The sequence below is a fragment of the Vibrio sp. Y20_XG_PY13 genome, from assembly GCF_024181925.1.
GTDB lineage: Bacteria > Pseudomonadota > Gammaproteobacteria > Enterobacterales > Vibrionaceae > Vibrio > Vibrio parahaemolyticus.
Genome location: NZ_JAMZAL010000005.1, coordinates 318,426 through 376,096, shown reverse-complemented (window position 1 = coordinate 376,096; position 57,671 = coordinate 318,426). Strand labels below are relative to the sequence as shown.

At 45.7% G+C, this 57,671-nt stretch carries 53 protein-coding genes, 9 tRNA genes and 1 other RNA gene (1 of these 63 only partly in view); 50 read left to right on the top strand and 13 right to left on the bottom strand.

The window, feature by feature from the left end; genetic code table 11:
* The 4 genes from epd to mscS all read left to right on the top strand — a co-directional run.
* Positions 1-920, top strand: partial view of an erythrose-4-phosphate dehydrogenase gene (epd, locus tag NL646_RS14830; protein ID WP_005461726.1) — the 3' portion only. Its footprint begins 118 nt before the window's first position; only the last 920 of its 1,038 coding nucleotides appear in the window; its start codon lies off the left edge, out of view; it ends in the stop codon at positions 918-920.
* Positions 921-1,073: 153 nt separating this feature from the next.
* Entirely contained in the window at positions 1,074-2,234 is a 1,161-nt protein-coding gene (locus NL646_RS14825) for a phosphoglycerate kinase (protein ID WP_005482432.1), read from the top strand.
* A gap of 154 nt (positions 2,235-2,388) precedes the next feature.
* On the top strand, positions 2,389-3,465 hold the full coding sequence (gene fbaA, locus NL646_RS14820; RefSeq protein ID WP_005482445.1) for a class II fructose-bisphosphate aldolase: 1,077 nt from the start codon (positions 2,389-2,391) through the stop codon (positions 3,463-3,465).
* Positions 3,466-3,915: 450 nt separating this feature from the next.
* Positions 3,916-4,782 (top strand): small-conductance mechanosensitive channel MscS, encoded by an 867-nt coding sequence (mscS, locus tag NL646_RS14815; protein WP_005482477.1) that lies wholly within the window; start codon positions 3,916-3,918, stop codon positions 4,780-4,782.
* Positions 4,783-4,829: 47 nt separating this feature from the next.
* On the opposite strand, the gene NL646_RS14810 is transcribed toward mscS, so the two are convergent.
* Positions 4,830-5,312 carry a YbaK/EbsC family protein gene (locus NL646_RS14810; RefSeq protein ID WP_253664367.1) on the bottom strand — a complete coding sequence of 161 codons (483 nt, stop codon included), beginning with the start codon at positions 5,310-5,312 and terminating at the stop codon, positions 4,830-4,832.
* A gap of 24 nt (positions 5,313-5,336) precedes the next feature.
* Positions 5,337-5,966, bottom strand: coding sequence for a LysE/ArgO family amino acid transporter (locus NL646_RS14805; protein ID WP_025623201.1), 630 nt, complete (start codon positions 5,964-5,966; stop codon positions 5,337-5,339).
* 138 nt (positions 5,967-6,104) lie between these two features.
* Here NL646_RS14805 and NL646_RS14800 point away from each other — a divergent pair, with 138 nt between their 5' ends.
* Positions 6,105-7,001 carry a LysR family transcriptional regulator ArgP gene (locus NL646_RS14800; RefSeq protein WP_140126529.1) on the top strand — a complete coding sequence of 299 codons (897 nt, stop codon included), beginning with the start codon at positions 6,105-6,107 and terminating at the stop codon, positions 6,999-7,001.
* 222 nt (positions 7,002-7,223) lie between these two features.
* The gene (locus NL646_RS14795) at positions 7,224-7,916 is read left to right on the top strand and encodes an oxidative stress defense protein (protein ID WP_005482489.1); all 693 of its coding nucleotides are present in this window, start codon (positions 7,224-7,226) and stop codon (positions 7,914-7,916) included.
* 65 nt (positions 7,917-7,981) lie between these two features.
* Here NL646_RS14795 and serA read toward each other — a convergent pair whose 3' ends face one another.
* The 5 genes from serA to NL646_RS14770 form a co-directional block, all read right to left on the bottom strand.
* The gene (gene serA / locus NL646_RS14790) at positions 7,982-9,214 is read right to left on the bottom strand and encodes a phosphoglycerate dehydrogenase (RefSeq protein ID WP_005482463.1); all 1,233 of its coding nucleotides are present in this window, start codon (positions 9,212-9,214) and stop codon (positions 7,982-7,984) included.
* 274 nt (positions 9,215-9,488) lie between these two features.
* Positions 9,489-10,145, bottom strand: coding sequence for a ribose-5-phosphate isomerase RpiA (gene rpiA / locus NL646_RS14785; protein WP_005493901.1), 657 nt, complete (start codon positions 10,143-10,145; stop codon positions 9,489-9,491).
* A 59-nt stretch (positions 10,146-10,204) separates the two neighbouring features.
* Entirely contained in the window at positions 10,205-10,798 is a 594-nt protein-coding gene (locus tag NL646_RS14780) for a 5-formyltetrahydrofolate cyclo-ligase (protein ID WP_029843005.1), read from the bottom strand.
* Between the two features lie 4 nt (positions 10,799-10,802).
* Positions 10,803-10,987, bottom strand: a non-coding RNA gene (gene ssrS / locus NL646_RS14775) — 6S RNA.
* A gap of 8 nt (positions 10,988-10,995) precedes the next feature.
* The gene (locus NL646_RS14770; protein ID WP_005484120.1) at positions 10,996-11,304 is read right to left on the bottom strand and encodes a cell division protein ZapA; all 309 of its coding nucleotides are present in this window, start codon (positions 11,302-11,304) and stop codon (positions 10,996-10,998) included.
* Positions 11,305-11,553: 249 nt separating this feature from the next.
* On the opposite strand from NL646_RS14770, the gene NL646_RS14765 reads away from it, so the two are divergent.
* Genes NL646_RS14765 through NL646_RS14755 form a run of 3 tightly spaced genes read left to right on the top strand, consistent with a single transcriptional unit; the run spans position 11,554 to position 14,591 of the window.
* Entirely contained in the window at positions 11,554-12,132 is a 579-nt protein-coding gene (locus NL646_RS14765) for a YecA family protein (RefSeq protein WP_005457285.1), read from the top strand.
* A 22-nt stretch (positions 12,133-12,154) separates the two neighbouring features.
* Positions 12,155-13,333 carry a 2-octaprenyl-6-methoxyphenyl hydroxylase gene (gene ubiH, locus NL646_RS14760; RefSeq protein ID WP_253664366.1) on the top strand — a complete coding sequence of 393 codons (1,179 nt, stop codon included), beginning with the start codon at positions 12,155-12,157 and terminating at the stop codon, positions 13,331-13,333.
* Between the two features lie 49 nt (positions 13,334-13,382).
* On the top strand, positions 13,383-14,591 hold the full coding sequence (locus NL646_RS14755; RefSeq protein ID WP_253664365.1) for an FAD-dependent 2-octaprenylphenol hydroxylase: 1,209 nt from the start codon (positions 13,383-13,385) through the stop codon (positions 14,589-14,591).
* An 82-nt stretch (positions 14,592-14,673) separates the two neighbouring features.
* On the opposite strand, the gene NL646_RS14750 is transcribed toward NL646_RS14755, so the two are convergent.
* From NL646_RS14750 to ygfZ, 3 genes are all read right to left on the bottom strand, one after another.
* The gene (locus tag NL646_RS14750; protein ID WP_005380970.1) at positions 14,674-14,880 is read right to left on the bottom strand and encodes a DUF1107 domain-containing protein; all 207 of its coding nucleotides are present in this window, start codon (positions 14,878-14,880) and stop codon (positions 14,674-14,676) included.
* Between the two features lie 647 nt (positions 14,881-15,527).
* Positions 15,528-16,001: an aminoacyl-tRNA deacylase gene (locus NL646_RS14745; protein WP_193282925.1), complete on the bottom strand. Its 474-nt coding sequence runs from the start codon at positions 15,999-16,001 to the stop codon at positions 15,528-15,530.
* Positions 15,994-16,962 carry a tRNA-modifying protein YgfZ gene (gene ygfZ / locus NL646_RS14740; RefSeq protein WP_031812242.1) on the bottom strand — a complete coding sequence of 323 codons (969 nt, stop codon included), beginning with the start codon at positions 16,960-16,962 and terminating at the stop codon, positions 15,994-15,996. Before ygfZ ends, NL646_RS14745 begins: the two co-directional genes overlap by 8 nt.
* A gap of 404 nt (positions 16,963-17,366) precedes the next feature.
* Here ygfZ and NL646_RS14735 point away from each other — a divergent pair, with 404 nt between their 5' ends.
* Positions 17,367-17,627, top strand: a complete 261-nt coding sequence (locus tag NL646_RS14735; protein ID WP_005458651.1) for a succinate dehydrogenase assembly factor 2 — start codon at positions 17,367-17,369, stop codon at positions 17,625-17,627.
* A complete protein-coding gene (locus tag NL646_RS23445) occupies positions 17,587-18,021 on the top strand; it encodes a protein YgfX (protein WP_076665151.1) in 435 nt (144 codons plus the stop codon). Before NL646_RS14735 ends, NL646_RS23445 begins: the two co-directional genes overlap by 41 nt.
* Positions 18,022-18,039: 18 nt before the next feature.
* On the opposite strand, the gene nadB is transcribed toward NL646_RS23445, so the two are convergent.
* On the bottom strand, positions 18,040-19,662 hold the full coding sequence (nadB, locus tag NL646_RS14730) for an L-aspartate oxidase (RefSeq protein WP_005490333.1): 1,623 nt from the start codon (positions 19,660-19,662) through the stop codon (positions 18,040-18,042).
* Positions 19,663-20,235: 573 nt separating this feature from the next.
* On the opposite strand from nadB, the gene rpoE reads away from it, so the two are divergent.
* From rpoE to acpS, 11 genes are all read left to right on the top strand, one after another.
* Positions 20,236-20,814, top strand: coding sequence for an RNA polymerase sigma factor RpoE (gene rpoE / locus NL646_RS14725; protein WP_005493913.1), 579 nt, complete (start codon positions 20,236-20,238; stop codon positions 20,812-20,814).
* A gap of 26 nt (positions 20,815-20,840) precedes the next feature.
* Entirely contained in the window at positions 20,841-21,467 is a 627-nt protein-coding gene (locus NL646_RS14720; RefSeq protein WP_005481241.1) for a sigma-E factor negative regulatory protein, read from the top strand.
* The gene (gene rseB / locus NL646_RS14715; protein ID WP_253664364.1) at positions 21,464-22,426 is read left to right on the top strand and encodes a sigma-E factor regulatory protein RseB; all 963 of its coding nucleotides are present in this window, start codon (positions 21,464-21,466) and stop codon (positions 22,424-22,426) included. The genes NL646_RS14720 and rseB overlap by 4 nt, the downstream gene beginning before the upstream one ends.
* Complete coding sequence (locus NL646_RS14710) at positions 22,426-22,896, top strand: SoxR reducing system RseC family protein (RefSeq protein ID WP_025524714.1); 471 nt, start codon at positions 22,426-22,428, stop codon at positions 22,894-22,896. Before rseB ends, NL646_RS14710 begins: the two co-directional genes overlap by 1 nt.
* 127 nt (positions 22,897-23,023) lie before the next feature.
* Positions 23,024-24,817, top strand: a complete 1,794-nt coding sequence (gene lepA / locus NL646_RS14705) for a translation elongation factor 4 (RefSeq protein ID WP_005460681.1) — start codon at positions 23,024-23,026, stop codon at positions 24,815-24,817.
* Positions 24,818-24,920: 103 nt separating this feature from the next.
* Positions 24,921-25,820, top strand: coding sequence for a signal peptidase I (gene lepB, locus NL646_RS14700; protein WP_005460682.1), 900 nt, complete (start codon positions 24,921-24,923; stop codon positions 25,818-25,820).
* A 20-nt stretch (positions 25,821-25,840) separates the two neighbouring features.
* Complete coding sequence (gene rnc, locus NL646_RS14695) at positions 25,841-26,518, top strand: ribonuclease III (RefSeq protein WP_005460683.1); 678 nt, start codon at positions 25,841-25,843, stop codon at positions 26,516-26,518.
* Positions 26,511-27,473: a GTPase Era gene (gene era, locus NL646_RS14690; protein WP_005460684.1), complete on the top strand. Its 963-nt coding sequence runs from the start codon at positions 26,511-26,513 to the stop codon at positions 27,471-27,473. Before rnc ends, era begins: the two co-directional genes overlap by 8 nt.
* Positions 27,474-27,594: 121 nt before the next feature.
* Positions 27,595-28,326, top strand: a complete 732-nt coding sequence (gene recO, locus NL646_RS14685; protein ID WP_005482573.1) for a DNA repair protein RecO — start codon at positions 27,595-27,597, stop codon at positions 28,324-28,326.
* The gene (gene pdxJ, locus NL646_RS14680; protein WP_005484124.1) at positions 28,323-29,054 is read left to right on the top strand and encodes a pyridoxine 5'-phosphate synthase; all 732 of its coding nucleotides are present in this window, start codon (positions 28,323-28,325) and stop codon (positions 29,052-29,054) included. The genes recO and pdxJ overlap by 4 nt, the downstream gene beginning before the upstream one ends.
* A 13-nt stretch (positions 29,055-29,067) precedes the next feature.
* Positions 29,068-29,448 carry a holo-ACP synthase gene (gene acpS / locus NL646_RS14675; RefSeq protein ID WP_005484129.1) on the top strand — a complete coding sequence of 127 codons (381 nt, stop codon included), beginning with the start codon at positions 29,068-29,070 and terminating at the stop codon, positions 29,446-29,448.
* A gap of 69 nt (positions 29,449-29,517) precedes the next feature.
* Here acpS and barA read toward each other — a convergent pair whose 3' ends face one another.
* On the bottom strand, positions 29,518-32,316 hold the full coding sequence (barA, locus tag NL646_RS14670; protein WP_140065033.1) for a two-component sensor histidine kinase BarA: 2,799 nt from the start codon (positions 32,314-32,316) through the stop codon (positions 29,518-29,520).
* Between the two features lie 193 nt (positions 32,317-32,509).
* Between barA and rlmD the strand changes: the two genes are divergently transcribed.
* The 13 genes from rlmD (at position 32,510) to rpoS (ending at position 46,825) form a co-directional block, all read left to right on the top strand.
* Complete coding sequence (gene rlmD / locus NL646_RS14665; RefSeq protein WP_025500985.1) at positions 32,510-33,829, top strand: 23S rRNA (uracil(1939)-C(5))-methyltransferase RlmD; 1,320 nt, start codon at positions 32,510-32,512, stop codon at positions 33,827-33,829.
* A gap of 124 nt (positions 33,830-33,953) precedes the next feature.
* Entirely contained in the window at positions 33,954-36,173 is a 2,220-nt protein-coding gene (gene relA, locus NL646_RS14660) for a GTP diphosphokinase (RefSeq protein ID WP_005490307.1), read from the top strand.
* A 225-nt stretch (positions 36,174-36,398) separates the two neighbouring features.
* Positions 36,399-37,190: a nucleoside triphosphate pyrophosphohydrolase gene (gene mazG / locus NL646_RS14655; protein WP_017449146.1), complete on the top strand. Its 792-nt coding sequence runs from the start codon at positions 36,399-36,401 to the stop codon at positions 37,188-37,190.
* 218 nt (positions 37,191-37,408) lie between these two features.
* On the top strand, positions 37,409-39,049 hold the full coding sequence (locus NL646_RS14650) for a CTP synthase (protein ID WP_005455581.1): 1,641 nt from the start codon (positions 37,409-37,411) through the stop codon (positions 39,047-39,049).
* A gap of 78 nt (positions 39,050-39,127) precedes the next feature.
* Positions 39,128-40,429: a phosphopyruvate hydratase gene (gene eno / locus NL646_RS14645; protein WP_005455579.1), complete on the top strand. Its 1,302-nt coding sequence runs from the start codon at positions 39,128-39,130 to the stop codon at positions 40,427-40,429.
* A 414-nt stretch (positions 40,430-40,843) separates the two neighbouring features.
* Positions 40,844-41,125 carry a cell division protein FtsB gene (gene ftsB, locus NL646_RS14640; RefSeq protein ID WP_005455577.1) on the top strand — a complete coding sequence of 94 codons (282 nt, stop codon included), beginning with the start codon at positions 40,844-40,846 and terminating at the stop codon, positions 41,123-41,125.
* Between the two features lies 1 nt (position 41,126).
* A complete protein-coding gene (gene ispD, locus NL646_RS14635) occupies positions 41,127-41,831 on the top strand; it encodes a 2-C-methyl-D-erythritol 4-phosphate cytidylyltransferase (protein ID WP_005455574.1) in 705 nt (234 codons plus the stop codon).
* A 17-nt stretch (positions 41,832-41,848) separates the two neighbouring features.
* Positions 41,849-42,325, top strand: a complete 477-nt coding sequence (gene ispF, locus NL646_RS14630; RefSeq protein ID WP_005380896.1) for a 2-C-methyl-D-erythritol 2,4-cyclodiphosphate synthase — start codon at positions 41,849-41,851, stop codon at positions 42,323-42,325.
* Between the two features lie 46 nt (positions 42,326-42,371).
* The gene (gene truD, locus NL646_RS14625; protein ID WP_023585673.1) at positions 42,372-43,415 is read left to right on the top strand and encodes a tRNA pseudouridine(13) synthase TruD; all 1,044 of its coding nucleotides are present in this window, start codon (positions 42,372-42,374) and stop codon (positions 43,413-43,415) included.
* Positions 43,415-44,191: a 5'/3'-nucleotidase SurE gene (surE, locus tag NL646_RS14620; RefSeq protein WP_029559715.1), complete on the top strand. Its 777-nt coding sequence runs from the start codon at positions 43,415-43,417 to the stop codon at positions 44,189-44,191. Before truD ends, surE begins: the two co-directional genes overlap by 1 nt.
* Positions 44,191-44,817 (top strand): protein-L-isoaspartate(D-aspartate) O-methyltransferase, encoded by a 627-nt coding sequence (locus NL646_RS14615; RefSeq protein ID WP_005455562.1) that lies wholly within the window; start codon positions 44,191-44,193, stop codon positions 44,815-44,817. Before surE ends, NL646_RS14615 begins: the two co-directional genes overlap by 1 nt.
* A gap of 14 nt (positions 44,818-44,831) precedes the next feature.
* Entirely contained in the window at positions 44,832-45,755 is a 924-nt protein-coding gene (locus tag NL646_RS14610; RefSeq protein WP_005455560.1) for a peptidoglycan DD-metalloendopeptidase family protein, read from the top strand.
* An 80-nt stretch (positions 45,756-45,835) separates the two neighbouring features.
* Positions 45,836-46,825, top strand: coding sequence for an RNA polymerase sigma factor RpoS (gene rpoS / locus NL646_RS14605; RefSeq protein ID WP_005478537.1), 990 nt, complete (start codon positions 45,836-45,838; stop codon positions 46,823-46,825).
* Positions 46,826-46,904: 79 nt separating this feature from the next.
* On the opposite strand, the gene mutS is transcribed toward rpoS, so the two are convergent.
* Positions 46,905-49,466 carry a DNA mismatch repair protein MutS gene (mutS, locus tag NL646_RS14600; RefSeq protein ID WP_025535213.1) on the bottom strand — a complete coding sequence of 854 codons (2,562 nt, stop codon included), beginning with the start codon at positions 49,464-49,466 and terminating at the stop codon, positions 46,905-46,907.
* 84 nt (positions 49,467-49,550) lie between these two features.
* Between mutS and pncC the strand changes: the two genes are divergently transcribed.
* The 15 genes from pncC to NL646_RS14525 all read left to right on the top strand — a co-directional run bounded on the left by pncC (position 49,551) and on the right by NL646_RS14525 (position 57,668).
* Positions 49,551-50,033 carry a nicotinamide-nucleotide amidase gene (gene pncC, locus NL646_RS14595; protein WP_140303050.1) on the top strand — a complete coding sequence of 161 codons (483 nt, stop codon included), beginning with the start codon at positions 49,551-49,553 and terminating at the stop codon, positions 50,031-50,033.
* Positions 50,034-50,233: 200 nt separating this feature from the next.
* Positions 50,234-51,277 (top strand): recombinase RecA, encoded by a 1,044-nt coding sequence (recA, locus tag NL646_RS14590; RefSeq protein WP_253664363.1) that lies wholly within the window; start codon positions 50,234-50,236, stop codon positions 51,275-51,277.
* A 123-nt stretch (positions 51,278-51,400) separates the two neighbouring features.
* Positions 51,401-51,868: a recombination regulator RecX gene (gene recX / locus NL646_RS14585; protein WP_253664362.1), complete on the top strand. Its 468-nt coding sequence runs from the start codon at positions 51,401-51,403 to the stop codon at positions 51,866-51,868.
* A 142-nt stretch (positions 51,869-52,010) separates the two neighbouring features.
* Positions 52,011-54,593, top strand: coding sequence for an alanine--tRNA ligase (gene alaS, locus NL646_RS14580; protein WP_253664361.1), 2,583 nt, complete (start codon positions 52,011-52,013; stop codon positions 54,591-54,593).
* Between the two features lie 202 nt (positions 54,594-54,795).
* Positions 54,796-55,983, top strand: a complete 1,188-nt coding sequence (locus NL646_RS14575) for an aspartate kinase (protein WP_005478552.1) — start codon at positions 54,796-54,798, stop codon at positions 55,981-55,983.
* Positions 55,984-56,075: 92 nt separating this feature from the next.
* The gene (gene csrA, locus NL646_RS14570; protein WP_004415691.1) at positions 56,076-56,273 is read left to right on the top strand and encodes a carbon storage regulator CsrA; all 198 of its coding nucleotides are present in this window, start codon (positions 56,076-56,078) and stop codon (positions 56,271-56,273) included.
* A gap of 243 nt (positions 56,274-56,516) precedes the next feature.
* A tRNA-Ser gene (locus NL646_RS14565) sits at positions 56,517-56,608 on the top strand.
* Positions 56,609-56,639: 31 nt separating this feature from the next.
* Positions 56,640-56,716 (top strand) — tRNA-Arg (locus NL646_RS14560).
* Positions 56,717-56,745: 29 nt separating this feature from the next.
* Positions 56,746-56,837: transfer RNA gene (locus tag NL646_RS14555), tRNA-Ser, on the top strand.
* A gap of 85 nt (positions 56,838-56,922) precedes the next feature.
* Positions 56,923-56,999: transfer RNA gene (locus NL646_RS14550), tRNA-Arg, on the top strand.
* A gap of 56 nt (positions 57,000-57,055) precedes the next feature.
* Positions 57,056-57,132 (top strand) — tRNA-Arg (locus tag NL646_RS14545).
* A 57-nt stretch (positions 57,133-57,189) separates the two neighbouring features.
* Positions 57,190-57,266, top strand: a tRNA-Arg gene (locus NL646_RS14540).
* 57 nt (positions 57,267-57,323) lie between these two features.
* Positions 57,324-57,400 (top strand) — tRNA-Arg (locus NL646_RS14535).
* A gap of 57 nt (positions 57,401-57,457) precedes the next feature.
* Positions 57,458-57,534 (top strand) — tRNA-Arg (locus NL646_RS14530).
* 57 nt (positions 57,535-57,591) lie between these two features.
* Positions 57,592-57,668, top strand: a tRNA-Arg gene (locus NL646_RS14525).
* Positions 57,669-57,671 lie beyond the last annotated feature (3 nt).

Below are 57,671 nucleotides of genomic sequence, written 5' to 3'. Positions count from 1 at the left end.
CAGAGGCAATGGCTCACCTTCTACAATATGACACCAGTCATGGCCGTTTCGGTAAGAAAATCTCCCACGATCAAGAGCATTTGAATGTTCACCATGAAAGCGGTGAATATGATGCCATCCGAATTCTTCATCTCTCTGAAATTGAACTGCTTCCGTGGCGCGACCTTGAGGTCGATATCGTTTTAGATTGTACCGGCGTTTATGGTTCAAAGGCGGATGGTCTTGCCCATATCGAAGCCGGAGCGAAGAAAGTGCTCTTCTCTCACCCAGGAGCGAACGATCTCGATAACACCATTATTTACGGTGTGAACCACGAAACTCTCAAAGATGAACACCGCGTGGTGTCCAATGGTTCATGTACCACCAACTGTATTGTTCCCATAATCAAAGTATTGGATGAAGCATTTGGGATTGAGTCAGGTACCATTACCACAATCCACTCATCCATGAACGACCAACAAGTTATTGATGCCTACCATAATGACTTACGTCGTACTCGAGCAGCGAGCCAATCTATCATTCCTGTTGACACCAAGTTGCATAAAGGAATTGAAAGAATCTTCCCGAAATTTTCCAACAAATTCGAAGCCATTTCCGTTCGAGTTCCGACAGTTAACGTCACTGCAATGGATTTAAGTGTCACAATTAATACAAATGTGAAAGTTAATGACGTAAATCAAACCATTGTTAACGCATCTCAGTGTACATTACGTAACATTGTTGACTATACTGAATCGCCACTCGTTTCCATCGACTTTAACCATGATCCCCACAGCGCGATAGTGGATGGAACTCAGACAAGAGTGAGTAACGGGCAATTAGTAAAAATGCTCGTTTGGTGCGATAACGAATGGGGCTTTGCTAACCGGATGCTGGATACCGCTTTAGCAATGAAAGCTTCTTCACAAGTGGAGCTTTAAAGGTGAAGAAGTGATGGAGAGAATTTTTATTTCAAGCCTTGAAATAAATCTGACGTATCTCCATATCTATAACCAGTTTGAAGAATTAACAGGCTTGGCAGGGTTGCCGAGTTTTCAAAAACTTTAATTATTAAATATTTGAGAGGACACATCATGTCTGTAATCAAGATGACTGACCTGGATCTTGCAGGTAAACGTGTATTCATCCGTGCTGACCTAAACGTGCCAGTAAAAGACGGTAAAGTAACTTCTGATGCACGTATCATCGCATCTCTTCCAACTATTAAGCACTGCCTAGAAGCTGGCGCTAAAGTAATGGTTACTTCTCACCTAGGTCGTCCAACTGAAGGTGAATACGCTGAAGAGTTCTCTCTACAACCAGTTGTTAACTACCTAAACGACGCACTAGATTGCGAAGTTAAACTTGCTAAAGATTACCTAGATGGCCTAGAGCTAAACGCTGGTGAGCTTGTAGTTCTAGAAAACGTTCGCTTCAACAAAGGCGAGAAGAAAAACGAAGAAGAGCTATCTAAGAAATACGCAGCACTATGTGACGTATTCGTAATGGATGCATTCGGTACGGCTCACCGTGCTCAAGCGTCAACTCACGGCGTTGGTATGCACGCTCCTGTAGCTTGTGCTGGCCCTCTACTAGCAAACGAACTAGAAGCTCTAGGCAAAGCAATGGACAAGCCTGCTCGTCCAATGGTTGCTATCGTAGGTGGTTCAAAAGTTTCTACTAAGCTAACTGTTCTTGAATCTCTATCTAAAATCGCTGACCAACTTGTTGTTGGTGGTGGTATTGCTAACACATTCATCGCTGCTGCTGGTCACAACGTTGGTAAATCTCTATACGAAGCTGACCTAGTAGACACTGCTAAGAAGCTAATGGACGAGTGTGCAATTCCAGTGGCAACTGACGTTGCATGTGCGAAAGCATTCGACGAGAACGCAGAAGCAGAAATCAAACACGTTTCTGAAGTACAAGATGACGACATGATCTTCGACCTTGGTCCAGAATCAACAGCAGCTCTAGCTGAAATCCTTAAAAACGCGAAAACTATCCTATGGAACGGTCCTGTAGGTGTATTCGAATTCAAGAACTTCGAAGCAGGTACTAAAGGTATCTCTGAAGCTATCGCAGCTTCTGAAGGTTTCTCTGTTGCAGGTGGTGGTGACACGCTAGCAGCTATCGACAAGTTCGGTATCAAAGCTGACGTATCTTACATCTCTACTGGCGGCGGCGCTTTCCTTGAGTTCGTAGAAGGTAAAGTTCTTCCAGCAGTAGAAATGCTAGAAGCACGCGCTAAGTAATTAAAGCAAAGCGGGGGAGTTACTCTCCCGCTTTCTTGTTTGCTGCAACGTGAGAGGAACTCTGCTAGAATAGCCTCAGTTGTGAGCAAACGTTTGCAAGATTTTCAACTTAACAAGTTTTGTTTAAAAACGACAGATAAATAGGATTACATCCATGTCTAAGATCTTCGACTTCGTAAAACCAGGTGTTATCTCTGGCGATGACGTTCAGAAAGTATTTGAAGTTGCAAAAGAAAACCACTTTGCACTTCCAGCAGTAAACTGTGTTGGTACTGACTCTGTAAACGCAGTACTTGAAGCAGCTGCAAAAGTTAAAGCTCCAGTTATCGTTCAGTTCTCTAACGGTGGCGCTGCTTTCTTTGCTGGTAAAGGTCTAAAACTTGAAGGTCAAGAAGCTCAAATCCTAGGTGCTGTTGCTGGTGCGAAATACGTTCACGCTGTAGCTGAAGCTTACGGTGTTCCAGTAATCCTACACACTGACCACGCTGCTAAGAAACTTCTACCATGGATCGACGGTCTACTAGACGCTGGTGAAGAGTACTTCGCGCAAACTGGTAAACCTCTATTCTCTTCTCACATGATCGACCTTTCTGAAGAGTCTCTAGAAGAGAACATCGAAATTTCTGCTAAGTACCTAGAGCGCATGGCTAAAATGAACATGACTCTAGAAATCGAACTTGGTTGTACTGGTGGTGAAGAAGACGGCGTTGACAACTCTGATATGGACGCGTCTGAGCTATACACTTCTCCAGAAGACGTTGCATACGCATACGAGAAACTAAACGCTATCAGCCACCGTTTCACTATCGCAGCATCTTTCGGTAACGTACACGGCGTTTACAAGCCAGGTAACGTTGTTCTAACTCCAACTATCCTACGTGATTCTCAAGCGTACGTTTCTGAGAAATTCGGTCTTCCAGCGAACTCTCTAAACTTCGTATTCCACGGTGGTTCTGGTTCTTCTCTAGAAGAAATCCGTGAATCTATCGGCTACGGTGTTATCAAAATGAACATCGATACAGATACACAGTGGGCAACTTGGGATGGTATCCGTCAGTACGAAGCTGAAAACCACGATTACTTACAAGGTCAAATCGGTAACCCAACTGGCGAAGACGCGCCAAACAAGAAGTACTACGATCCACGCGTATGGCTACGTGCTGGTCAAGCTTCAATGGTTACTCGTCTTGAGCAAGCATTTGCTGACCTTAACGCAATCGACGTACTATAATTCGTCTGAATTGAGTTATCTAAAAACCCGCTCTTTGAGCGGGTTTTTTTGTGTCTGTCATTTGGCTTTCTTCAACGTTAATAGATTTATTACCCATGCTGAATAGAAGAATGGATAGGGGCATGTAAGTACGTATTAATAATGCGCCAATAATCATTAGGTTGTTTTTTAGCCGCTTCGCATGAATCTAGGTAATAGAAGTGGCGAAATGTTAAAGCATTGCGTACTCTGTAACAGGTCGATATCAGAAAATTCTGATAAAGCCTTGTTTTGCATATCTTTGCGAAACTCTGACTTTGCAAAATGTCAAAGTTGGGATATCGTGCCAAAAATCTGACACTGTTCAGTTGGGCAATAGGGATATTGTTGTAGATAAGGGCCTATAAAAAACAAGGCTCATAAGTTAACGGCAATTAGATTTATATATCTTTATTTTTGAGGATAAGAATTATGGCAGGTGAATCGATGGGTATCGATACCACTCTAACAGATGGGCTGACTCAAGCTGAGACTTGGCTTACAAACAACTCAGACCTACTTATTCAGTACGGTGTGAACATTATTTCAGCGCTGATTATCCTATTTATCGGTAATATTATCGTTAAAGCAGTCGCTGGCAGTGTTTCCAAAGTACTTGAAAAGAAAAACATGGATAAGGCGGTCGTAGAATTTATTCACGGTCTTGTTCGTTACCTACTATTCGTTATCGTACTTATCGCAGCTCTGGGCCGCTTAGGTGTTCAAACGGCATCTGTTGTTGCTGTAATCGGTGCGGCAGGTCTTGCTGTTGGTCTTGCTCTACAAGGTTCTCTATCAAACTTTGCGGCAGGCGTACTGATTGTAGCATTCCGTCCATTTAAATCTGGCGACTATGTAGAGATTGGCGGCGTAGCGGGTAGTGTTGAAGCGATTCAAATCTTCCAAACAGTTCTAAAAACACCAGACAACAAAATGGTTGTTGTACCTAACTCGTCTGTTATTGGTGGTGCAATCACGAACTACTCTCGCCATGCAACGCGACGCGTAGACTTGGTTATCGGTGTTTCATACAAAGCCGATCTTAAGCTAACGAAGAAAGTGATTCGCGAAACGCTAGAAAAAGATCCTCGTATCTTGAAAGATCCTGATATGACTATCGGTGTTCTAACACTAGCAGATTCTTCAGTTAACTTCGTAGTGCGCCCTTGGGTTAAAACTGCGGATTACTGGGGTGTGTACTTTGATTCAATGCAAGGCATTAAAGAAGCATTGGACGAGAACGGTATCGAAATTCCATTCCCACAAATGGATGTTCATTTGAACCGTGTCGAATCTTAATTCGAACGATAGATAATCTAAAAAGCGAGGCACTAGCCTCGCTTTTTTTATATTTCAAACAGAGGGTTATTACCTATCTGTAAGAGTGGTTTTAAATGAATACCTGCAATACCGAAGGTGCGCTCTGGTAGCCCTGGTGTATAAAGCAACTCTTCGTGATGATAGAGCTTGGTATCCACCACGATCGCAACCTCTGGTGGTAAACCTATCGGGCAAACGGCACCGGGTAGGCAGCCAAGTAATTCCTGCATGAGTTCATCACTGCTAATAGAAGGTCGCTTGCCTAATATTGCTTTAATCGTTTTGGCATCAAGGCGAGAGTCTTTATCGGTAATGAACACGGCATACCCGCCACCTTTGAGTTTTAAGAACAAGCTTTTGCTATGTGTGCCTTGCCAGCCTAGTTCTTTCGCGACTTTAAGGTCGGTGTCGAAGTCGAGAATGGCTTCGTGTTGCCATTCTCGAAATGGAATCGAGAGCGAATGCAATCGCTCTTTGTTGATGCGATAGATGTTTTCCAGTGACTCCATGTCATTCATATCCTTTGGTTTGGATTACCAGTATTTAGTGATGAGCTCGCTCGCGAGTACATAAGCAATGGTGAACATCATCAGTGCAACGGCGATATCGATGCCTTTTTTTACGTTCGGTTTAGATAGCGTAGGCCCGAGTTTTGCGGCGCCCATCGACAAGGTATAGAACCAAACAAATGACGCCATAATAGTGCCTAACGCGAAAGCGATTCGATCATGGCCTTCAAATTGTCCACCGATTGAGCCTAAGATAACAACGGTATCTAAGTACAAATGTGGGTTGAGCACGGTGACAGCTAATGCGCCTAAAATGACCGTTCGGCGTCCACGAGCTACGACTTCTCCTTTTGATTCCGATTCATTCTCTGGCTTGAATGCGCTTTTAAGCGAAAGTAGTCCATAGAAGCTCAGGAAGGCAATACCACCAAGCGTCACCGATGTCAGTAGGATTTCATTTTGAGACAGAATAGCACCACCACCAAAGATACCTAGAGAAATGAAGATCATATCTAGGACGCTACAAATAGTGGCTGTCGTCAGGTGGTGATTGCGCTTTATGCCTTGATTCAAGACATACGCATTTTGTGCTCCGATCGGAATGATCATCGATGCCCCTAAACCAAATCCTTGCAATAAAACCCAAAAGCTCACGATACACCTCAAATAATTAAGAAACGACAGAGACGAGAAAGATAATGGCTTTGGTTAAATAAGTATAATTAATGATTTTAATATATTATTAGAGTTGCTTATTTAACGGTTTGGTGTTGGTTTTTTGGGAGAAAGTGAATGCGAGGGTTGGATTACAAATGGATAGAAGCCTTGGATGCCGTTGTTTATCAAGGCAGTTTTGAACGAGCTGCTGAGCATCTGTTTGTCTCACAATCTGCCATTTCGCAGCGTATTAAACAGCTCGAAAAATTCTTGGCGCAACCTGTGTTAATTCGAGAGCAGCCACCCAAGCCAACTCCCATTGGGAAAAAACTATTGGGGCTTTACCGCCGAGTTCGGTTGCTAGAGCACGAAATTTTACCTGAGATCAAAAACGATACTACAACGCGCCCAGTGCAACTGTCTTTGGCTACTAACGCCGACAGTTTGGCAACGTGGTTACTCCCAGCTTTGCAAGACGTCATGAAAACTCGTCAAGTAGAGTTGAAGCTGACGATTTACGGTGAATCACGTTCAATAGAAAAACTGAAAAGTGGTGAGGTCGCAGGGGCGATCAGTTTAGAGTCTCAAGCGATACCAAATTGTCGCGCCGATTACTTAGGACGAATTGATTACGTTTGTGTGGCTAACCCTGAGTTTTATCAGCGTTACTTTTCTGAAGGTGTAAACAATCAGACCTTAACAAAGGCGCCAGCGGTTTCCTACGATCAGTATGATGACTTACATAAAAAGTTTCTCACGGAGCATTTCAATGTGCGTCCTGATAGCGTGATTCATCACAACATCAGCAGCTCAGAGGCTTTTCTCAAAATGGCGTTAGCTGGAGTGGCATATTGTTTGATCCCTCGTTTGCAAATTACTGATGAGTTAGAGCAAGGCTCGTTAATTGATATTACGCCTGGCTTCCTGATGTCTTATCGTATTTATTGGCACCATTGGCAGTTGGAAACTGGCGTATTGCAGGAGATTTCACAAGCGATTGTCAATTATGCACAGCGTCATTTACCACAGTAGTGATTGAATAGACGACCATTTCTGACGAATATTAAATGACGAATGGTTGAAATTACACCAAAGTTACACAGTCAAAGTTGTGTTAGAAGTGAAGTTAGGAACTTGGATAATCACCGGAAGTTTCTATTATGAAACCACTTACTCCTACAGCTCGGCGACTTAACAAAGTCGTGATGCTGATTTGTGGAGACACTTCACTATTGATATGGATGGATTTGTCGAATGAAACTGTATTCGTGTTTGCTGGCTTCAGCTCTTAGTCTTAGCAGTGTTTCAGTCTTGGCTGATGTGCCTGAATTTGCTCACGTAACAACAACGGGTTACGGTGAGGTGGTCGCAACACCAGACATGGCGACCTTTTCTGTAAAAGTGGTGGATACCACCATGACAGCGGAACAAGCAAAACAATCAGTCGATAAAACAGTCGAAGATTTTCTCCAATATCTGTCTGATGCTGGTTTATCAAAGGATAATATCACCAGCTCAAACCTGTATCTTGCGCCTCAGTATCACTACCCTAAATCGGGCAAAGCGGAGTTGGTTGGATACAGAGCATCACGCAGCATCAATGTAACAGTGACAGATTTAGCCGATCTTAACCAGTATTTGGATATGGCGTTGAAAGCTGGCATTAATCAGGTCGACAACATCCAATTGAAAGTGAGCAATCAAGCGGAATACCAACAAAAAGCACGCATGGCTGCGATCAAAGATGCGAGAGAAAAAGCGGCATCGCTTGCATCTGGCTTTGATAAAAAACTCGGCGGCATCTGGCAAATTAACTATAACCAAATGCATGTACAGCCTGTGTTGATGCGCTCAATGGCGATGGACAGCAAGCAAGGTTCGAACAGTTACCAAGACTCGACTCTTGTAATTCGTGACCAAGTGGATGTGGTTTACAAATTAAAATAATTTGTTTTGGTAACACAAAAAGAAAAGGCAGGGATAATCCCTGCCTTTGTTGTATGGATTCATTCTTAATGAAGAATACGAGCACGAATCGTGCCTTCAATGCTTTTCAGCTTCGTTAGTGCTTCTTCTGAACGCTCAGTTTCCACATCAATAACTACGTAGCCGATCTCAGCTTCAGTTTGTAGGTACTGCGCTGCGATGTTGATGCCTTCTTCTGCGAAGATGGTGTTAATTTGAGTCAGAATACCTGGGCGGTTTTTGTGAATGTGCAGCAAGCGAGAGCACTCACGACCGTGTTCAGGCAGAGATACTTCAGGGAAGTTAACGCTTGATAGTGTTGAACCATTATCTGAATATTTCGCCAGTTTACCCGCTACTTCCACGCCGATGTTTTCTTGTGCTTCTTGAGTAGAGCCGCCCACGTGTGGCGTTAGAATGACGTTATCGAATTTCTGTAGTGGAGATTCAAACGGGTCAGCGTTTGTTTTTGGTTCAACTGGGAATACGTCGATTGCTGCGCCAGCTAAGTGACCTGCTTCTAGGCTGTGGCAAAGCGCAGGAATATCAACAACGGTACCGCGAGCGGCGTTGATGAAGATTGCGCCAGGCTTCATGCGAGCAAATTCTTCTTCGCCCATCATATTCTTCGTTTCAGGTGTTTCTGGTACGTGCAGCGAAATAACATCACATTTGTTTAGCAGCTCGCTCATCGTGTGGATTTGCGTTGCGTTGCCAAGTGATAGTTTGTTTTCGATGTCGTAGTAGTACACGCGCATACCTAAGTTTTCAGCAATAATGCCCAGCTGAGTACCGATATGGCCGTAACCAATGATACCAAGACGTTTACCACGCGCTTCGTAAGAGTTGTCTGCGCTCTTCTTCCAAATACCACGGTGCGCTAAAGCGTTCTTTTCAGGAATCCCACGAAGGAGCAGAAGAATCTGACCAAGCACGAGTTCTGCTACACTTCGCGTGTTTGAAAACGGTGCATTGAATACAGGAATACCACGTTTTGCCGCCGCACCAAGATCGACTTGGTTAGTTCCGATACAAAAACAGCCAATCGCAACCAGTTTGTTTGCCGCATTGATCACTTCCTCGGATAGATTCGTTCGGGAGCGGATACCGATGAAGTGCGTATCTTTAACTGCTTCAATCAGTTCTTCCTCTGAAAGCGAACCTTTGTGATATTCAATGTTGGTGTAACCAGCTGCTTGAAGAACTTCAACTGAAGAAGGGTGAAGTCCCTCGAGTAAGAGGATCTTAATCTTTTCTTTTTCCAGTGAAACTTTGGCCATTTTTTCTCGTCCTTAAAATGGAAAGGTGGGCTAATGTGGCGCACATTGGGCAAAACCATTAAAAAGGGGATAATTAATAGTTTTGTAGGAGGACAAACGTTTCCTTGTGCGTCTTCTGTTCAATAAAGTAACAAAAAAAAATTGCTTTGGGTAAGAAAATTACGGAATAAGAGATAATTTTCTTAGAGAAAGGAATAAAAAACGGTGCCTTGCAGCACCGTCTGTAATGAAATAACAGAAAACTGAATCAGATAGACCGATTCATGGCTGTTATTTACTCTTCAATTTTTGCGCCTTCTGGCGTACCAGTGATCACAACATCAGCACCACGGTGAGCAAAAAGACCAACCGTTACTACACCCGCGATACCGTTGATTTTGTCTTCCATCTCTTTCGGGTTGGTGATTTGCATGTTGTGCACATCTAGGATGATGTTGCCGTTATCCGTTACAACACCTTCACGGTATGCAGGGTCGCCACCAAGTTTCACCAACTCACGAGCAACGTAAGAACGTGCCATTGGAATCACTTCCACTGGAAGAGGGAACTGGCCAAGCACGTCAACCGCTTTCGTGTCGTCAACGATACATACAAACTTTTCAGAGATTGCTGCAACGATTTTTTCACGAGTTAGCGCAGCACCGCCACCTTTGATCATTTCACGCGCAGGGTTGATTTCGTCTGCGCCATCAACATATACGTCTAGCTTAATTACGTCGTTGCACTCAAAAACTTCAATACCAAGCTCTTTTAGACGCTCTGTAGAAGCAACTGAGCTAGACACTGCACCTTTGATATCATCTTTGATAGTGCCTAGTGCATCGATGAAGTGATTCACGGTAGAGCCTGTGCCAACACCGACAATGCTGCCTTTCTCAACATATTTAAGTGCTGCCCAACCAGCCGCTTTTTTCATTTCATCTTGAGTCATGCCAATCTCCTGAATAGATGTTCGTTAACGTTTGCGGGCGTGATTATAGCGGCTAAGCGTTACTTTTCCCATTGCCATATTTGGCTTGGAGTCACGATCTTAGGTAATGGAATATCCCAGCTTTCAATTGGTAAGCTTTCTACATGCTGGCAATCGTGAGCAATGCCAATCGGTTTGGCACCTTCTCCTGTCTTGAACCAATGAGAAAGAGTGCGATCGTAGTAGCCTCCGCCCATACCTAAGCGGTGTCCGATGCTGTCGAAGCCGACCAAAGGTGTGCAGATTACATCTAATTGTTTGACGGGAAGAAGGTGGCGAATGTCGAGTTTTGGTTCGAGAATGCGGTACTTATTGTAGACCAGTTGATCTTCATTCACGTATTGAAGAAACAATAACTGGCCTTTTGAGAACGGATGGATGACGGGTAAATACACCGACTTTCCCTGTTGCCATAACCATTCAATCAGTGGCTTCGTATCGAGTTCACCATCGGCAGAGAGATAAATAGCAATGTGCTGAGAATGCTGGATTTCAGGAAGTTGGGAAAATTGACTGACTAGGTCGAGCCCCGCTTGAAACTGCGTATCGCTACACAAGGCGTTGCGTTTTTCACGGATCAATTTACGAAAGTCTTGTCGAGAAAGTTCTGACATAGAGGAATACCCCAGGGTGCCGTTGAGGATTGTGGCCCTTGAACCAGCTGGTTCAAGGCGGATCAGCAATGATAACCGTAGGCTTCTCGGTGCATGCCAAGCTTGCTCAATAGCTATCAAGTACTAACCCTTTGGTATTGCTTATCGGCTCAGGGACTTAAATCCGTCTGACGAACACCCCAGGGTAAATTTTGTATCTACGGCTGTCCTTGCGTAACTTTACTTAGTGCGTTCTCTAAAGACGCGGTGAGCTTTTCCATGCGCTCAGTAATTTCTTGCTGTTGACCGTTTGATTCGTATGACTTGGTGTGCAACTCATAACAAATGTTTAATGCAGCAAACGTCAGCAGTTGAATTTCATTGGTTACCTTAGTACGTTCGCTCATCTCTTTCAATCGGCGATCAAGATCTTTTGCTGCTGCAACGAGAGACTCTTCTTGCCCTGCTGGACAATTTACTCGTGTAACTTTGCCTAGTATTTCTACGTCGATCGCTTGATTGCTCATGATGAATAAACTCTATATTCGCGCTATCTAAGGTGTTGCTACGTGCAACTACCGAGGAGGAAACTATAGGAAAACCGTTATTAAGATTCAAGCATTTCCCATCACAGAAAGAGAAATGATGACGTGATCACACAGGAATTGGGCAAATTGAACAAATGGTGTTCAAAATTGAATTTGATAGCCGTTTCAGACGACTAACCTTGATGGTAGGATATGTCGATACATTATTACGCAAGAATGAGCCAAGTTATGAGTGAAATCACCCTTCCAGAATATCAATCTATTGCTGCAGAGCTACAATCTGCAAGTTTAGCTGTGACACCTGCGGAGCTGCACGGTTTGCTTGTCGGCATGCTAAGTGGTGGATTGGCGATTAACGATCAAACCTGGCAACCAATTCTATTCGATTACACCAATGATGGCATGGGCTGGCCAACGACGGCGTTAGCTTTTGCACAGACGGTCTTCAAAGTGACGGCGAACGAGCTAACGGGTTCATCCATGGAGCTGTCACTACTTCTGCCGGATGAGTCGGGCGAAGAGGGTTTATTCGCGTTGGCAGATAGCTTGTCTGATTTTGTGAATCACTTTATCTCTGGTCTTGGTTTAGCAGGCATTGCGCTGAACAATGCATCGGATGATGCAAAAGAAGCGTTGGCTGACCTAGAAGAAATTGCCAAGTTAGGCATTGATGAAGATGATGACTTTGGTGAACAAGCACAATTGCTGGAACAAGTCATTGAACACGTGAAAGCTTGCGTACTTACCATTCATGCAGAGTTCGGAGCTCGCCCAGAAAGCAGCGAAAGCAAACCGACGATCCATTAATCTAGATAGACCAGAGGTTAACATGAAGCAATATGACGTAGTAATTGCTGGTGGTGCCATGGCTGGGGCTACACTAGCTTTAGCGATTGAGCATTTGTCTCAAGGGGCTTTGCGTGTTGCCGTTGTTGAACCGTTTAAAGCGCAATCGGATCAGCATCCGGGCTTTGATTCGCGCTCGATTGCTTTGTCTTATGGTACGGTTAACCTGCTGCGTCACTTAGCGTTATGGTCTGCGATTGAACCTTTTTCGACCCCGATTGAACACATCCATGTGTCCGATCGTTCTCATGCGGGAATGACGGACATCACTAAGCACGACGTTGGCGTTGAAGCGTTAGGTTATGTCGTAGAGTTAGCCGATGTTGGTCGTGTTTACCAAGAATTGCTGACTCACAGTACCGCTATCGATTTGTACTGCCCAGACTCCGCGAAGCACATTACCCGAACTCAAGAAAATGTGACGATTGAGCTTGCTAGTGGTGAGTTGCTTAATGCGAAATTACTTGTTGCCGCCGATGGTGCGGTTTCGCAATGTTGTCAGCAAATTGGTTTGGAGCTTTCTGAGCATGATTTCGACCAAGTTGCCGTAATTGCCAATATTGTGACTCAAGAGCCGCATCAAGGTCGCGCATTTGAGCGTTTTACTGAAAACGGCCCAGTTGCCCTGCTGCCAATGAGTGATAATCGAATGTCGCTCGTGTGGTGCTTACGCCCTGATGAAGCTCAAATTGTAATGGAATTGTCTGAAAGCGAATTTCTTGAACGGCTTCAGCAAGATTTTGGTTGGCGATTAGGTGCGATGCAAAAAGTGGGCCTCCGTGCGAGCTATCCGTTGTTGCTTCGTCACCGTAAGCAAAATATTTCACACCGTTTTGCGATAGTCGGTAACGCAGCACAAACGCTGCATCCGATTGCTGGGCAGGGCTTCAACTTGGGGATCCGAGACGTGGTCACTCTCGCTGAGGAACTGGCCAAGCAAGGTGAAGATGTTGGGCGTTACCAAGGCCTGATCCGCTTTAGTCAACGCCGAGAAGCAGACCGCAACGAAACCATTTGGCTAACAAGCTCGTTAGTCCATGTTTTTTCAAACGATTTACTCGCGATGCGAATTGGGCGAAATACAGCCTTAGCCGCGATGGATAACCTTTCTATTTTTAAGCAGCCGCTCTTGCGCCATACTCTTGGCTTAGTGAAACGATGATTGACTGCAACAAACTAGGTAACAACCAGTTATTAGGTAATAAATAGCAATGATGCAAAGTGTAGATATCGCCATCATCGGCGGAGGGATGGTTGGGTTGGCGCTTGCCGCCGCATTCAAAGACAGTGACCTGCGTATCGCCGTGATCGAAGGTAGCGTGCCAGATGAAACGTTGAATGAACTGCCTGATGTGCGAGTTTCTGCACTGAGCCGCTCAAGTGAAACCATTTTACGTAAGCTAGGAGCTTGGCAGGGTATTGAGCAACGCCGTGCTGCACCTTACTACGGTATGGAAGTGTGGGAGCAAGACAGCTTCGCAAAAATAGAGTTTGATGCACAAAGTATGGCGCAACCTGATTTGGGTCACATCGTTGAAAATCGCGTGATCCAGTTAGCGTTGTTGGAACAAGTGCAAAAGCTAGAGAATGTGACGCTATTCATGCCAGCGCGCTGTGCGACACTCGCGGTCGGTGAACAAGAGAGTTGGTTAACGCTCGATAACGGCCAAGCGATAACAGCGAAGCTGGTGGTGGGCGCAGATGGCGCGAATTCGTGGCTGCGTAACCAGATGGATATTCCTTTGACGCATTGGGACTACGGTCACCATGCGTTGGTTGCTAATGTGAAAACAGCGGATCCGCACCACAGCATCGCGCGTCAGATTTTTACACCTCACGGGCCTTTGGCATTCTTGCCAATGTCTCAACCAAACATGTGTTCTATCGTTTGGTCGACAGAGCCAAACCGAGCGGAAGAATTGCTGGTCATGAGCGATGAAGCGTTCAACAAAACGCTAACCAGCGAATTCGATGCTCGTTTAGGCGTGTGTGAAGTGGTGGGAGAGCGAGCGGCGTTTCCGCTAAAAATGCGTTATGCCCGAGACTTTGTGGTTGAGCGTGTTGCACTGGTTGGCGATGCGGCTCATACCATCCACCCATTAGCAGGCCAAGGCGTGAATCTCGGCTTATTGGATGCAGCCAGTCTGGCGCAAGAAGTACTGACTCTTTGGAAACAAGGGCAAGACATTGGTAGTAAACGCAATCTGCGTGGCTATGAGCGTTGGCGTAAGGCTGAAGCGGCGAAGATGATTGCGGCGATGCAAGGTTTCCGTGATTTATTCTCTGGTGGCCATCCAGCGAAAAAACTGGTTCGCGGTATTGGCTTGAGTTTAGCGGGACAATTACCGGGTGCTAAAGATGAGATCATGAAACGTGCACTGGGTTTGAAGGGGCACCTACCAGAACTGGCTCGTCAATAGCTCTGAGTTACATTACCTAAAAACACAAAAGGCTGGATAATCCAGCCTTTGTTTTACTTGTCTTTTTGACATCGATGAAGTGCTAAGCGTATGCGCATCGGAGTTTCATTATTTCTTGGTTAATCTCTTTTACCGCTCGAAAATGACGTTGCTCCGCTTTTTCCGGTAGTATCAATTTACCGTTATCAAACTCGAATCTTCCGACCCCGTAAATATAGATTCTTCCCTTAAAAAGACGACTTATATGTTTAGCAATCATACTTGGTGTATAGCGCTTAAACAGTCTCATATTTACTTTCCTTTTCTCTTACCTAGCCCAGTTATTCTACGTTTTGGACGTAAAAATTATTGTGACAGCAATAGTATTAAGTACAGGTGAAATGTATCGCTTTGGAGAATTGTGCTGCTTTAGACAAATTGACAGACTGATATCTCAAATAGCGTGAGGATTACCCCAAAAAATTACACTGGAAGGAACCCAAATGTTTCTGTTCTCCTTCATACGTGGTGCATTAAGCAATAGTTTTGTTACAGAAATAAGAATAGAAGGAAAATGATTGTTTGCTAATTGTTTCCTTTTCAAACCTACACCTTCTATCTAAGTGTTATAGCTTGCTTACACAAGATTAGATGAGACTGCTTGAAAAAAGTTCCAAGCAAAAAAAAGCCCGCTTGAGCGGGCGAATAGTCACAGATGCATTACACAAAAGTGGATAGCTGACATCACGAGCGTGGTCATGCCTGTCAGCCGATTCACTTTATGTTGGTTAAGTGCTTGTTGAAAACTTAACCAACAGAATCAGCATATACGAGTTTTATAATGGTGACTATTTATGTTTTAATTTTGATTAAAAATTCTTTGGCGTGTTTTTATAGATATGAGGGAGATCACGCAGTGATGAGAACACTGCGCTTTATTGCATTATGAATTGGATGTTAACGACAGATTTCGGCCACGGTGGGGTGGCACAACTGAACCAAATCGTCGATGGATAACGCCAGCCCTGCCATGCGGTCCCCACTGCTGATGGTGACTTCACGTTCTTCCAATAAGCTTGGGTCAAACACAATCGGCATCTGTCGTTTGAGTAATAACGGCGTCACAGTGCCAATTTTATAACCAGTGATGGCTTCTACATCGGCCTGGTCGACACAAGTCATGCGGCGACATTGCAGTAAAGCTCGTACCTTTTTTGGATCCACACTGCGATCACCAGGGGCGCAGGCGAGGGCGTATTGATTGCCCATGTCTCGCAGCAATATCGCTTTGACCATTTGAGAAGGGCGAATGCCGCGTTGTTGCGCGGCATCCTCAATTGTTGTGGCTGGTCTTTGATGCGGAAGCAGACGAAACGTGATGTTTTGGTCGGCAAGAAACTGCATCAAAGGAGTATGAATGACATTATTCATCATCAAGGCTGTAAGGCAATTCTGCGATGGTCCATTCACAATCAGGTTGAGACGACAAACGAAGGCGAGTGTCTTCATCCAGATTATTTGGTAACACGATCAAACCCATAGCTTGGTTATCACTGAATTGATAGTGAGCCAGTAACGTGCCGACTGAGCGCCAGTTGTCGCCTACGCTGCGTTCTAGTTCAATCGCATCATCGTTTAACGCGGTCGACGTTGCGCCTTTCACGATGTACATAGCGCGCTTGTTTGTACCGCGGTATTTCGCTCGAGCTACGGTTTCTTGGCCTGTGTAACAGCCTTTAGTGAAGCTAATGCCACCTAGGGCTTGAATGTTCAAGGCTTGTGGAATGTGCTCGTTTTGCGCTGTGGCAGAAACGAATGGCAGTGCTGATTCAATGTCGAAACGAGTCCAAAGCTCGTGTGTTGTCAGCGTTGCATCGCTGTTTTCGATCAGTGCTTGCGCCGCTTCTTCTGTCACAACAAGTAGCCAACGGTTCGCCTCTACTTTTACCGCAGTGCCGCCATTGATGATGCGTACATCACCGGCATCTTCATTTAAAGCAGACACAAACGCATCGGCGTTGACACCTGCAACGCCAAGAATCACATCGTTAGATTCTTCAATCGTGACTTTGGAAAATACGGCGTATTTTTTTATTTCTTTCAGTTCGATTTCAATCGCAGATTTCGGCTGGATCATGCCGTAGCCATCACCATGATGGAACAAGCGGAATACACTCCACACTTTACCTTTCGCGTCGCAGTGCGCACCGAGTGTTGATTGGTCTTTTTCTAGAGAAACCACATCACAGGTAACTTGACCATGCAGGTACGATTTTTTGTCATCGCCTACCATGGTGATCATGCCTAGATGATCGAGTCGTGAGATAGACAGTTCTGGTAGAGCATCTTGAGTCGATAGGTTGAGCGGTGAAAAGCGAGTTTGCCATTCCATGATTACAATGCCTTTTGAAGATATTTTTCAGCTATGTTAAATGCAGATTCACGATTTGTCAGCTTTCAATATGCCCAAGTCACCTTAAGGTGTTCGGTTTAGCGAGAACCGCTCAGTTTTCAGATGTAGCGGTAATTTGGAAATCTAATCAACCTTGAGTAAGAAACGTCAACAACGTATGCCAATCAAGGATAGGTGACGTTTTCTATCGTGATTTCATGGCAGAATAATTAGGAAAGAGCTCGCTGTTGCTAAACGTGAGGTTCAGTGGTGTTGAATCAGTGACCAGCTTTGAATCTGACACCTTGAAGTTACTTAACGTATTGTGACCCGCACACTAGTGACGTAGCACATCCCTTGTTACACTCCGCATTAATAACAAGACATCTATGAAGGAATAATGAATGTACACTCCTGAAGAAAAGGCGCGTATTAAATGGGCTTGTCGTCGTGGCATGCTTGAGCTGGATGTGGTGATTATGCCGTTTTTTGAAGAGTGCTTTGATGCGCTGAACGAACAAGAACAGCGTGACTTTGTTTCTCTGCTTGAATGTGATGATCCAGATCTGTTCACTTGGGTGATGGGACATGGTCGTAGCGAGAACCTAGGCCACGCAGCAATGGTTGATAAAATTGTTGCCCACAACCTCAGCAAAGTTCGTTAATCTTAACGTATCTTCCTCAATTACGGCTCAAGTCAGCAATCTGACCGTTTTCTTAAGCTTGACTTGGGCCGTGTCGCTTTCCGACATTCCGCTCGTATTATCGATTTATTTGTTATTACTGATTGCTAGCAAGCTACGTGATCCAGGCTTTGTCCTTTTGTCGAGTCAAGGACATTGGTATGTGCACAGCGACGGCACGGTAAAAAATGAAACGAGTAATTCGCATATCAAACACGTCAACCTGACGACGCTGCCTTTTAAACTCTCCTTTACGCTAGAGTCGGATGAAATGGTGACGATTTGGCGAGACAGTTGTGATGAACGGTGCTATCGGCAACTTTCCTTGATTTTGCGTCAATGGAAAATGAAACAGGGAGCCAAAGCCCCCTGTTGATAAGCGTTACATTCGATATTAATTATCGGTTAACTGCTTTGCTGGTACCAGAATTGTCGGGCCGCTGTTTTCCAGTTGATTTGGGTAATCAAGCGTGTAGTGCAGGCCGCGACTCTCTTTACGCTGCATTGCACAGCGAACCATAAGCTCTGCAACTTGCAGTAGATTACGCAGCTCCAACAAGTTATTAGATACGCGGAAGTTACTGTAGTACTCATGCGTTTCTTGTTGTAGCAGTTGAATGCGGCGCAATGCACGTTCTAAGCGCTTATCGGTACGCACAATGCCCATGTAGTCCCACATGAACAGGCGAAGTTCGTGCCAGTTGTGTTGAATAATAACTTCTTCATCACTGTTGGTGACTTGGCTTTCATCCCAACATGGAACACGTGAAGGCAGCTCAACGCTGGTGTGATGTTTCAGAATATCTTTTGCAGCAGACCACGCATAAACCACACATTCCAACAGTGAGTTCGATGCCATACGGTTAGCACCATGCAAGCCGGTGTAGCTCACTTCGCCAATCGCGTATAGGTTTTTCAAATCCGTATGACCGTTTTGATCCACCATCACGCCGCCACAGGTATAGTGCGCAGCTGGTACGATTGGAATAGGCTCTTTGGTCATATCAATGCCCAAGTCCATCAAGCGCGAGTAAATGGTCGGGAAGTGCTTGGTGATAAAGTCCGCTGGTTTATGACTGATGTCGAGATACATGCAGTCTGCACCCAAGCGTTTCATTTCGAAGTCGATGGCACGAGCGACAACATCGCGGGGGGCGAGTTCTTTTCGCTCATCAAAATCTGGCATAAAGCGAGTGCCGTCTGGGCGACGAAGGTAAGCGCCTTCACCACGAAGGGCCTCGGTCAGCAAGAAGTTGCGAGCTTCAGGGTGGTAAAGGCAAGTAGGGTGGAACTGGTTGAACTCTAAGTTTGCCACTCGACAGCCCGCTCGCCACGCGATAGCAATACCATCACCCGATGAGACATCTGGGTTAGAGGTGTATTGATAAACCTTTGACGCGCCACCTGTCGCTAGAACCACAAATTTGGCGCGCACGGTTTCTACGTGCTCTTCGTTTCGGTTCCAGATATAGGCACCGATGACTTTGTTTTTATCACCGCCGATTTTATCTTCAGTGATCAAGTCCAGAGCGTTGTGGCGTTCAAGAACATGAATATTGGGATGGTTGTGGGCGTTGTCCTGCAATGAGGTTTGCATTGCCATACCGGTTGCGTCTGCAGCGTGCAGAATACGGCGGCGGCTGTGGCCACCTTCGCGGGTTAGGTGGTAACGAGGTTCATCGTCAGAATCATCGTCTTCACGGTCAAACGGTACACCGCCATCAATCAGCCATTGCACACATTCTTTTGAGTGTTCTGCAATGAATCTCACGGTCTCTTCGTCACAGATACCATCCCCGGCAATTTGGGTATCTTCAACGTGCGACTCAATGGTGTCGGATTCATCGAACACCGCGGCAATACCGCCTTGAGCGTAGTAAGTTGCCCCTTCGCTGCGCGGTCCTTTGCTGAGTACCATTACTTTACAGTGGTTTGCGACACGTAAAGCCAACGACAAGCCCGCAGCGCCACTCCCTACCACTAACACATCACATTCATGTTCACGATTTGTGTTCATATAACTTTTATAATCCCAAGCTAAGGTAATAACGTTACCTTGTGTATTATTTGCACACCATGTGCATTCCATATGCGTGACATCCGTCACTAAGGGCTAAGTTGGGAGACTTATCTAAATCACAGTTACTCTGGTGACTTGAGCCACTCTTCTTTTTGCATGCTTAGGTCATTGAGGCCTAATGACACACGGTTGTTTTCTGAGTTTTGGTTGAAAACGCGTTATTCAGACAGCCAATAGCCATGCAAATGAAAAGTAATAGTTTGTCAATCTCATTGCTTTTCTAGTTTCTACCCAGCACAATCTGGGACAGAGATCATCCATTATACCCATTTCCCTTTAATATGCTCGCTTGTCAAATTAGACATAAGTCAGGCAGTGCATGGGATTTGGCGCATGACATCACACTGTGAAAAAACAATGACAAAAAACTTGAGAAACCATGGAACTTTCTCATTCACATTGGAGTCACAATAGTGCTCAAGTAAGCAGTGGTGTCAATACTACGTTTTGCATAATTAGTACCCATATCTGAGAAGAGTAGGGGCATAACAAATAGGAGTATCCGCTCGAATGAACGAGCAGCTGACCGATCAAGTATTGATTGAGCGAGTTCAGAATGGTGATAAGCAAGCATTCAACCTGCTGGTAACAAAGTATCAGAACAAGGTGTGTAATCTTATTTCCAGATACGTTAGTAATCCTGGCGATGTACCAGATGTAGCACAAGAAGCCTTTATCAAAGCTTACCGAGCTATCCCTAGCTTTCGCGGGGAAAGTGCGTTTTATACGTGGCTGTATCGCATTGCAGTGAATACTGCGAAAAATCACATTGTGGCTCAAGGGCGCAGACCCCCAGCGACAGATGTTGATGCTGAAGAAGCTGAATTTTACGAAACAGGTAGTGCACTTAAAGAAATTTCGAACCCTGAGAACTTAACGTTGTCCAAAGAATTGCAACGGGTAGTGTTCAGTGCAATCGAAGCTTTACCTGAAGATTTAAAGACAGCAATGACATTGCGAGAGCTTGATGGCTTAAGTTATGAAGAAATTGCTGAAGTGATGGATTGCCCGGTAGGAACGGTACGTTCACGTATCTTCCGTGCTCGTGAAGCGGTGGAAAAGAAAATCAGACCTCTTTTACAGCGCTAGTACAAGTAATAACTATGGTGAAAACAATGGCTGACAAAGAACAACTTTCAGCTCTCATGGATGGAGAATTGGTCGATAAGGCTTTAATTCAAGAGTTAGAGCAAGACCAAGAGAGCCGTGAAGCTTGGCAGAATTATCACCTAATTGGTGATGTGATGCGAGGCGAGGCGCCAGCAAAACCTGAGTGGAATATTGCTGAAAGCGTAGCGTTAGCGTTAGAAGACGAACCTGTGCATCGTGCGATCGATTCGCGCAGTGCCAATGTCATTTCAATCGCTGATGCGCCTAAAGAGTCGCAACCAGAACCGCAAAAAGCCAAACGTCAGTTGCCAGCGTGGTTAACTCAGTTTGGGCAAGTCGCTGTTGCTGCATGTGTGTCGCTAGTCGTTATCTTAGGTGTGCAGCAATACGGTGGTAGCGATCCAATGTCGCCACAAGCTGAACAGTTACCAGTTTTGCAAACCGTTCCGTTTGCAGGCAGTGCTGAACCTGTGAGCTTAACTCGTGAGTCCGTAGAGCGCTCAGTGGGTGAGGCAAATATGCAGGAGCAACGTAAACGCGTTCATGCTATGCTGCGTGACTACGAATTGCAGTTAAGAATTAACAGTGACGCATCTCAGCAAGATGCGCATCTGACTCCGGATAGTGAATGAAAAAATTTCTGATCAGCGCTTGCGCTCTGTTCAGTATGATGTCTTCGCAAGCCTTTGCTGGTGATAAGCCGGCGGAGGCTTTATTGCATCAAATGAGCGAGGCGAGTAAGAATTTAAGTTACGAACTTTCTTACATCCTTATCAAAAAGAACAGCATTGAGCCTTTGCTGTATCGTCACGCGACACACGGCGAAGATCAGTACGCTCATCTTGTTTATTTAAGTGGACCTGTACGTGAGGTGATTCGTCGCGGAACAGAAGTGAGTTATATCGAAACTGGCGTGGAACCGTTCACTATCGAATCAGGCAAAATGGTTGCACCAACGATACCGATGCTTAACACCAATATCGACGAGCTAAACCTGTATTACGACTACGTTCAAGTAGGGCGTGCGCGTGAAGCCGGTGTTCCAACTCAGGTATTACGCATTGTGCCGAAAGACGGACTACGTTATTCCTATGTCCTTTGGATTGACGAAAAGAGCAAATTGCCACTTCGCGCCGATCTTGTCGATCGTGATGGCGAGATGCTAGAGCAATACCGCACGATCTCTTACACAGTAAACCCTAAAATTGCAGAGTTGATGAGCGGCCTTGAAGGCGTTCAACTTCCTGCTGTGCTTACAATGCCGAAAGGTGAAATTGGCACGAGCAATTGGACTGTGGGCTGGACTCCAGACGGTTTTCATCCAAACGATCTCAACCGCTACCGTATGGCATCAACAGACCAAATGGTAGAAAGTCAGTTGTATTCTGATGGCTTGTTCAACTTCTCTGTTTACGTAGCAAACAAAGATGAGCATTCATTAAAAGGACAACTGGTTCGTCAAGGCCGTAGAACCTTACACAGTTTTGTTAATGGTGATTATGAAATCTCTGTGGTCGGAGATATTCCGCCAGCTACGGCGCAGCGCATTGCTCAATCTGTCACATTTAATGTAACAAAGAGTAAGCAATAATGATGACTGCGTTAGCTACCGTGATCGGAGTAGAGCGTCACGGTAAGCAGTACGAGATAGATTTAAGCTGCGAGCAGCAAACGAGCTGCAGCAGCTGCTCCTCGCAAAAAAGTTGTGGCACAGGTGTTGTCACTAAAGCGATAGGTAATAAGAGCCTGTCGTGGCATCTGCGCACAGAAAAAAACGTGCAAGTCGGTCAAGTCGTGGAAATCGGCTTTCCTGAATCCAGCCTTATCAAGTCAGCCATGGCGGTGTATCTACTGCCTTTATTTGGTTTGATTCTTGGTGCTATGGTTGGTCATTTCTTACTGACTCCTCTGACCGCTGGTGGAGAAGGCATTGTTATTCTCGCATCCATGCTATTTGCAGGCGGTGGTATGTGGTTCGCAAAACGCCTATCAAAACCGCTTGAAGATGAGTCAAAACGCCAAGTCACCCTCATTCGAGTTCTCGGTGAACCTATCCAATAAGCTCTACACTTTAAATTAGGTGCGCCCGTTAACGAAATTCGGTAGAATCTGCCAACTTGATTGAAATGCCGTCAAATGATGGCTTTCTTACTGTCCCAATTTGTAAAGAGTTAGTCACCCTAAATCTATGAAGCACATTCGTAACTTTTCGATTATCGCCCACATCGACCATGGTAAGTCGACCCTATCAGACCGTCTAATCCAAGTTTGTGGAGGATTAAGCGATCGTGAAATGGCCGCACAGGTTCTGGATTCTATGGATCTTGAACGTGAGCGTGGTATCACCATTAAATCTCAGAGTGTGACGCTAAACTACACCGCTAAAGACGGTGAAACTTATCAGCTGAACTTCATCGATACTCCGGGACACGTAGACTTTGCATACGAAGTATCACGTTCTCTAGCGGCTTGTGAAGGCGCGCTATTGGTTGTTGATGCTGGTCAGGGTGTGGAAGCGCAAACACTTGCTAACTGTTACACCGCGATCGAAATGGATCTGGAAGTTGTGCCAATCCTAAACAAGATCGACTTGCCAGCCGCTGATCCTGAACGTGTAGCTGAAGAAATTGAAGAAATCGTTGGTATTGATGCGATGGACGCAACACGCTGTTCTGCGAAGACAGGTCTTGGTGTTGAGGACGTTCTAGAAAACATCGTATCAGCAATTCCAGCACCAGAAGGTGATCCTGATGCGCCACTACAAGCGCTGATCATCGACTCATGGTTTGATAATTATCTTGGCGTAGTATCTTTGGTACGAATCAAAAACGGTTCACTGAAGAAGAACGACAAAATCAAAGTAATGAGCACAGGCCAAGCTTGGGGTGTAGACCGTTTGGGTATCTTTACACCTAAGCAAGTGGATACTGATGTTCTAAATACTGGCGAAGTAGGTTGGGTTGTTTGTGGTATCAAAGACATCCTAGGCGCACCAGTAGGTGATACGCTAACGTTAGCGAAAAACGGCAGCGATAAGCCACTCCCTGGCTTTAAGAAAGTAAAACCTCAGGTATACGCGGGTCTGTTCCCTGTATCATCTGACGATTACGAAAACTTCCGTGACGCACTGGGTAAATTGAGCCTAAACGATGCATCGCTATTCTACGAACCAGAAAACTCAGCAGCGCTTGGTTTTGGTTTCCGTTGTGGTTTCCTTGGCATGCTGCACATGGAAATTATCCAAGAGCGTCTAGAGCGTGAATACGATCTCGACCTGATTACCACAGCGCCAACGGTAGTTTACGAAGTTGAGAAAACGGATGGTGAGCTACTGTACGTTGATAGCCCAGCGAAGCTACCTGCAATTAACGACATCGAAGAGATTCGTGAGCCGATTGCGCGTTGTAACATCTTGGTGCCTTCTGATTACCTAGGTAACGTGATCACACTGTGTGTGGAGAAGCGTGGTCTCCAAGTTGATATGGTTTACCACGGTAACCAAGTTGCAGTGACTTACGACATCCCAATGGCGGAAGTTGTTCTCGACTTCTTCGACCGTCTGAAGTCTACGTCACGTGGTTACGCGTCTCTGGATTACAACTTCCAACGCTTTGAAGCGTCAAACATGGTACGCGTAGACGTACTATTGAACGGCGACAAAGTGGATGCACTTGCGCTTATCACGCACAAAGATCAGTCTCAGACTCGTGGTCGTCAGCTGGTTGAGAAGATGAAAGAATTTATCCCTCGTCAGATGTTCGATATCGCGATTCAAGCGGCTATTGGTAACCACATCATTGCGCGTTCTACCGTTAAGCAGCTACGTAAAAACGTAATCGCAAAATGTTACGGTGGTGACGTGAGTCGTAAGAAGAAACTTCTGAAGAAACAGAAAGAAGGTAAGAAACGTATGAAGCAGATCGGTAACGTGGAACTGCCTCAAGAAGCGTTCCTAGCAATTCTTCACGTAGGCAAAGATTAGAGTTGAACTTTGTCCCACTGTTGTTGGTCATAAGACGTTAGAACTTAAATAAGTGAAAGGGTTTAGGCTCTTTCACTTTCGTATTTTTAGATAAGGGAATTTAATGGCGAATACATTCTCACTGATGCTGGTTATCGTCACCTTGGTAACGGGTGTAGTTTGGCTACTGGAAAAGCTGGTGTTTGCAAAAAAACGTCAAGCGAAAGTAGCGGAGATTCAAGCGCAAACTACAAATGGTTTGGATGCAGTCACTCTACAGAAAGTGGAGCGCCAGCCATGGTGGATTGAAAACAGTGTGTCTATTTTCCCTGTTATCGCTTTCGTCTTAGTATTACGTTCTTTTATCTATGAACCGTTTCAAATCCCGTCAGGCTCAATGATGCCAACCTTGCTGGTTGGTGATTTCATTTTAGTTGAGAAGTACGCGTACGGTCTAAAAGACCCAGTATGGCGTACTCAGCTAGTGGAAACTGGTAAGCCTGAACGTGGTGATATTGTTGTCTTTAAATACCCACCTCAACCAAGCGTTGATTACATCAAACGTGTCGTTGGTTTGCCGGGTGACATTGTTCGTTATTCTGGTGATAAGCAGTTGTGCATTCAAAGCCAAGGCGAATCCAGCTGTAAGCCAGTTAAGCTGAGTAATGTAGAAGAGAGTCAATTCAAATCAAACGGTATCCCAATGATCCAACTGGATGAGAAATTGGGTAACGTTGAGCACAATATTTTGGTTAACCCACTTGTACGTAACCGTGTGGAGCAATACTTCCCACGTAGCGGTACAACTGAATGGGTGGTACCTCAAGGTCAGTACTTTGTGATGGGTGATAACCGTGACAACAGTGCAGACAGCCGTTACTGGGGCTTTGTTCCTGAAGCTAACCTTGTCGGCAAAGCTGTTGCCATTTGGATCAGCTTTGAGTTTGATCGTGGCGCAGATAGCGTTCTACCTTCATGGATCCCAACTGGTGTGCGTTTCAACCGCATCGGTGGTATTCACTAACTATTTAATATCGAGAGAGTATGAATTCTCCAATTGATAAACTAGAGAGAAAGCTCGGCTACCAATTTAAGGATGCTGGGCTTATCAACTTGGCGCTGACTCACCGCAGCGCCAACAGCAAGCACAATGAACGTCTTGAGTTTCTGGGCGATTCAATTTTAAGTTTTGTCATCGCTGATGATCTGTACCATCGTTTTCCGAAAGTGAACGAGGGTGACATGAGCCGTATGCGCGCTACTCTGGTACGTGGACACACATTGGCGGAACTGGGTCGTGAATTCGATCTAGGAGATTATTTAAAATTAGGTCCAGGTGAATTGAAGAGTGGCGGTTTCCGCCGAGACTCTATTCTAGCCGATGCGGTAGAAGCCATTATTGGTGCGATTTACCTAGATAGTGATATTGAGAAAGTACGCAGTATTGTTCTGAGTTGGTACAACTCGCGTCTTGAAGCCATCAAACCTGGCGTATCACAAAAAGACCCAAAAACTCGCCTACAAGAGTTCCTGCAAGGCAGAAGAAAACCGCTGCCTGTCTACACAGTGACTAATATTAAAGGTGAAGCGCACAACCAAGAGTTTACGGTTGAGTGTGAAGTAGCAGGTGTGGATAAGCCTGTAATCGGTAAAGGCACCAGCCGCCGCAAGGCAGAACAGGCGGCAGCAGAAACAGCACTAGAGCAATTAACTAATGGCTGATAACGAATTCGACATCGATGCGTTTTTCGCATCACATGGTGAGGTGAGCTCACCGGAAAACCAGCATTGTGGTTTCATTGCCATTGTTGGTCGTCCTAACGTGGGTAAATCGACGCTTCTAAACAAAATTCTAGGTCAGAAGATTTCGATCACGTCACGTAAGCCACAAACGACGCGTCACCGCATCATGGGCGTCGACACAGATGGCGATTACCAAGCGATTTACGTTGATACACCAGGACTTCACATTGAAGAAAAACGTGCAATCAACCGTTTGATGAACCGCGCAGCAAACTCATCGTTGAGTGACGTGAACCTAGTTTTCTTCTTGGTCGATGGTACCCATTGGACTAAAGACGACGAGATGGTGTTGACCAAGCTTCAGAAATCGAACTTCCCTGTTGTACTTTGTGTTAACAAAGTCGATAACGTGCAAGATCGTAATGAAGTGATGCTACACATGGCTGAAATGTCTAAAAAAATGGACTTTGTCGATGTAGTGCCAATCTCTGCGAAGCAAGGTAAGAACATTGATGTATTGCGCAAGCACGTACGTAATCACCTGCCGAAAGCGACGCATCACTTCCCTGAAGAATACGTAACGGATCGCTCTCAGCGTTTCATGGCTTCAGAAATCGTACGTGAAAAGCTAATGCGCTTTACTGGTGATGAACTGCCATATTCTGTAACGGTTGAGATTGAGCGTTTTGATTACAACCCAGAAACGGACGGTTTCCATATCAATGCTTTGATTCTTGTTGAACGTAATGGTCAGAAGAAGATGGTTATTGGTAAAGGCGGCGAGAAGATCAAAACCATTGGTCGTGAAGCACGTCTAGATATGGAAGAGTTGTTCGGTCGTAAAGTTTATCTAGAGACTTGGGTGAAAGTGAAGTCTGGTTGGGCAGATGACGAACGTGCACTACGCTCACTGGGTTACATCGACGATCTATAATTTGAGGCGAGAACACTTCGTTTCAATATTAAGTAGAATCCAATATCGATTAAAATAAGGAGCCGCATGGCTCCTTATTTTTTACTATTCTGGCATTAGATTTTTAGGCACATAGATTTAGATGAGCAACTTATCCGCAGAAGGTTTTCAACGCTGCTTTGTCCTGCACCGACGCCCTTACAGTGAATCGAGCTTAATCCTTGATGTATTTAGCGAGGAGTATGGTCGTATCACGCTAATGGCCAAGGGCGCGCGTAGTAAACGCTCCAATCTAAAAGGCGCACTGCAACCTTTTACGCCGCTATTGCTTAAATGGTCTGGTAAAGGGTCGATGAAAACGTTGCGCCAAGCAGAGCCTATCAGCCTCGGTTTACCTTTATTTGGGATCAACCTGTACTCTGCCATGTATGTCAACGAGCTCGTTGGGCGAGTGCTAATGGCAGAAGTCCCAATGCCTGCACTGTTTCATGATTACCTGCATGCCTTAACCGAGCTCGCTCAGTGTGAAAACCCAGAACCCGCATTACGCCGTTTTGAGTTGGCTTTGCTCTCTTCAATGGGGTATGGCGTCGACTTTTTGCACTGTGCTGGCACGGGTGAGCCGGTCGATCCTGAGATGACCTACCGTTACCGAGAACAAAAGGGATTCATCGCATCGGTAAGGCGGGACAATCTAACATTTCTGGGCAATGAGCTGATTGCAATCAGTGAGCGGCGGTTTGTCACTAAAGAACAGTTAAAAGCGGCAAAACGCTTTACACGTATAGCCTTAAAGCCGTATCTTGGCGGCAAACCTTTAAAAAGTCGTGAATTGTTTATTCAGACACCCAGAGCACGGAGTAATGGAAAATGAGCTCAATTTATTTAGGCGTTAATATCGACCATATTGCCACTCTACGTAATGCGCGTGGTACAAAATACCCAGATCCTGTACACGCTGCGGAAATCGCAGAGCGTGCTGGGGCGGACGGCATTACCATCCACCTGCGTGAAGACCGTCGCCATATTTTGGATCGTGATGTGCGTATTCTACGTGAGACGATTCAAACACGTATGAATCTAGAAATGGCGGTCACTGAGGAAATGGTTGAGATCGCACTAAAAACTAAGCCAGAGTTTGTTTGTCTCGTACCAGAAAAGCGTGAAGAGCTCACTACTGAAGGCGGCTTAGATGTGGTTGGCCAACTTGAGAAAGTAAAAGCGGCAACGCAAAAGCTAACGGAAGCGGGCATTAAAGTTTCTCTGTTTATTGATGCGGATCGTCAGCAAATTGAAGCGGCGAAGCAGTGTGGTGCACCATTTATCGAGCTTCATACTGGTCATTACGCTGATGCAGAAACAGAAGAAGAGCAACAAGCAGAGTTGAAGAAGATTGCTGCGGGTGCAAGCTACGCTGATGACCTTGGTATTATTGTGAATGCTGGCCACGGTCTGACTTACCACAACGTGGCACCAATTGCTGCGCTACCAGAAATTTACGAGTTGAACATTGGTCACTCTATCATTGGACGTGCAGTGTTTGATGGCCTAGAAAAGTCTGTGGCAGAGATGAAAGCACTGATGATCGCGGCACGCAAATAACTAGGTTCTACGAATGGCTATTTTAGGTTTAGGAACCGACATTGCTGAAATCGAGCGTATAGAGAAAGCGCTAGGCCGCAGTGGTGAACCTTTTGCTCGACGTATTCTCTCTGAGGATGAAATGGCAAAGTTTTCGCAACTCAAGCAGCAAGGGCGGTATCTTGCTAAGCGTTTTGCCGCTAAAGAGGCAGCATCGAAAGCGCTAGGTACGGGGATTGCTCAAGGCGTGACTTTCCATGATTTTACCGTCTCGAATGATGAGTTGGGTAAGCCAGTTTTAATGCTGTCTGGCGTGGCTCAAAAAATGGCGCAGACGATGGGCGTTAATCACGTTCACTTATCTATTTCTGATGAACGTCACTACGCGGTTGCGACCGTGATTCTTGAATCCTAACCTTTTAAGCTGAATAACAAAAGCCAGAGCAAATGCTCTGGCTTTTTTGTATGAAGTTTAGTCAGAATGCTACTGCTCTAGATAAAGTTTTGCAGTGGTGGTGACCTTAATCATTTCATCTTGCAGTTCAAACATTTCAGGTTCAATTTCCTCAATGCTGGCTCCTGAACGAAGTGCGTGTTCAAGCGTAGCACAGAGAGATTTTAGCCTTGGTACGCCACAATAAGAGCTACTGCCATGCAGTTTGTGGATCACATGAATTAACTCTTCACGCGAATAATCGTCTTGCTCAAGTGCGTGGTCGACAACTTCTTCTACTTCTGGAATGAAATCGATCAACATACGCAACATATCTTTGGCTAAATCTTCCTTATTAGCGCTCTGTTTCAATGCGGCTTGCCAGTCAATAATCACATCAGGTTGTGTATTTTCAGCTGTAGCAGGTGCTTCACTTGCTGGTTCATCGACGTAGGACGGCGCAACTTTCCCTATGCTTTCTGTACAGGTATTCGGATTCCAGTGGACCAACACTTGTTGCAGTACATGCTCTTCAATTGGTTTGGTGAGGTAATCATCCATACCTGCGGCGAGAAGACGATCGCGCTCCCCAGCCATGGCGTGCGCGGTAACGGCGATCACTGGTGTGTCTTTGTTTAACTCAAGCTCTTTGATGTTCTGACAAGCGGTCACGCCATCCATTAATGGCATTTGGATGTCCATAAAGATCAGGTCGTATTTCTTCTCGGTAGCGAGATTTACGGCTTGCTGACCATTGCTACAAGCCGTTACGGTTTCAACCCTTTCTTTCAATAGTGCTGAAATCAGTTTTAGGTTTGCAGGGTTATCATCCACCGCGAGCACCGTCAGTGGCAGTCGTTCGCTTTCTTCTGTTTCAACAGGAGTGGTAATAGCTTGAGGTGCTTCAACATGTTCATTGATCAAACTTTGCAGCAGCTTACGGCGTGATAGCGGTTTGGTTAAGCACTGGATTTGATGCTCGGTCATGATTTGGTCGGCAAGCGCTAATTCGGTGCTCGGTGTACCCATGATGACACTTGGCGCCATGCGCTTCGCTTGCTCAATCCAAGCAGCGACTGATTGCTCGTCATAAGTTTGGTTAGCTGCCAAGTTCAGCAATACGTAATCGTAGTGCTCTTCGTTCTCTGGTAAGGAAGAACGATAGGTCACGAGAATACCTTCTTGACTCAAGATCTGCTGAGTCACCGATGCCGCTTGCATGTTTGGTTCTACCAACAGCAACTGTTTGCCTGTTAGTAGCTCGACTTCAATCAGATCGCTCATTGGCATTTCTGTCGAGTTGAGGCGAAGCGTAAACCAGAATGTCGAACCTTGGTGAAGACGACTGGTCAAACTGATTTCGCCGCCCATCTGACTAACCAGTTTCTGGGTGATAACCAAGCCAAGCCCCGTACCACCATATCGACGAGATATGCTGGCATCCGCTTGGCTGAATGCTTGGAATAACTGCGCTTGTTGACGCTCTGAAATACCGATACCGGTGTCTCGCACCATAAATTGCAGCTCAACCGAGTCACCTGCTTGTGAACGCATTTCGACGCTAACATCGATGTTTCCGCGCTCAGTAAACTTAATGGAGTTCCCCACCAAGTTAGTCAAAATTTGTTGGATACGTAGCGGGTCTCCGACTAGACCTGGCGGGATCTTCGGATCCACTTTCAAGGTGATCTCCAGACCTTTCTCATGCGCGCTGGTGGCTTGTAGGTTGATTACTTCTTCTAAGCTTTCGCGGAAATCAAATGGAATGTTTTCCAACGCCAGCTTACCGGCTTCCAATTTCGAGAAATCGAGAATGTCATTGATGATGTTTAATAGGTTGTTTGCGGACTTCTCAATGGTTTGCAAGTAGTCGGTTTGGCTATTAGAAAGCTGCGTTTTGAGCATTTGACGAGTAAAGCCAATCACACCATTCAATGGCGTACGTAATTCGTGCGACATATTGGCCAAAAATTCTGACTTCACACGTGCGGCTTCTTGTGCGCGCTTCTTCGCAATATCGAGCTCAACGTTTTGAATTTCTAACTGTTCCAAGGTTTCGCGTAGGTCTGACGTGGCTTGGTCTATACTGTGCTGCATCTCGACGTGGTATTCCGATAGCGAAACCGCCATGGCGTTGATGCCGTTTTTCAGTTGGTCTAACTCGCCGTGCATTTTGCCTTCGATACGCACATCCAAGTGACCACGACGAATGCGATCAACGACGTTTTTCATGTGCGTGATTGGTTGGGTAACATCATGCATTAAGCGGGAAGCAAACACGCTCGCAAGCCCAAGACCAAGGATCAAAACAAGGAAAGCGGAGAAAACTTCTTGGTATTGCTGCAAGCGCAGAGAAGAAAGATCCATTTCTACCGCGATGTAGCCAATGGCTTTCGTGCCTTGGTTTTCGTTAGACAGTTCTGATAAATAGTGTCCTTCCGACAAGATCGGCACACGCAGGATCAGGGAGTTCTCATAGATTTCCGAATTTCCCAGCTTTGGGATCGGCTTATCTTTTGGGAACATCAGAGCTTCAAAATTAGGATGGAAGTTTGACGTGACGAACAGTTCATGGTGCTCATCAAATACGGCAATACTGCGAACGAGTTTGGAATTTTTACGGTGCGCGTAGCTAATCAGGCGACGTACGGCTTCACGGCTTTCAGCAAGTAGGTGAGATTCACTGGCGATCGCAAGAGGTTCAATAATGCTATTGCCCGTAGTGATAACTTGTTTCTCTAGGTCCTGATAGCGATTAAAGGAGAAAAAGCCGCTCAGTAATAAACCAATAATGAGAGTGGGAGCGAGAGTCAGCGTAATTACACGTGCTCGTAAGCCATATCTGGTCATGTTATCTAATTACATCGGAGTCTGGATATGGGAAAATAACGCATTATTTCTCAAGAGTAGTCATACTGCCTTGAGCAAAGAAGTGACGTCACCGGATAAACGGTAAGCATAATCAAGTCACTCGAATCACACAACGGCTGCAATCAAGAATAGTGAAGCAGCAGAGCAATTAGACACTAATCAGGCACAGAGCATGGCACGTATCTTTCAACCTAAAAAGAAAACGCAATTAAACACTCGTCACCAAGCGGTACAAGTAGAGCGTTTGGATCACCACGGCGCAGGTATTGCTTACCTTAAAAAGAAACCGTTGTTCATTGACGGCGCATTACCAGGTGAAGAAGTGGTGACGCAATTGGTGGAAGAGAAGAGCAAATTTGCTCGCGGCAAGCTGATTAAAATCCTAAAGCCAAGCGACGCGCGCGTTGAGCCATTTTGTCCGCATTATCATGAATGTGGCGGGTGCGATTTGCAGCATCTCAATTATGACCAACAATTGACGCACAAACAGCAGACGCTTCGTCAGTTAATGCGAAAATTTGCTGGCAGTGACATTGAGTTGGATGCGCCAGTATTGGGTGAGTCTTTAGGTTACCGACGTCGTGCTCGCGTGAGCTTGTTTGTCGATAAGAAAACGCGTCAGTTGCACTTCGGCTTCCGCAAAAAGCAAAGCAAGCAAATTGCGCAAGTGACGGATTGTCCGGTATTGGCTCCAGAGTTGAATGTGCTATTGCCTGAGATTTATTCGGTGCTAACAGCGTTCAAAAAGCCAGAGCAATTGGGGCATGTAGAACTGGTGTTGGGTGACAACGGGCCTTGTATCACGCTGCGACACTTAAGTAATTTGGCCGATGAAGAAGTCAGTGCATTAGTTGAATTAGCGACACGCCATCAAGCCTCGCTGTATCTGATGCCAGAAACTGACCAACTTAACTTAGTTGCAGGTGAGGTGCCTTTCTATCAAGAAGCGGGCGTAAAAATCCCTTTTGCTCCGAACAACTTTATTCAGGTCAACCAAGCGGTGAACCAGAAAATGGTGGAACAGGCGATTGAGTGGTTAGACCCTCAAAGTGACGAACGAGTGTTAGATTTGTTCTGTGGATTAGGCAACTTCAGCTTGCCGATCGCAAAGCGTGCTAAACATGTCGTTGGCGTAGAAGGTGTGGCTGAGATGGTCGAAAAAGCCTCAAATAATGCATCTTTGAACCAAATCAATAACGCGCAATTTTATCACGCTAACCTTGAGCAGGATTTTGACGGCCAAGCTTGGGCTGCGGAAAAGTTTGACAAAGTATTGCTGGACCCTGCACGAGCAGGAGCGAGTGGGATCATCGATCAAGTTTCTGCGCTTGGCGCTCAGCGTGTAGTTTATGTTTCTTGTAATCCTGCTACCCTTGCAAGGGACAGTCAGAGCTTGCTAGAGCAAGGCTATCAACTAACCAAATTAGGTATGCTGGACATGTTCCCTCATACCAGCCATCTAGAATCGATGGCACTGTTTGAAAAGTCTTAACTTTTAAGACTTTGGCCGCTTACTTGTGGTGGGCGGTCATAAAGCCAACACTCAACGTGGAGGCAAAGAACTAACCTGGACGGTGTTAGTCAAACCACACAAATATAATAATTAGGATGATGAGATGGTTGCGGTAAGAAGCGCGCATTTAAACCAAAATGAACAGTTTGAACTTGAAAACTGGGTGGCTAGCCTAGGACAAGAGAAAAGCACAGCATCACGCTTAATCGAAGTTTATCGAGATTGCCAAACGATTTTGGCGGGTCACGAACAAGCCGAACTCCTGTTGTGGCGAGGACGAGAGATGATCGAAATTCTGATCACCTTGTCGATGGACAAAGCAACATTAGTGGCGGCTCAACTGTTTCCTTTGGTTTCAAGTGGTGCTTTCAACAGAGAACTTCTTGAAGAAAAATACAGCAAAGAAATCATTAAGCTCATTGATGGCGTAGAAGAAATGGCCGCTATCGGTCAGCTTAACGTCACGATGGAAGGCAGCGCTGCGTCGTCTCAAGTAGACAACGTTCGTCGCATGCTGCTTGCCATGGTGGATGATTTTCGTTGCGTTGTCATCAAGCTAGCAGAACGAATTTGCAACCTTATTGAAGTCAAAAAAGCACCGGACGAAGTTCGACGTGCTGCGGCGAAAGAGTGTGCCAACATTTATGCTCCACTGGCTAACCGCCTAGGTATCGGTCAGCTTAAGTGGGAAATCGAAGATTACGCTTTCCGTTATCAACAACCGGACACTTACAAGCAAATTGCAAAGCAGCTTGCTGAGCGTCGTATTGTCCGTGAGCAATACATCAAAGATTTTGTCGAAGACTTATCTCAAGAGATGAAAGCTTGTGGCATTAATGCTGAAGTCAGTGGTCGTCCTAAACACATCTACAGCATTTGGCGAAAAATGCAGAAGAAGAGTCTGGCGTTTGATGAATTGTTTGACGTGCGTGCAGTACGTATCATCGCCGACAAACTGCAAGATTGTTATGCTGCGTTAGGTGTGGTTCATACCAAATACAAGCACTTACCGAGTGAGTTCGACGACTACGTTGCAAACCCAAAACCAAACGGTTACCAATCGATTCACACCGTGATTCTTGGCCCTGAAGGCAAAACCATCGAGATTCAAATTCGTACCAAGCAAATGCACGAAGAATCTGAGCTGGGCGTTGCCGCGCACTGGAAATACAAAGAAGGTGCGAGCAGCCGCAGTGGTTACGATGAGAAAATCACCTGGCTACGTAAACTATTGGATTGGCAAGAAGAAATGTCCGATTCTGGTGAGATGTTGGATGAACTCCGAAGCCAAGTCTTTGATGACCGCGTCTACGCATTTACACCACGCGGCGATGTTGTCGACTTACCAATGGGGGCAACTCCACTAGACTTTGCCTACCACATTCACTCAGAAGTCGGGCACCGTTGTATTGGCGCCAAAGTTGGTGGCCGAATCGTGCCGTTCACCCACAAACTCCACATGGGCGATCAGGTCGAAATCATCACAGCAAAAGAGCCAAACCCATCGCGAGACTGGTTAAACCCATCACTAGGCTTTGTTCATTCAGGGCGTGCTCGTGCGAAGATCAACGCTTGGTTCCGTAAACAGAGTCGTGAGAAAAACCTCGAAGCGGGACGTGAAATCCTCGAACACGAGTTGGTGAAGATTGGTGCGACGTTAAAAGATGCAGAGCATTACGCCCTAAAACGCTTCAACGTCAATACGCCGGATGAACTCTACGTCGGTGTAGGCAGTGGCGACCTGCGTATCAATCAGATCATCAACCACATCAATGCACTGGTGAATAAACCAACGGCGGAAGAAGAAGACCAGCAAGCGCTAGAAAAACTTCAAGAAGCCGAGCACAAAGCACCAGCGCAAAGTCGGCCGAAAAAAGACGCGGTAGTAGTAGAAGGTGTTGATAACCTAATGACGCACCTAGCTCGCTGTTGTCAGCCAATTCCTGGCGATGACATTTGTGGGTACATCACCCAAGGCCGAGGCATCTCAGTGCACCGCAGTGACTGTGAACAGCTCGAAGAACTGCGTCATCACGCTCCAGAACGTATCATTGATACCGTATGGGGCAGCGGATTTGTAGGGTCATACATCCTCACCGTGCGTGTTGAAGCGATGGAGCGAGGCGGTCTATTGAAAGACATCACCACACTATTTGCCAACGAGAAAATCAAAGTGACCAGCATGAAGAGCCGTGTCGATTACCGTCGTCAGCTCGCCATCATGGACTTTGATCTTGAGGTGACCAATATTGAGGTGCTCTCTCGCGTTTCGAAACGTGTCGAGCAGATCAAGGATGTTATGTCGGTAAAACGCTTAGGCTAACTTTCACGCCGTACTTGTCACTTTTACTGCGTTAACTGCGTTTACTCCGGAGTGCCGGCCCAGGCTCATCACATAGGCGAGCTATGCTCAGGAGTCGCGAAAACTTGTTGCCTTGTCAAAGTAACAATTACTTAGTGAAAGCTGCTGAGAAAATATAATGTAGAAGGTGAGTGGTTTTGGCTGCTCACCTTTTTCTTTAGATAGAAAGGTTTACAGGAACAGAAAATGAGTCATCCAATTGAACAATTAGAACAAATCATGGCGAAGCTACGTGACCCAGAAAGCGGTTGCCCTTGGGACTTAAAACAAACCTTTGACACCATCGTTCCGCACACCATCGAAGAAACCTACGAAGTGGTGGATGCGATTCAGAATCGTGATTGGTCAAATCTGAAAGAAGAGCTGGGTGATTTGTTGTTCCAGGTGATTTTTTACAGTCAATTAGCGAAAGAGCAAGGGCTGTTCGAATTTTCGGATGTGGTCGAAACCGTGAACGAAAAACTGACGCGTCGCCATCCGCATGTTTTTTCGGATGTTGAGTTTGAGTCTGACGAGGAAATTAACGCCAACTGGGAAGCGGAAAAAGCAAAAGAAAAAGCGCAAGTAGGCAAAGCTGAAGAAAGTATCCTAGACTCAATACCAAACTCTTTACCGGCGCTTTCTCGTGCTACAAAGATTCAGAAAAAATGTGCGAAATACGGATTCGATTGGGATTCGCTTGGGCCAGTAGTCAGTAAGGTTCAAGAAGAAGTGGATGAGGTGATGGAAGAAGCGCTTCAAATCGAACCAGATGAAGAGAAAGTCGAACTTGAGTTAGGGGACTTGTTGTTTGCCACGGTCAACTTAGCACGTCATCTTGGCAAAGACCCAGAAGTGGCATTAAGCAAAGCGAACATTAAGTTTGCCAAGCGTTTTAAGCAAGTTGAAGGTAAGGTCGCGCAATCAGGAAGAACACTCACCGAGTGTACGTTGTCAGAACTCGACAATTTTTGGAATGAAGTGAAAAAAGAAGAGTGAAGTTGCAGACAAAATAGTCACAGCGCGATTTATGGGACAAGTATGACTCAGAACATAAATAAGCACTTTGCTTTGTCTCTACCCACTTTGATTTGAAGCAAAAAATAAAAAATTACGGTGTGATAGATTTCACGTTGTGGCGGTAAGGAGCTTCTGGTATATTTATCTCCCGTCCAGAAGCACTCCATTTCCCTCATTCAACCAATTTCAGGTTAAACATGACGACAAATTACATTTTTGTTACTGGCGGGGTTGTATCCTCTCTAGGTAAAGGTATTGCAGCAGCATCTCTTGCAGCTATTCTAGAAGCTCGTGGTCTTAAAGTGACTATGATGAAGCTTGACCCTTACATCAACGTTGATCCAGGCACAATGAGCCCAACTCAGCACGGTGAAGTGTTCGTTACGGAAGATGGCGCAGAGACTGACCTTGACCTTGGTCACTACGAGCGTTTCATCCGTACCAAGATGACCAAGCGTAACAACTTCACTGCAGGTCGTGTTTATGCCGACGTACTTCGTAAAGAACGTCGTGGTGACTACCTAGGCGCAACAATTCAAGTTATCCCTCATATCACTAACGCTATCAAAGACCGCGTAATTGCAGGTTCTGAAGGCCACGATATTGCTATCGTTGAAGTCGGTGGTACGGTAGGTGATATCGAATCGCTACCATTTATGGAAGCAATCCGTCAGCTAGCAGTAGAACTCGGCCGTGAACGCGCAATGTTCATGCATCTAACTCTTGTTCCTTACCTAGCAGCAGCTGGCGAAGTGAAAACTAAACCGACTCAGCACTCTGTTAAAGAGCTACTGTCTATCGGTATCCAACCAGACATCCTAGTTTGCCGCAGCGATCGCATGATCCCAGCGAACGAACGTAAGAAGATTGCACTTTTCTGTAACGTTCCTGAGAAAGCGGTAATCTCAATGAAGGACGTAGATTCAATCTACAAGATCCCTCAACTTGTTAAGTCTCAAGGTCTTGATGACCTAGTGTGTACTCGTTTCGGTATTGATGCGCCAGAAGCTGACCTTTCTGAATGGGAACAGGTTATCTACGAAGAAGCGAATCCAACAGGTGAAGTAACTATCGGTATGGTCGGTAAATACATCGAACTACCAGATGCGTACAAATCTGTGAACGAAGCACTTAAGCACGCAGGCTTGAAAAACCGCCTAAACGTAACCATTAAGTACGTAGACTCTCAAGACATCGAAACTAAAGGCGTTGAGCTTCTAGAAGGTCTAGACGCTATCCTAGTTCCAGGTGGTTTCGGTGATCGTGGTGTTGAAGGCAAGATTCGTGCGGCTCAATACGCACGTGAAAACAAAGTGCCTTACCTAGGTATCTGTCTAGGTATGCAAGTTGCCCTTATTGAATACGCGCGTAATGTTGCGGGTATGGAAGGTGCACATTCAACAGAATTTAACAAAGACACGAAGTACCCTGTGGTAGGTTTGATCACAGAATGGGTTGATGAAACAGGTAACGTGGAAGAGCGTACTGAATCATCTGATCTTGGCGGTACGATGCGTCTAGGTTCTCAGCTATGTCACCTAGAAAAAGGTACAAAAGCTCGTGAACTGTACGGTAGCGCGACGATCCATGAACGTCACCGTCACCGTTACGAAGTGAACAACGTTCTTCGTCCACAAATTGAAAAAGCAGGTCTTAAAGTGTCAGGCCTATCTGCGGACAAGAAGCTAGTGGAAATGATTGAGAACCCAGCTCACCCATGGTTTGTAGCAGCTCAGTTCCACCCTGAATTCACATCGACTCCTCGCGATGGTCACCCATTGTTTGCAGGTTTCGTTAAGGCTGCGGGTCAATACTCACGCGGCGAATTCGAGAAGTAAAAGGATACGGGCGGCGGCGAAGGTTGTGCTGCTGCCCTTTAAAATTGACATTTATATTTGAAACGAGAGGAAACATTAATGTCTAAGATCGTTAAAGTTCTAGGTCGTGAAATCATCGACTCACGTGGTAACCCAACTGTAGAAGCTGAAGTACACCTAGAAGGCGGTTTCGTAGGTATGGCGGCAGCTCCATCTGGCGCATCTACTGGTTCTCGCGAAGCTCTTGAGCTACGTGACGGTGACAAAGCACGTTTCCTAGGTAAAGGTGTTCTTAAAGCAATTGAAGCTGTAAACGGCCCAATCGCTGAAGCTCTAGTTGGCAAAGACGCTAAAGACCAAGCTGCAATCGACGCAGTAATGATCGAACTAGACGGCACTGAAAACAAATCTAAATTCGGTGCGAACGCTATCCTAGCAGTTTCTCTAGCAAACGCTAAAGCTGCAGCAGCAGCGAAAGGCATGCCTCTATACGAGCACATCGCTGAGCTAAACGGTACTGCTGGTCAGTTCTCTATGCCTCTACCAATGATGAACATCATCAACGGTGGTGAGCACGCAGACAACAACGTTGACATTCAAGAGTTCATGATTCAACCAGTTGGCGCTGCAACTCTTAAAGAAGCTGTACGCATGGGTGCGGAAGTATTCCACAACCTAGCTAAAGTTCTTAAGTCTAAAGGCTACAACACAGCTGTTGGTGACGAAGGTGGTTTCGCTCCTAACCTTAAATCTAACGCTGAAGCTCTAGAAGTTATCGCAGAAGCTGTTGCTGCTGCTGGTTACGAGCTAGGCAAAGACGTTACTCTAGCTATGGACTGTGCTGCATCTGAGTTCTTCGACAAAGAAGCTGGCATCTACAACATGAAAGGTGAAGGCAAAACTTTCACTTCTGAAGAGTTCAACCACTACCTAGCTGGTCTAGTTGAGCAATTCCCAATCGTATCTATCGAAGACGGTCTAGACGAGTCTGACTGGGATGGTTTCGCACACCAAACTCAACTTCTAGGCGACAAGATCCAACTAGTTGGTGACGATCTATTCGTTACAAACACTAAGATCCTAGCTGAAGGTATCGAGAAAGGCATCGCTAACTCTATCCTAATCAAGTTCAACCAAATCGGTTCTCTAACTGAGACTCTAGCTGCAATCAAGATGGCTAAAGACGCAGGTTACACAGCAGTAATCTCTCACCGTTCTGGCGAAACTGAAGATGCAACTATCGCTGACCTAGCGGTAGGTACAGCTGCAGGTCAAATCAAAACTGGTTCTATGAGCCGTTCTGACCGTGTTGCTAAGTACAACCAACTAATCCGTATCGAGGAAGCTCTAGGTGAGCGCGCTCCTTTCAACGGTCTTAAAGAAGTTAAAGGCCAAGCTTAATTCTTAGTGAATTAGTTTAGCTAAATAGCTTTTTGAAACCCTCGCTAAGGCGGGGGTTTTTGTTTATTGGCGTATGTTTAAAAGCAGATGGTTAAGAGCGATGAGCTGTTTTGACCGTGTTGCTGGCTATACCTAAAAGAAAGCAACCAACTCATCTGTATCTAGCAAGCTCTTAGTTAGCTAACAGCTCTGATTTCTCAGGTAATTGAAACCGAATCTTCCTCTTTCTAGCACGTAAACGGTTCTTTACTTTCTCGATTAAAGAGTGCCATCGAACTTAGGCATTTTTTATTTTCGTGCTTATTTCCTGTAAGGAGCGTGTGAGTCTCCCTTTATCCCCTAGAGGCAACTCGGCATTTATGCTATATATGTCACCTTATCTAATTCCTTCCGGTACAGAATGTTAGCAGCGATATGCGAATCTTTGTTATAGCCCTTACGTTACTGTTTGGTTGGCTTCAATACACTCTATGGTTTGGTAAAAACGGGGTGTCTGACTACTACACAGTAAAAGATGAAATTGAAGTTCAACAGCAGGTGAACAGCAAGCTACAAGCTCGCAATAATGAAATGTTTGCTGAGATAGATGACTTAAAGCAAGGACTTGATGCGATTGAAGAAAGAGCTCGTCATGAACTTGGCTTGGTGAAAGAAGGAGAAACCTTCTACCGCATAGTTGGTGAGGAAAACCCGTAAGATGTCAGAGAACGTTTCATCTCATATCGCTATTGTACCTGCGGCTGGTGTTGGTAGCCGAATGAAAGCAGATCGACCTAAACAGTATTTGTTAATCGATGGAAAAACGGTATTGGAACATACCGTAGAGAAACTGCTTGCTCACCCTCAAATCGCGAAAGTTGTGGTTGCGATTACAGAAGGTGACCCATACTACCCTGAACTATCGATTGCCCAGCACCCAGACGTAATACGTGTCGCTGGTGGTAAAGAAAGAGCCGATTCAGTGCTTTCAGGGCTAAACTATGTAAGTGCGCAGCTTCCGTGTGAATGGGTTCTGGTCCATGATGCCGCGAGACCTTGCGTAACATTAAACGATATTGATCGTCTGATTGATGTTTGTTGTGCTCATCCTACTGGTGGCATTCTTGCCTCGCCCGTGAGAGATACAATGAAACGAGCGAACAAAGAAAACAACATCGATCATACCGTAGACAGAGAAGCATTGTGGCATGCACTGACTCCACAAATGTTTAAAACTCAGCAGCTAACAAGAGCACTGGCAGACGCATTGCAGCAAGGTGTTGCGATCACTGATGAAGCATCGGCTTTAGAGTGGTTGGGAGAAACGCCAGCTTTAGTTCAAGGTAGTGCGAATAACATTAAAATTACTCAGCCAGAAGATCTCGCCTTAGCCGAGTTTTATCTTAGCCGCGAGCGCGGTTAGAAAATAAAGGATAAAAAATGATTCGAATTGGTCATGGTTTCGACGTACACAAATTTGGCGGTGAAGGCCCTGTGATTATTGGTGGTGTTGCAATTCCTTACGAACAAGGCCTGATTGCGCACTCAGACGGCGACGTTGCTCTGCATGCTCTCACTGACGCTTTGTTAGGTGCGATTGCTGCGGGTGATATTGGCCGTCATTTTCCAGATACCGACGATAAATGGAAAGGTGCAAACAGCCGCGAATTATTGAAAGACGTTTACCGTCGAGTAAAAGAACAAGGCTACCGCCTTGGTAATGCAGACGTCACCATCATGGCGCAAGCGCCGAAAATGGCGCCTCACATTGATGCAATGTGTGCAGCTATTGCCGAAGATCTAGAAACCGATATTAGCAACATCAACGTAAAAGCAACGACGACAGAACGTCTTGGTTTTACTGGACGCAAAGAAGGCATTGCTACAGAAGCAGTTGTGCTTCTATTTAAGCAATAATCGAATAATTTGCTCCTTAAAGCTGCGTAAGCAGTGGAAATACATCATGTCAGATATTTTATCCTCATTGGCTTACCTCACAGGCAAGCCAGTCGCATCAGCAAAAATTAAAGCGCAACCAGAACACTTCCAGGTTCGCGAAGATTTGGGTTTTGCCTTCACGGGAGAAGGTGAACACTTAATGGTGCGCATTCGAAAAACAGGTGAGAACACCAGTTTCGTCGCTAACGAGCTAGCGAAAGCTTGTGGTGTTAAGTCTAAAGACGTTAGTTGGGCCGGCCTGAAAGATCGCCATGCAGTAACCGAACAGTGGCTAAGTGTTCATCTGCCTAAAGGTGAGACTCCAGATTTTTCGACATTTTTGGCGCAATACCCAAGTATTGAAATTCTGGCGACCGATCGACACAACAAAAAACTGCGTCCTGGTGACTTAATCGGGAACGAGTTTGTGGTTACCTTGTCTGAAGTGACAGATGTGGCGGATGTAGAGCAACGCCTTGAAAAAGTTAAACAAGTTGGTGCGCCAAACTACTTTGGTAGCCAACGCTTTGGTAACGATGGAAATAACCTCGACGAAGCTCGTCGTTGGGGACGAGAAAACGTTCGTACGCGTAACCAAAACAAACGCAGCATGTACCTGTCTGCCGCGCGTTCATGGATCTTCAACCGCATCGTTTCTGCTCGTCTAGAAAATGGTGTGTTTGATAAATTCATCGATGGTGACATCGCACAGACATCACAAGGATTGTTGGCTGTTGATGCGAATAACCTTGCTGATATGCAAAACAAGCTTGCATTGAGTGAAGTTGAGATTACTGCTGCCTTAGCGGGTGATAATGCGTTACCGACCCAAACTGATGCACTTGCATTAGAACAACCATTTATTGATGAAGAACCAGATTTAATGGCTCTGATCCGTGGTAATCGTATGCGTCACGATCGTCGTGAAATCGCACTCAAACCAAAAGACTTAGCTTGGAACGTTGAAGGTAACAATATTACGTTGACCTTCTCACTCGATGCAGGCTCTTTTGCTACATCCATTGTTCGTGAGTTGGTGAATGAGGTCAAAGTAGAAAGAGAATACTAATGGAACTGGATTCACCAAATACAAAACCTTTAAGAATTCTGATTAGTAATGACGATGGTGTGCATGCTCAAGGAATTCACGCGTTAGCGGATGAGCTGAGAAGCATCGCGGAAGTGATCATTGTTGCCCCAGACCGAAATCGTTCTGGGGCATCAAACTCATTGACTTTGGAACAGCCTCTGCGAGTCTCAGAAATTGCCCCTAATACTTATTCGGTTCAAGGGACACCGACAGATTGCGTTCATTTTGCTCTAAATGAGCTGATGAAAGATGACCTGCCAGATCTTGTATTATCTGGCATTAATCATGGTGCAAATCTGGGGGATGACGTTCTGTACTCTGGTACCGTCGCTGCTGCAATGGAAGGGCATTTTCTTGGCGTGCAGGCCATTGCGTTTTCACTGGTTGGTAAACGTCATTTTGAGTCGGCTGCTAAAATTGCTCGACAGTTGGTTGAGCAACACTTGGCAGCGCCAATCCCAACCAACCGTTTGTTGAACGTGAATGTACCTGACTTGCCTCTCGAGAGTCTTGGTGAAATCGAAGTGACCCGTTTAGGTGCTCGTCATCACGCAGAGAATATGATCAAGCAGAAAGATCCGCGTGGGCATGATATCTATTGGTTAGGGCCTCCGGGGAAAGAACAAGATGCGGGTGAAGGTACCGACTTCTATGCGATTGAGCACGGTCGAGTTTCTATTACCCCACTGCAAGTAGACCTCACGGCTCATGAGTCTCTGCGTGCGATGGATAGTTGGTTGAAGGAAGAGAAGTAATGAGTAACCCACATGCTGACAGGTTGATAGCGTTTCTTATCTCCAGTGGCATCAAAGATCAACGCGTTTTGGATGCAATGCATTGTTTACCGAGAGAGAGCTTTGTTTCTCAAGCGATGATGCACCAAGCCTACGATAACAATGCGCTACCGATTGGTCAGGGACAAACTATTTCTCAACCTTACATCGTCGCTCGCATGACCGAGCTGCTTGAGCTTCAACGTGCTAGTAACGTTTTGGAAATCGGAACTGGTTCTGGATACCAAACCGCAGTTTTAGCGCAAATCGTTGACCATGTTTATTCCGTTGAACGCATCAAATCTTTGCAATGGGAAGCGAAACGTCGTCTTAAGCAACTTGATATCTACAATGTCTCGACGAAGCATGGTGATGGCTGGTTAGGATGGGAAACGAAAGGTCCGTTTGACGCCATCATTGTTACCGCTGCTGCAGAAGTGATTCCCCAAGCGCTTCTCTCACAGTTAAAAGATGGCGGTAAAATGGTGATTCCTGTCGGAGATGCTGAGCAGCAACTACTTAGAATTGAACGCAAGGGTGACGAGTACCTTTCTACCGTTGTGGAAATGGTTCGATTTGTTCCTCTTGTCGCGGGTGATTTGGCTTAAGGATCTGAGGTTAGGTGAGTAAGTTACTACGTCATATTGGTATTAGCTTTGTATTAGCTGCGGGACTCGTTGGTTGCGCGGCTCACTCACCTGCGCCTGTTTCCAGCTTAAAGAAGGATTATTCGAGCGTTGAGCGTGGTAGTTATAGAGGGAGTTACTACGAAGTAAAGAAAGGTGACACACTTTATTTCATTGCTTACGTCACAGATAAGGATGTAAATGATCTTGTACGTTACAACGAGCTCTCTCAGCCTTACACCATTTATCCAGGTCAAAAGCTAAAACTTTGGGCTCCGAAATATGTCGCGCCAAAATATGGCCAAAAAGTTGAACCCGTTGTAGTACCTGTAGTTACAACGACACCGCCTCCAGTGGTAAAGCCAACGACGACGACAAAGCCTGTGACTTCAAGTAAAAACTCTAGTCAAAAGCCTACAACAACTCCGACTAAAGTCGCACAAAAAGAGCCGCCAAAGAAAGTTGAACAAACCAAAGCAAAGGAGTATGTTGGTTCAAAAGATAACCAACCTACTAAACCGAAGCCGCCAACAACGACGGTACAAAACGACAAAGTATCGAAGTGGTTGTGGCCGACAAAAGGGAGAGTAATCAAGAACTTCTCGGCGGGAGAACAGGGAAATAAAGGCATTGACATCGCAGGACAGCGTGGTCAGCCTATCGTTTCAACCGCAGCCGGCACGGTCGTTTATTCGGGTAATGCGCTAAGAGGTTATGGCAACCTAATTATAGTGAAGCATAACGACAATTATTTAAGCGCATACGCACATAACGACAAACTGCTGGTAACAGAAGGTCAGAGTGTAAAAAGCGGACAGAAAATTGCGACCATGGGTAGTTCAGGCGCAAAATCCGTCAAGCTGCACTTTGAAATTCGCTACCAAGGTAAATCAGTGAATCCAAAACGCTATTTACCGTAAGACTTTGAAAAACAACTTGCGAAATCATTTAGCGACATATTGAGTTGTCATGTCTTGCTAACTCGCCAGGGGGAGGCGTTATGAGTATCAGCAACACAGTATCCAAAGTTGAAGAGTTTGAATACGACAATGCGTCAGAGACGACCATTGATAACGAACTCGAAAAATCATCATCTACTACCGAAGGCAAAACAGCTGTCCGTGAAGAGTTTGACGCGAGCAGTAAAAGCCTAGACGCAACTCAATTGTATCTAGGTGAAATTGGCTTCTCACCTCTACTTACTGCTGAAGAAGAAGTCCTTTACGCCCGCAGAGCATTGCGTGGTGATGAAGCGGCTCGTAAGCGCATGATCGAAAGTAACTTGCGTTTAGTAGTAAAAATTTCTCGTCGGTACAGCAACCGTGGCCTAGCGCTACTCGATCTTATTGAAGAAGGTAACCTCGGTTTGATCCGAGCGGTTGAAAAATTCGATCCAGAAAGAGGCTTCCGTTTCTCAACTTACGCAACATGGTGGATCCGTCAAACGATCGAACGTGCGTTGATGAACCAAACTCGCACCATTCGCTTGCCTATTCATGTCGTGAAAGAGCTGAACATTTATCTGCGTACTGCGCGTGAACTTTCTCAAAAGCTCGATCATGAACCAACTGCAGAAGAAATTGCTGCTCAATTAGATATACCAGTAGAAGATGTCAGCAAAATGCTGCGTCTTAACGAGCGTATTAGCTCCGTTGATACCCCAATTGGTGGTGACGGTGAAAAAGCGCTTCTGGATATTATTCCTGACGCAAATAACTCTGATCCAGAAGTGTCGACTCAAGATGATGACATCAAATCGTCTTTGATCCATTGGTTGGAAGAGTTGAATCCAAAACAAAAAGAAGTGCTTGCACGCCGTTTTGGTTTGCTTGGTTATGAGCCGTCTACGCTTGAAGAAGTGGGACGAGAGATTGGTCTTACCCGTGAGCGTGTACGTCAAATTCAAGTGGAGGGTTTACGTCGACTTCGTGAAATCCTAATTAAACAAGGCCTAAATATGGAAAACTTATTTAACGTCGAAGACGATTAATACTAAGCTTTCTCGAAACACAAAGGGCTATGGATAACCATAGCCCTTTTTCTGTTTTAGGGGAGATTAGATATTCTCGTTAAAGCATTTTCTTCAAACGATACAGCTCTTCAAGGGCTTGACGAGGTGTTAAGTCGTCTGGATCGATGTTTGATAACGCTTGTTCAATTTCGCTAGGTTCAGGGATTAAGCTGAGCTGATTTGCTACATCCACAGTGCTTGGACGAGGCGAGTCGCTAGCTTGACCGAGTTGCTCTAGTTGAGACAGTTTAGTACGAGCATTTTTGATGACCGTTTTAGGTACGCCAGCTAAGCCCGCAACCGCCAAGCCGTATGATTTGCTTGCGGCGCCTTCTTGAACAGCGTGCATGAAAGCAATGCTGTCGCCATGTTCTACCGCATCTAGGTGAACATTTGCTAAGTTTGGTAGCAAGTTCGGTAATTCGGTTAGTTCAAAATAGTGCGTAGCGAAAAGTGTCATCGCGCCAATTTGTGTTGCAAGCCATTCGGCACTTGCCCATGCCAATGAAAGACCATCGTAAGTACTGGTACCGCGACCGATCTCATCCATTAACACCAAGCTGTTCTTGGTTGCGTTGTGGAGAATGTTGGCCGTTTCTGTCATCTCTACCATGAAGGTTGAACGACCTGATGCCAAGTCATCTGAAGCACCGATACGAGTAAAGATGCGATCCAATGAGCCAATTTGTGCTGACTCTGCAGGTACATAAGAGCCGATGTGAGCCATCAACGCAATTAGCGCAGTTTGGCGCATGTAGGTTGATTTACCCCCCATGTTTGGACCCGTGATGATGAGCATTTTACGGCTTGGGCTTAATTCTATTGGGTTAGCAATGAACGGGTCCGAGGTGACTTGCTCTACTACCGGGTGGCGACCTGCTTGAATGTGAATACCTGCGTCTTTAACTAGAGTTGGGCGGCAATAATCCAATGAGTCTGCGCGTTCTGCTAGGTTTTGTAACACGTCCATCTGTGAAACGGCAGAAGCTAGGTTTTGCATTTGTTCAAGATGAGGCATCAGCAAATCGAACAGCTCTTCCCACAGTTTTTTCTCTAGTGCGAGTGCTTTTGATTTTGAGTTCAGAACTTTGTCTTCATGCTCTTTAAGCTCAGGAATAATGTAGCGCTCGGCATTTTTCAGAGTTTGGCGACGCACGTAATGTGGCGGTACCAAATGGCTTTGGCCACGGCTTACCTGAATGAAGAACCCATGTACGGCGTTGTAGCCAACTTTCAGCGTATCGATGCCATGACGCTCGCGTTCATCCGCTTCGAGCTTTTCTAGATACTCGGTTGCACCATCAGCGAGCTTGCGCCACTCATCCAATTCTTCGTTATAGCCTTCTGCAATCACACCACCATCGCGGATCACTACCGGCGGGTTTTCTTTGATAGCACGTTCAAGAAGCTCACATACCTCATCTATTGGCGCAGCATATTGAGCCAACTTCACTAGGTATGGATGAGTTAAGGATGCAGTGAGTGATTCTAGTTCAGGAAGTTGCTGCATGGCATGGCGTAGGCGAGCCATATCTCGTGGACGAGCAGAACGTAGGGCAAGACGCGCTAAGATACGTTCAATATCGCCAATCTGTTTTAAAGTTGGCTGAAGATCGGTAAATAAGCCTTGATCTTTAATTTCACCAATCGCATCCAGACGGTTGTTTAGCGTATCAATACAACGCATCGGTTGATGCAGCCAACGCTTTAACATGCGGCTGCCCATTGGGGTTGAGCAATGGTCGAGAACTGCGGCGAGTGTATTGTCCGTGCCGCCAGCTAAATTTTGGGTGATTTCTAGATTGCGACGCGTAGCAGCATCTAAAATTACGGAGTGATCTTGGCGATCAAACGTTAGTGAGCGGATATGTGGTAGAGCAGTGCGTTGTGTGTCTTTTACGTATTGGATCAAACAACCTGCGGCGCACAAACCAAGAGAGGCGTGCTCAACACCAAAACCGACAAGATCACGGGTACCAAACTGCTGGTTCAACTGTTGTTTGGCAGTATCTAGTTCAAACTCCCATACAGGGCGACGACGGTTACCGTTACGGTTCGACATCAAGTGGACTGGCTCGAAATCTTCAGGGAACAACAACTCACGCGGTGCGGTGCGTTGTAGTTCTGCCATCATGGATTCTTCGGTTTCTGGCTCCGTTAATTGAAAACGGCCAGAAGTAACGTCTAACGTCGCATAACCAAACTTGCCGTTGTGATGGTAAATCGCAGCGATTAAGTTATCGAGACGTTCAGAAAGCAGCGCCTCATCGGTTACGGTGCCTGGCGTGACAATGCGTACTACTTTACGCTCAACAGGACCTTTGCTCGTCGCAGGATCCCCAATTTGTTCACAGATTGCGACTGACTCACCAAGCTGAACTAGTTTCGCTAGATACCCTTCCACTGCATGGAATGGCACTCCCGCCATAGGAATAGGTTCTCCGGCCGATGAACCGCGCTTGGTTAATGAAATATCAAGCAGTTGAGACGCTCGTTTCGCGTCATCATAGAAGAGTTCGTAGAAATCGCCCATGCGGTAGAACAGCAAAATTTCTGGGTTCTCAGCTTTTAGCTTGAGATATTGCTGCATCATCGGAGTGTGTTTTTGTTCAGCTTTCACAGGTAAGTTCTTTTGTTTATTTCCGTAGCGGCTTAGGATACGTGAATCCCTATCAAGTAAAAAGAGACAAAGGGCATTTTGGCTATGGAAAAAACAACAAAATTAAGCGCTGATTTAGGTGTGTTACTTGCGCGACATGGGCATGTACTGACCACAGCAGAGTCCTGTACTGGCGGTGGCGTTGCAGCTGCAATTACTGATATTGCAGGTAGCTCCGGTTGGCTTGACCGCGCTTTTGTTACGTACAGTAATGAGGCCAAAATGGAGATGCTTGGCGTGCAGTTTCAAACACTCGAAGCGTATGGCGCAGTGAGTGAGCCGGTTGTAATCGAAATGGTGCAGGGGGCATTAAAACATTCCAATGCAACAATTGGGGTGTCTATCAGTGGCATCGCTGGTCCTAGTGGTGGCAGTGAGGAAAAGCCTGTTGGAACAGTGTGTTTTGCCTTTGCAGATAATCAGGGGTGGCAGTTAGTAGAAACCATGCATTTTTCTGGAAATCGAGCAGAAGTTCGCGAGCAAGCGGTGATTCATGCATTGAGTCAATTGCACCAACACTTAATCTAGATTTTTTGGATCTGCGTAAGCCCAGAGAAAACAAGGGCTAGAGAAAACTGCACGATATTGTGAGCCAAATTTTTTTCATACAGGTATAGACACTGTATGAATCAACAGTATAATGGCTTTCATTGCTGAGCAGAACTTCTGCTTAAGAAAAATGAATTACTATTCGTCGCCCAAAGAAGATGAATAAATCGGAGAAAGTAATGGACGAGAACAAACAGAAAGCGCTCGCCGCTGCGCTAGGTCAAATTGAAAAGCAATTCGGTAAAGGCTCTATCATGCGCCTTGGTGATAACCGCGCAATGGATGTAGAAACCATTTCAACGGGTTCGCTTTCTCTTGATATCGCTTTGGGTGCTGGTGGTCTACCAATGGGTCGTATCGTTGAGATTTATGGTCCAGAATCTTCAGGTAAAACAACACTAACTCTTGAACTTATTGCTGCTGCGCAACGTGAAGGCAAAACTTGTGCGTTTATCGATGCAGAGCACGCTCTAGATCCTGTATATGCAAAGAAACTTGGCGTTGATATCGATGCACTATTGGTTTCTCAACCAGACACTGGTGAGCAAGCTCTAGAGATTTGTGATGCATTAGCTCGCTCTGGCGCAATCGACGTAATGGTTGTTGACTCTGTTGCTGCTCTAACACCTAAAGCTGAGATCGAAGGCGAAATGGGCGACAGCCACATGGGTCTCCAAGCTCGTATGCTTTCTCAAGCAATGCGTAAGCTTACAGGTAACCTGAAACAGTCTAACTGTATGTGTATCTTCATCAACCAAATCCGTATGAAGATTGGTGTGATGTTCGGTAACCCTGAAACGACTACTGGCGGTAACGCGCTTAAGTTTTACGCTTCTGTTCGTTTAGATATCCGTCGTACTGGCGCAATCAAAGAAGGCGATGAAGTTGTAGGTAACGAAACGCGTATCAAAGTGGTTAAGAACAAGATTGCAGCACCATTTAAAGAAGCAAACACGCAAATCATGTATGGCCAAGGCTTTAACCGTGAAGGTGAGTTGATTGACTTAGGCGTGAAGCACAAGCTAGTAGAAAAAGCCGGTGCTTGGTACAGCTACAATGGCGATAAGATTGGTCAAGGTAAAGCAAACGCTTGTAACTACCTGCGTGAGCATCCAGAAATCGCGAAAACAATCGATACCAAACTGCGTGAAATGCTACTTTCTCCAGCTCAACCAGAAGCACCTGCTGCCGGTGAGATGCCTGAGCAAGAAGAAGAGTTTTAATCTTCTGATAAACTAAAAATAAAGCCCTGCGTTGCAGGGCTTTGTTGTATTTGTCGAAATCAAAATCGAAGAAATTTAAGGCAAACGAAAAGCCTGTACAGCTAAATTACCTTTAGGATCACTATGTACCAAAAGCGACAAGCACCGACGCTATCTAGCAAAGAAGCCGCGATTCAGTTACTTAGTCGTCGAGATCATGGCTTATATGAGCTCCATCAAAAGCTTGCGATGAAAGGCTATGAAGAGGCTGATATTGAAGCTGCGATTAACTTTTGTTTAGACCACAATTATTTGGATGACTTGCGTTATGCCAAAAGCCAAGTGCGTCAACACGTTTACAAAGGTCATGGTGAGCGTCGTATTCGCCAAGAGCTTAACCAGAAGCGCGTTGCAGAATCTGTCATTGAACAAGCAATGGCAGAAGAGCCCCAAGATTGGTTTGAATTGGCAAAGTTGGCAGCAGAGAAGAAATTTAAAGGAATAAAGGCCAAAGACCAGAAAGAGTACGCTAAACAGGTTCGTTTCTTACAATATCGCGGCTACAGTTTTGACCAAATTAGCTATGCGTTAAGCTTTGAAGACGAAGATTAGGCGTGAATTATTCACGCTGATTTTTGTTTTGCTTCAAATTTTTTCTTCTACCCCCTCTTTTCCGCAAGAAAACTAGTCTCAGCTGATTGCATGATCTACAATACGGCAAAATTCTAACTCGACTATTTTCAGGAAGAGCTGCATGTACATGAGCACTGACGAGGTTCGTAACGCGTTCCTCAAGTTCTTTGAAAGCAAAGGACACCAAATCGTAGAAAGTTCATCGTTAGTTCCACATAACGACCCAACCCTGCTGTTCACAAACGCAGGTATGAACCAATTTAAGGATTGTTTCTTAGGCTTGGAAAAACGAGCCTATACTCGAGCGACTACGGCTCAACGTTGTGTACGTGCTGGCGGTAAACACAACGACCTGGAAAACGTGGGCTTTACAGCTCGTCACCATACTTTCTTTGAAATGCTAGGTAACTTCAGCTTTGGCGATTACTTCAAAGAAGACGCGATTTCATTCGCTTGGGAATTTCTAACAGACGTTCTTAAGCTGCCTGCAGACCGTCTATTGGTGACCGTTTACGAAACTGATGACGAAGCATTCGATATCTGGAACAAGAAAGTAGGTGTTCCTGCAGATCGCATCATCCGCATTGGCGACAAGAAAGGTGGCAAACCATACGAGTCAGACAACTTCTGGCAAATGGGTGACACTGGTCCTTGTGGTCCATGTACTGAAATTTTCTACGATCACGGTGAGCACATCTGGGGTGGCCGTCCTGGCACACCTGAAGAAGATGGTGACCGTTTCATCGAGATCTGGAACAACGTATTTATGCAGTTCAACCGTCATGCTGATGGCACGATGGAACCGCTACCAAAACCGTCGGTAGATACAGGTATGGGTATCGAGCGTATCTCTGCAATCATGCAAGGCGTTCACTCAAACTACGAAATCGACGTATTCCAAGCTCTTATCAAAGCAGCCGCAGAAGTGATCGGTTACGAAGACCTATCAAACCAATCGCTACGCGTTATCGCTGACCACATCCGTTCATGTTCATTCCTGATTGTTGATGGTGTTATGCCTTCAAACGAAGGTCGTGGCTATGTTCTACGTCGTATCATTCGTCGTGCTGTTCGTCACGGTAACAAGCTAGGTGCGCAAGGTGTATTCTTCCACAAATTGGTTGGTGTACTAGCTGACATCATGGGCACTGCAGGTGAAGAACTGAAACGTCAGCAAGCTGTCGTAGAAAAAGTACTGCGTATCGAAGAAGAAAACTTCGGTCGTACGCTTGAACGCGGTATGGCGATTCTAAACGAAGCGCTAGATAACTTAGATGGTAAAGTACTCGACGGTGAAACCGTATTCAAACTTTACGATACTTACGGCTTCCCAGCTGATTTGACTAACGACGTTGCGCGTGAACGTGAGTTCGCGATTGACGAAGAAGGCTTCGAGAAAGCAATGGAAGAGCAGCGTCAGCGTGCGCGTGAAGCGGGTCAGTTCGGTACAGACTACAACGCAGCAATTAAAGTTGATACACAAACTGAATTCTGTGGTTACGTTGGAACAAAAGGCTCTAGCTCAGTGGCGGCAATGTTCGTTGAAGGCAACGAAGTGGATTCTCTATCTGCTGGCGACAAAGCGATCATTGTGCTTGGTGAAACCCCATTCTACGCTGAGTCAGGCGGTCAATGTGGTGATGCGGGTGAAATCCGCACTGAAGCTGGTGTATTCCGAGTAGAAGATACTCAAAAGCTAGGCAACGCAATCGCACACCACGGTGTTATGGCGGAAGGCGTTCTAGCGAAAGGCGATGAAGTCGCTACTATCGTTGACGCAGAACGTCGCGCAGCTATCTCTCTAAACCACTCAGCAACGCACTTGCTACACGCCGCACTTCGTCAAGTTCTTGGTGAGCACGTGACGCAAAAAGGCTCTTTGGTTAAAGCAGAAAACTTACGTTTTGACTTCTCTCATCTAGAAGCGGTAACGGCGGCAGAGCTAAAAGAAGTTGAACGTCTAGTGAACGCGCAAATTCGTCGCAACCACGTTATTGAAACCAACGTGATGGACATTGAGTCTGCGAAGAAGAAAGGCGCAATGGCACTATTTGGCGAGAAGTACGATGATGAAGTACGCGTACTGTCTATGGGCGATTTCTCTACAGAGCTTTGTGGTGGTATCCACGCTTCTAACACTGGCGATATCGGCTTATTCAAGATCACCTCTGAGAGCGGCATCGCGGCGGGCATCCGTCGTATTGAAGCAGTAACAGGTGAAGCAGCTCTAGATGCGATCGAAGCTCAAGCAGCAAAATACGAAGAGAAACTAGCAGAATCTGCACAAAAAGCGAAAACGCTAGAAAAAGAACTTCAGAAGCTTAAAGACAAGATGGCTGCTGCTGAAAGCGCAAACATCATGGGTAAAGCAGTGGAAGTAAACGGCACGAAAGTACTGGTTGCTGCACTAGAAGGCGCAGATAGCAAAAACCTACGTACAATGGTTGACGACATCAAGAACCAAATGGGCTCAGGTGTTGTGCTTCTAGCAAACGTAACTGATGACAAAGTTGGCTTGATTGCTGGTGTGACGAAAGATCTCGTAGGCAAAGTTAAGGCGGGCGACCTCGTTAAAATGGTTGCAGAGCAGGTTGGTGGTAAGGGCGGTGGTCGCCCTGACATGGCGCAAGCTGGTGGTACTGATGTGTCAGCATTACCAGAAGCGATCAAAACTGTTCAGCCTTGGCTAGAAGAGCGCTTATAAGCATTACATAACGAATTTACGCTCAATCAAGTTTCTTTGATTGGGCGTAATTTTTTTACGGTAACCAAGTGGTTTAATTGACCGAAAAATAACCAGGTCATTTAAGCTGCTTGGTTTTTGTTGTAACTACCGCTTATATAATTTCAACTAGTGGAATATAAGTGGTCCGAATGAGACTTTGGTCTTGGGAAGGTGAAGACTGGTGAAAAAGCCCCTTATCGTGCAAAAGTTTGGTGGAACCTCCGTGGGTTCAATTGAAAGAATCCACCAGGTCGCTGAACACATCATTAAGGCGAAAAATGATGGTAATCAAGTTGTCGTAGTTGTGTCTGCAATGTCAGGCGAAACAAACCGACTAATGGACCTAGCGAAACAAGTAGATAGTGTTCCTACGGCTCGAGAACTTGATGTTTTGCTCTCTGCTGGTGAGCAAGTGTCAATGGCGTTATTGGCGATGACACTCAATAAACTGGGCTATGTAGCTCGCTCACTTACCGGAGCACAAGCGAACATTGTGACGGATAATCAACACAATGACGCGACGATTAAACATATTGATACCTCAACGATTACGGATTTACTTGAACAAGATCAAATCGTCATTGTCGCAGGTTTTCAAGGTGTGAATGAAAATGGGGATATCACCACATTAGGTCGAGGCGGCTCTGATACGAGCGCTGTGACGCTTGCAGGCGCATTGCGCGCTGACGAGTGTCAAATCTTTACCGACGTTGATGGTATTTATACTTGTGACCCACGTGTAGTGAAAAATGCTCAGAAAATGGCGGTCATTGACTTTCCTTCAATGGAAGCAATGGCAAGTCGAGGAGCAAAAGTTCTACATTTACCTTCTGTGCAGTTCGCATGGAAGAATAATGTACCGCTACGCGTGCTTTCGACCTTTGAAGTTAATGAAGGCAGTTTGGTTAAGGGGGAATCAGGCCATCAAGCCGTCTCTGGTATAGCCATTCAACGTGACCTTGCCATTATTGAAGTCGATAAAGAACATTTATCTAGTGCTACAAAACAATGTCAGATGTTAGGCATAGACATTTGGAATGTGATCGAGGAAACAGAACGAACAGGTATCATGATAAAACAAGAAGCATGTGCCAAGTTCGATCTGGTGTTCAGCGATAAAATCCGTAATAGTGAAGCAGTAAGTCTGTTAACCGCAGTAGGGCTTGAAGCCAATGGAATGGTGGAACATGCATGCGGTTTGTTGGCTCAGCAAGATATTGCGATCAATTTCTGCGCAACGAATGCACTCACTATGATGCTGGTATTGCCACCTGAGAGTGTGGATACAGCAGCAAACATTCTTCATGATGCTTACATTACGTCTAGTGAAGCATTGAACATTCAGCAAAAACATGCCTTTTTAGGCTGATTTTCCGTGACAAGGTAGTTTACGAAAATATAACTTTTGTTGGATAATAGCTTTGTAGCAAGAAAATTTAGAGATTACTCAAGGAGCAAAGAATGCTAATTTTGACTCGCCGCGTAGGCGAAACACTTATGATTGGTGATGAAGTGACTGTAACTGTACTAGGTGTTAAAGGTAACCAAGTACGTATCGGTGTTAACGCTCCGAAAGAGGTTTCAGTTCACCGTGAAGAAATCTACATGCGCATTCAGGCTGAAAAAGGCAATGGCAACGTTGCTTCAGGTAACTACTAAGTCGCTCCTGTTTACAGAGCTTAGTTTGAATGAAAAAGGCTAGCCGATCGGCTAGCCTTTTTAGTTTCTGATAAATGTCATTTTTTAAGAGAAGATTCTCTTTTTTTCATCATAATAGAGTGATAAGGTTTGTTTTATAGTCACTTTGATTAAATCCGCATCGGTTAAGCGTTTTTTGCGTTTTTTTTCAAAGAAAGTGTTTGACATATTTTCGGTAAAACGTAATATGTGCCTCCGCAAGACGGTGAGGTGGCCGAGAGGCTGAAGGCGCTCCCCTGCTAAGGGAGTATACGGTTTATCCCGTATCGAGGGTTCGAATCCCTCCTTCACCGCCATTCTTGCAACGTTGATTTATCAACAAAAAGTGCGTCCTTAGCTCAGCTGGATAGAGTACCTGGCTACGAACCAGGCGGTCGGAGGTTCGAATCCTCCAGGACGCGCCATATCTCTTTTGAGATATAATAATGAAAACGGTGAGGTGGCCGAGAGGCTGAAGGCGCTCCCCTGCTAAGGGAGTATACGGTTTATCCCGTATCGAGGGTTCGAATCCCTCCTTCACCGCCATTCATTGACTGGCCCGATGGCCTTTTTTTTGTTTCGCAAGAAATGAATGTGATTTACTTCACAACTTCCTAGCAAGAAGATCTGCGCGTCCTTAGCTCAGCTGGATAGAGTACCTGGCTACGAACCAGGCGGTCGGAGGTTCGAATCCTCCAGGACGCGCCACTATTTAATAATTCGTTTGATAAACGGGTTATACAAAGTAAAATAAAGATTATTGCGCGTCCTTAGCTCAGCTGGATAGAGTACCTGGCTACGAACCAGGCGGTCGGAGGTTCGAATCCTCCAGGACGCGCCACTCTTTAGGGTTTCCTTGTGAACTCCTGATATTGGTAATACTGATATCGAAAACTGCGCGTCCTTAGCTCAGCTGGATAGAGTACCTGGCTACGAACCAGGCGGTCGGAGGTTCGAATCCTCCAGGACGCGCCACTCTTTAGGGGTTCTTTGTGAACTCCTGATATTGGTGATACTGATATCGAAAACTGCGCGTCCTTAGCTCAGCTGGATAGAGTACCTGGCTACGAACCAGGCGGTCGGAGGTTCGAATCCTCCAGGACGCGCCACTCTTTAGGGTTTCCTTGTGAACTCCTGATATTGGTAACACTGATATCGAAAACTGCGCGTCCTTAGCTCAGCTGGATAGAGTACCTGGCTACGAACCAGGCGGTCGGAGGTTCGAATCCTCCAGGACGCGCCACTTTTTAGGGTTTCTTTGTGAACTCCTGATATTGGTAATACCGATATCGAAAACTGCGCGTCCTTAGCTCAGCTGGATAGAGTACCTGGCTACGAACCAGGCGGTCGGAGGTTCGAATCCTCCAGGACGCGCCACTA

What these genes read in the sequence shown, in the direction of transcription:
- NL646_RS14825 (WP_005482432.1), top strand. Translation starts at nt 1,074, where the DNA reads ATGTCTGTAATCAAGATGACTGACCTGGATCTTGCAGGTAAACGTGTA.
- fbaA (WP_005482445.1), top strand. Translation starts at nt 2,389, where the DNA reads ATGTCTAAGATCTTCGACTTCGTAAAACCAGGTGTTATCTCTGGCGAT.
- mscS (WP_005482477.1), top strand. Translation starts at nt 3,916, where the DNA reads ATGGCAGGTGAATCGATGGGTATCGATACCACTCTAACAGATGGGCTG.
- NL646_RS14810 (WP_253664367.1), bottom strand. Translation starts at nt 5,312, where the DNA reads ATGGAGTCACTGGAAAACATCTATCGCATCAACAAAGAGCGATTGCAT.
- NL646_RS14800 (WP_140126529.1), top strand. Translation starts at nt 6,105, where the DNA reads ATGCGAGGGTTGGATTACAAATGGATAGAAGCCTTGGATGCCGTTGTT.
- NL646_RS14795 (WP_005482489.1), top strand. Translation starts at nt 7,224, where the DNA reads ATGAAACTGTATTCGTGTTTGCTGGCTTCAGCTCTTAGTCTTAGCAGT.
- serA (WP_005482463.1), bottom strand. Translation starts at nt 9,214, where the DNA reads ATGGCCAAAGTTTCACTGGAAAAAGAAAAGATTAAGATCCTCTTACTC.
- rpiA (WP_005493901.1), bottom strand. Translation starts at nt 10,145, where the DNA reads ATGACTCAAGATGAAATGAAAAAAGCGGCTGGTTGGGCAGCACTTAAA.
- NL646_RS14780 (WP_029843005.1), bottom strand. Translation starts at nt 10,798, where the DNA reads ATGTCAGAACTTTCTCGACAAGACTTTCGTAAATTGATCCGTGAAAAA.
- NL646_RS14770 (WP_005484120.1), bottom strand. Translation starts at nt 11,304, where the DNA reads ATGAGCAATCAAGCGATCGACGTAGAAATACTAGGCAAAGTTACACGA.
- NL646_RS14765 (WP_005457285.1), top strand. Translation starts at nt 11,554, where the DNA reads ATGAGTGAAATCACCCTTCCAGAATATCAATCTATTGCTGCAGAGCTA.
- ubiH (WP_253664366.1), top strand. Translation starts at nt 12,155, where the DNA reads ATGAAGCAATATGACGTAGTAATTGCTGGTGGTGCCATGGCTGGGGCT.
- NL646_RS14755 (WP_253664365.1), top strand. Translation starts at nt 13,383, where the DNA reads ATGATGCAAAGTGTAGATATCGCCATCATCGGCGGAGGGATGGTTGGG.
- NL646_RS14750 (WP_005380970.1), bottom strand. Translation starts at nt 14,880, where the DNA reads ATGAGACTGTTTAAGCGCTATACACCAAGTATGATTGCTAAACATATA.
- NL646_RS14745 (WP_193282925.1), bottom strand. Translation starts at nt 16,001, where the DNA reads ATGAATAATGTCATTCATACTCCTTTGATGCAGTTTCTTGCCGACCAA.
- ygfZ (WP_031812242.1), bottom strand. Translation starts at nt 16,962, where the DNA reads ATGGAATGGCAAACTCGCTTTTCACCGCTCAACCTATCGACTCAAGAT.
- NL646_RS14735 (WP_005458651.1), top strand. Translation starts at nt 17,367, where the DNA reads ATGTACACTCCTGAAGAAAAGGCGCGTATTAAATGGGCTTGTCGTCGT.
- nadB (WP_005490333.1), bottom strand. Translation starts at nt 19,662, where the DNA reads ATGAACACAAATCGTGAACATGAATGTGATGTGTTAGTGGTAGGGAGT.
- rpoE (WP_005493913.1), top strand. Translation starts at nt 20,236, where the DNA reads ATGAACGAGCAGCTGACCGATCAAGTATTGATTGAGCGAGTTCAGAAT.
- NL646_RS14720 (WP_005481241.1), top strand. Translation starts at nt 20,841, where the DNA reads ATGGCTGACAAAGAACAACTTTCAGCTCTCATGGATGGAGAATTGGTC.
- rseB (WP_253664364.1), top strand. Translation starts at nt 21,464, where the DNA reads ATGAAAAAATTTCTGATCAGCGCTTGCGCTCTGTTCAGTATGATGTCT.
- NL646_RS14710 (WP_025524714.1), top strand. Translation starts at nt 22,426, where the DNA reads ATGATGACTGCGTTAGCTACCGTGATCGGAGTAGAGCGTCACGGTAAG.
- lepA (WP_005460681.1), top strand. Translation starts at nt 23,024, where the DNA reads ATGAAGCACATTCGTAACTTTTCGATTATCGCCCACATCGACCATGGT.
- lepB (WP_005460682.1), top strand. Translation starts at nt 24,921, where the DNA reads ATGGCGAATACATTCTCACTGATGCTGGTTATCGTCACCTTGGTAACG.
- rnc (WP_005460683.1), top strand. Translation starts at nt 25,841, where the DNA reads ATGAATTCTCCAATTGATAAACTAGAGAGAAAGCTCGGCTACCAATTT.
- era (WP_005460684.1), top strand. Translation starts at nt 26,511, where the DNA reads ATGGCTGATAACGAATTCGACATCGATGCGTTTTTCGCATCACATGGT.
- recO (WP_005482573.1), top strand. Translation starts at nt 27,595, where the DNA reads ATGAGCAACTTATCCGCAGAAGGTTTTCAACGCTGCTTTGTCCTGCAC.
- pdxJ (WP_005484124.1), top strand. Translation starts at nt 28,323, where the DNA reads ATGAGCTCAATTTATTTAGGCGTTAATATCGACCATATTGCCACTCTA.
- acpS (WP_005484129.1), top strand. Translation starts at nt 29,068, where the DNA reads ATGGCTATTTTAGGTTTAGGAACCGACATTGCTGAAATCGAGCGTATA.
- barA (WP_140065033.1), bottom strand. Translation starts at nt 32,316, where the DNA reads ATGACCAGATATGGCTTACGAGCACGTGTAATTACGCTGACTCTCGCT.
- rlmD (WP_025500985.1), top strand. Translation starts at nt 32,510, where the DNA reads ATGGCACGTATCTTTCAACCTAAAAAGAAAACGCAATTAAACACTCGT.
- relA (WP_005490307.1), top strand. Translation starts at nt 33,954, where the DNA reads ATGGTTGCGGTAAGAAGCGCGCATTTAAACCAAAATGAACAGTTTGAA.
- mazG (WP_017449146.1), top strand. Translation starts at nt 36,399, where the DNA reads ATGAGTCATCCAATTGAACAATTAGAACAAATCATGGCGAAGCTACGT.
- NL646_RS14650 (WP_005455581.1), top strand. Translation starts at nt 37,409, where the DNA reads ATGACGACAAATTACATTTTTGTTACTGGCGGGGTTGTATCCTCTCTA.
- eno (WP_005455579.1), top strand. Translation starts at nt 39,128, where the DNA reads ATGTCTAAGATCGTTAAAGTTCTAGGTCGTGAAATCATCGACTCACGT.
- ftsB (WP_005455577.1), top strand. Translation starts at nt 40,844, where the DNA reads ATGCGAATCTTTGTTATAGCCCTTACGTTACTGTTTGGTTGGCTTCAA.
- ispD (WP_005455574.1), top strand. Translation starts at nt 41,127, where the DNA reads ATGTCAGAGAACGTTTCATCTCATATCGCTATTGTACCTGCGGCTGGT.
- ispF (WP_005380896.1), top strand. Translation starts at nt 41,849, where the DNA reads ATGATTCGAATTGGTCATGGTTTCGACGTACACAAATTTGGCGGTGAA.
- truD (WP_023585673.1), top strand. Translation starts at nt 42,372, where the DNA reads ATGTCAGATATTTTATCCTCATTGGCTTACCTCACAGGCAAGCCAGTC.
- surE (WP_029559715.1), top strand. Translation starts at nt 43,415, where the DNA reads ATGGAACTGGATTCACCAAATACAAAACCTTTAAGAATTCTGATTAGT.
- NL646_RS14615 (WP_005455562.1), top strand. Translation starts at nt 44,191, where the DNA reads ATGAGTAACCCACATGCTGACAGGTTGATAGCGTTTCTTATCTCCAGT.
- rpoS (WP_005478537.1), top strand. Translation starts at nt 45,836, where the DNA reads ATGAGTATCAGCAACACAGTATCCAAAGTTGAAGAGTTTGAATACGAC.
- pncC (WP_140303050.1), top strand. Translation starts at nt 49,551, where the DNA reads ATGGAAAAAACAACAAAATTAAGCGCTGATTTAGGTGTGTTACTTGCG.
- recA (WP_253664363.1), top strand. Translation starts at nt 50,234, where the DNA reads ATGGACGAGAACAAACAGAAAGCGCTCGCCGCTGCGCTAGGTCAAATT.
- recX (WP_253664362.1), top strand. Translation starts at nt 51,401, where the DNA reads ATGTACCAAAAGCGACAAGCACCGACGCTATCTAGCAAAGAAGCCGCG.
- alaS (WP_253664361.1), top strand. Translation starts at nt 52,011, where the DNA reads ATGTACATGAGCACTGACGAGGTTCGTAACGCGTTCCTCAAGTTCTTT.
- csrA (WP_004415691.1), top strand. Translation starts at nt 56,076, where the DNA reads ATGCTAATTTTGACTCGCCGCGTAGGCGAAACACTTATGATTGGTGAT.